This is a genomic window from Prevotella melaninogenica, from assembly GCF_018128065.1.
Taxonomy (GTDB): domain Bacteria; phylum Bacteroidota; class Bacteroidia; order Bacteroidales; family Bacteroidaceae; genus Prevotella.
On record NZ_CP072360.1, the window covers coordinates 1809628 to 1860477 of the forward strand.

The following is a 50850-nucleotide window of genomic DNA, read 5'->3' on the forward strand; positions in this document are numbered from 1 at the left end:
AGGAGCTTGAGAAGAAACGTAATAAACTCCAAGAGTATGACCAACACCTTGAGATAATGGGAGAAAGAAACTCTTATAGCAAGACCGACCCTGATGCCACGTTTATGCACATGAAGGAGGATGCTATGCGCAACGGACAGACTAAGCCAGGATATAATCTACAGATAGCAACTGAGAACCAGTTTATCACCGACTTTGCACTCTATGCTAACCGTACAGATACGCTTACACTTCCCTCTTTCTTGGAGTCCTTCAACTCACGCTACCATCGCTATGCAAAGACAGTCGTAGCCGATTCGGGATATGGCTCCGAGGAAAATTATCTGTTCATGGACGTACATAATATGGAAGCCTATGTGAAGTATAACTACTTCCATAAAGAACAGCGTCCACGCTATACACCTAACCCCTTCAGTCCTGCAAGCCTTTACTATAATAAGGAACAGGATTTCTACGTCTGCCCAATGGGGCAGCACATGAGGCGTATAGGCATGAAGCGTTCCCTAACCTCTAATGGATTCGTTACTTACAGCGTACGTTATCAGGCAGAACGCTGTGAGGGCTGTCCGTTGAGAGGTTTATGCTTCAAGGCAAGAGGAAACAGAATTATAGAAGTAAACCACCAACTACAGCAATATAAACAAAAAGCACGGGAACTACTGACCTCTAAAGAAGGTATCAAGCATCGAGGACGAAGGTGCATAGAACCTGAAGCTGTTTTTGGACAAACAAAATATAATAAAGCTTACAAGAGATTTAGACATTTTGGAAAAGACAAGGTCAATATGGACTTTGCCTTCTTTGCCATTGCCTTTAATATAGGAAAAATGTGCAGAAAAACTAATCTCAAGGAACTAAAAGCCATTATGGAGGTACTTTTAGTCACCGTCAGGTGCTTTATACAAGTTTATATAGGCTATTTAAGTCCCAACAAATCATTTTATATGAAATTAGCAGCATAGCTGAAGTAAATAATGAATTATGTGGTAGACAAGGTAAAGGGGGGAGTAAAAAGAGGATGTGTCCATTTTGACACACCCTCATTCAAAAAACTATTTATAAACATTTGAGTTGCATATCACCTAAAGTTTGGTACAAATATCTATTTAGCCTACGCTTTTACTGATACTTTCTAATTACGCCTATGAACCTAAAGAAGTCCTTATTTAGCTGTATTTCCCTTTCAGCAATAACTCTTTTCACGACATCAACATCAGTTCTTGCACAGGATACCTTGCGCAATAACAAGGTAATTACCAATACACAGATGTTGGGAATAGGTGCTGTAAACACTCTTGACACCTACCTTTCGCCCGAAGAATATACAGGAACAGAGTTTCGTTACGTTTCTCATTCCATACGTGAGAATGGCAGTAAGCTGTCAAGAGAACTCATACATCAGGCACAAATACTATCAGTACATAATCGAAAGGAGAATAATAACGAGATTGGTGGCTTTTATAACTTCCAATACAACTGGCAATATGCCTTAGGACAATGGAACGTTGGAGAGGGAGAACTGCTCCTAAAAGCTGGTGGAGGAATAGATACGCGACTCGGTTTCCTTTACAACACCCGTAACTCCAATAATCCTGCACAGGCTTACGCACAAATGAATATTGCACCGAATGCCATTCTTGCCTATCGCTTCCGCCTTCGAAATATTCCTTTCCAACTACGTTATGAAGTACAAAGTCCACTCCTCGGACTGACATTCTCTCCCAATTACGGACAGAGTTATTACGAGATTTTTACTCGTGACAACTATGATCATAACCTTGTTGCCACATTTCCTGTATCTGCCCCATCGCTCCGCCAATTGCTTACGATTGATATCACGGTTCATCATACGACAGTCCGTCTTGGCTACCTTGGCGATTATCAACAGGCAAAGGTCAACCAATTGCGCCAGCATGTATGGAGTAATATCTTCGTATTCGGTATTGTACGCAAGTTTTCAATCAATAAGTTTATCCCATGAGAAAGCTATATCATTCCTTCCTATACCTGCTGATTCCAGTACTAACAATACTCTGTACTGCGACAAGTTGCGTCACCAATGACCAACTTCCAGATAGTCCACAAGGCAACTTTGAGGCTTTGTGGCGAATTATCAATGAGCATTACTGCTTCTTCTCACAGAAAGGGATAGACTGGCAGGAGGTACACAGTCGCTATGCTCGGCAGTTTGACAACTCTATGACTGCCAAACAACAGTTTGAAGTAATGACTAATATGCTCTCAGAACTAAAAGATGGGCATGTCAATTTGTACACCTCTTTCAACGTAGGTCGCTATTGGTCGTGGCATGAAGACTATCCCAAGAACTACTCTGATTCGCTTCAACGTCTTTATCTCAAGACTGATTACCTCATTGCAAGTGGCTTAGACTATACTGTCCTTGATGATAACATCGGTTATGTACGCTGTGAAACCTTCCAGAACAGTATTGGTGCTGGCAACCTTGACGATATATTCCTTCATCTTCAACCTTGTAACGGACTGATTATTGACGTGCGTAACAATGGAGGTGGTAATCTCACAAATGCCGAAACATTTGCAGCTCGCTTTACAAATAAGGAACTGCTCGTAGGATACATACAGCATAAAACAGGAAAAGGTCATAGCGACTTCTCACCGTTACAACCAGAATATCTCAAACCAGGAAAGGGTATCCGTTGGCACAAACCAGTCATTGTCCTAACCAATCGCAGCGTATTCTCTGCTGCCAACGAGTTTGTTAAGTATATGAAGTGCTGCCCAAATGTTACCATTGTAGGTGACCGTACAGGCGGTGGAGCTGGTATGCCCTTCTCTTCCGAACTACCTAATGGATGGTCAGTACGCTTCTCTGCTTGCCCAATGTACGACCGTGACAAACAGATGACAGAGTTTGGTATTGAGCCAGATTACAAGGTATCGCTCGCTTCTGAGGACTTCGCACGAGACAAGGACTCTATTATAGAGTTTGCAAGGAAGATGATAAAGACCTTTCCCAAACCCCAATCCCTCTAAAAGGAGGGAATGGGGAGTTCTGAAGAGTATTTATGTTTTATATTTTACCTTGCTTTATCTCGTCAAAAAACAGTTTGTTACCAACCTTGACAACCTTTACCTTATTGGTACATTTTAAGCCCATATCCAAGAAAGTATACTGATACCAGTTGTTACCAAGGCTCACAACACGCAGAACCTTATGAGCATTAGACGGTCCATCTTGAGCACCAGAACGGAACAACCAGCCAGCATAAGCATCTGGTTGTGAATCATATTCATTATCATACGCTGTTTTCAACACCTTCAGCAGCTTCTTCGTGCAATGACTCTTTAGGTATGCACTATTCTCAAAGCCTTTTGAGTTATACATAGACGTAATGAGTGAAATAGCCGCACGTTCATCTTTACTCAAAGCCTTCTTAGTTGGAGTAGCCTTAACAGATACAGCCTTCTGATTCATCACTACACTGGTTTCACCAGCGCCATTACAAAGTACAGAAGCTGATGCATACAAAGCCCCCATACATAAAACAGTTAATAATGTCTTTCTCATTGTTAATAGTTAGTTTAAAGAAATAATATTATTGACATGATAGTCGGTTATTCGTAAAGCAACTCTTCTCTTTCTAACAACGCATCGAAGTCAGCAAAGATCAAAGAGATATTTTATTTAGCAACCAAAGTTCCTGCGCAAAGATATATACTTTATTTTACATATCACCAAATATTATAAAATTAATTATCAACATAATTTATATCGGTAGAGTAAAGATATAAAAGAAAAGATATTCATAAACATTTGGCTATCTCCAAAACATTCTGTATCTTTGCACTCGCTATGCGCCTGTGGCGGAATTGGTAGACGCGCTAGACTTAGGATCTAGTAACTTACGTTGTGCAGGTTCGAGTCCTGTTAGGCGCACTGAAATAAGAGCCGGATAATTGGTAATCAATTATCTGGTTTTTTCATTTATAATACTTGATTCAATCTAAAATGGCATATAAACAAAGCCTTCAGGAGTGGATAGACAGTTTTCTGGGAACTGATATTCACACTATCGACCGCCACATTACAGACTTCTCAAAACAGAAGATAGTCAAAAAAGAATGGATAAAGAAGAGCTTTCTTATAGCAGAAAGTTGTATTGAATATATCAGGAGTACAGACTATCGCATATTTGTTTACATTGGTTTTGCTTTAAGAAACAGACGTAAGCCTTTTATTCCAGACACTTTAAGTTTGATAGCAATGGACAAATGGACTCCTCCTTTCATCATTCTTTCCAAGACGAGAATGGAAAAAGAAGAAAGCTATACTATTTCTGACATACTCAGCAAAAGCCTACAAAGGAACGTATTCTATTGGCAATATAAAGAAAAAGGGCTATATCTTTCAAATGTCTATATTGCTATAGAAGAACCAAAAGAATAAAACCTACCCCTCTTTGGGTAAGAAAACTACTACCGCAATTTATCTTAAGCAAAAGAGATAGGTCCTAAAAGCCTATCCGTCACATGTAACCAAAAAGCTACAGCCTAATACGGAACCCTTTAGGACCTACCTTATATATTTAGAACTTGTAAGCTACGCCTACACCAAGTACCAACTGGTTGTAGTGGCTAATAATCTGATACTTCAACTCAGCGTTTACGCTCAAGTCCTTAGTAAGCTCATACTCTGCACCACCACCGAGGTTTACAGCGAGACGACCATCTGTACCCTTAGCTAAAGTAACATTATCATATTCCACTTTGTATGACCAGTTTGTATAACCAAGACCAGCGACTGGATATACCTTAAACTTATCTGCTACGTCGAAGAGATAGTGAACATTTGCGTTTACATCCCACATTGAAACTCCCTTGTTCTTGAAGAAATAATCAACAGAAGCCTCACCTCTGATCTGATCTGTGAAGTAGTACTGACCCTTAACACCAAGACCGAGACTGTTAGTCTCTGAACCGAATACGAGCTGTGCACCGAGTGCCTTGTCGCCTGCCTGTGCTGAAGCAGAAAGACTCATAACTGCAGCACATACTAAAAGTAAAAGCTTTTTCATTTCTATTTGTTTTTATATTAATAAAGTTTATTTAGTTCGAGGATGTAGACAAAGAAAAGGATTGTAAAACTTATCAACTTTTTCATTTAATCAGTAAAATTACTAAATCCTAAAATATGTCTTAACATGAATAAAAACGCTTTTAGAGTATTAACCCTAACAGTTTTTTTAGTTTCAAATCATATCCGCGAAGTACTAACCACCACTCATATTCACCTTATTTCAGCCTATACAAATAGGGAAGTACTTAAAATTTCAGGTGCAAATATATACAAAATACTTTTAACATCAAAGGAAATAGCACAAATATTGCTAAAAGTAGAACAATAAAGAATGAATATCAAGTATTTGGAGGATAAAATCATACAAATTACCTTTTAACTTCCCTCTTATCAACTATTTGATAAGAATAGAAAGACAAAATGCATAACGAGCATTAGATTTACTCAGAACTTTATAAGAAACAAAAACTCCTGACCCTATGTACAGAGCCAGAAGAAAGGATATAAAAATGCAACTTATCTCCGCCACATTTTCCAAATAGGGAAATTAATCATCGTCTTCGTCATCATACTCAGGCTCCGCCCACTCCACACGTGCACCATAGGCAAGAGTCTGATTCTTCTTTCCTGTACGAGCATTGCGTGTGCTGGTAGGAACGAAGCGACACTTCACATTCTTAATATGCTTCTTAATATCAAAATCGTCTGGATTATCAACGGGCTCACTCTCCACCGTCAGATGAAACCTACCTAATCCTTCAAGTGCCACGGTTTCGCCCTGACGAAGACGATAAGAGATTTCATCAACCAAAGCGATAACGAGTCCACGCACGTCACCACGTGAGAACGACGTGTTCTCCTGAATAGAATCAGCAAGATCGTCGGTCGTTGCAATACCTGTGCTTACCGTGCGAGCATACCATTTACCTGCCCCTTTCTTATCTTTAAACTTACTCTGTTCCAGTCTTATTTCTACTGACATAATTTTCTACTTTATCGTTCCTTATGATATAAAACTGTGCAAATATAATCAAAATAAACAATTCATGCAAAACAAAATAAACTATTTTATAAGAATCAAGCACGCCATCTATAGATAAAAAGAACAAATACATACAACCTCAAAAGCACCTAACACCCTACTTTCACAAGACATATCCAGCTAATCGCAAAGAGTAGTACCGACACAACACACCATTATCATCAAGTTACTTTCACGAAGAAAATTATTTTTTTTCATGAAAATAAATATTTATGTTCACGAAGAAAAATATTTCTTTTCATGAAAATAATTCGCAAGAGTGCAATGTTTTAGAAAAGAAAGTCCCTTAATAGCAAGGCTAAATGACATTTTCAACTAAATTATTTACCATTTGTTTGCGAGAATAAAAAACTTTCCTTACCTTTGCACTCGCCTTACAAAAGTAAGGGGCGTTTAGCTCAGCTGGTTTAGAGCATCTGCCTTACAAGCAGAGGGTCGGCGGTTCGAATCCGTCAACGCCCACCAAGGGGTGTTTCCCTGTAATCTCTTGGGGTTGCAGGGGATTTTTAAAGGGCGTTTAGCTCAGCTGGTTTAGAGCATCTGCCTTACAAGCAGAGGGTCGGCGGTTCGAATCCGTCAACGCCCACCTTTAAAACTTAAAGATGATGACTTTGCAACATTGTTGTGAGGTCTTTTTTGTTTTATTGAGCTTTAATCTGCATTCTTTTTGATATTATTATTATTATTATTTGCGCTATTACTGAATTTATTGTTAAATTTGCACCATATTAATAAATAAAATTATGACCCTTGATGCATTAACAGCCGTATCACCTATTGACGGTCGCTATAGAAGTAAAACGGAATGTCTTGCTGACTATTTTTCAGAGTATGCACTTATCCGTTATCGTGTTCGCGTAGAAATTGAGTATTTCATTACGCTTTGCGAGTTACCATTACCACAATTAGAAAACTTCAACAGCGCTCTCTTTGAACAGTTGCGTGACATTTATCGCAACTTTGACGAGACTTCGGCAGCACGTGTAAAGGAGATTGAGAAGACCACCAACCACGACGTAAAGGCGGTTGAATACTTTATTAAAGAGGAGTTTGACAAGATTGGCGGACTCGATGACTACAAAGAGTTCATTCATTTCGGACTGACATCACAGGACATCAACAACACAAGCGTGCCTTTGTCTGTAAAGGAAGCTCTTGAAGAGGTATTCTATCCACAGATTGAAGAACTGATTGCCCAACTAAAGGATTATGCAGAAGAATGGAAGGACGTACCAATGTTGGCAAAAACACATGGTCAGCCAGCCTCTCCTACCCGATTGGGCAAGGAGGTTGAGGTTTATGTCTATCGCCTCAATGAGCAACTTACCACCTTGCGCAACTGTAAGTTAACAGCGAAGTTTGGTGGTGCAACGGGTAATTTCAATGCCCATCACGTAGCTTATCCACAGCATGACTGGCGTGCATTCGGCAATCGCTTTGTCAGTGAGAAATTAGGATTAGAGCGTGAACAGTGGACAACACAGATTAGCAACTACGACCACTTAGGTAGTGTCTTTGATGCTATTCGTCGTATCAACACCATCATCATCGACCTTGATCGCGACTTCTGGATGTATATCTCAATGGAATATTTCAAGCAGAAGATTAAGGCTGGCGAAGTTGGTTCGAGTGCAATGCCACACAAGGTGAACCCAATCGACTTTGAGAATAGTGAGGGCAACCTTGGTATAGCAAACGCCATCCTACAGTTCTTGGCACAGAAATTGCCAGTAAGTCGCTTGCAGCGTGACCTTACAGACTCAACTGTTTTACGTAACGTGGGTGTTCCTATTGGACATAGCATTATCGCAATACAAAGCACACTGAAGGGTCTTCGCAAACTCATCCTCAACGAAGAGAAGTTGAAAGAAGATCTTGACGACACATGGGCAGTTGTAGCAGAAGCAATTCAAACCATCTTGCGCCGTGAAGCTTACCCACATCCTTACGAGGCATTAAAGGCTCTCACACGCACAAACAAGAAGATGACAGAGGAAACAATACACGCATTCATACAGACACTCGATGTCAGCGACAGCGTGAAAGCCGAACTGATGGCTATAACCCCACACAACTATACAGGAATTTAACCACTCCTATAAAGTCAAAGAAGAAGGAATTAAACTGAGTCTCTCCGTCAAAAGGAGTTCAACATTTTATAAAACAATAAAAAGATAATAATAACAAATTAGCCGTGAGGCCAGTAACATCAAATTCAAAGTTAAACAATTATGGCAGAAGAATTCGAGAACAAAGAAGTTCAATCTGAGCAGAATGAGAACAGCCGCGAAGGCTATTCAGCAGCTGGACAAGGCAGCTACCAAAGAGAGTACCGTGGCACAGGACGCACACAGCGTCCACGTATTCACAGCCAACGTGCTTACAGTACGGACAAGGCTAATAGCAACGACGAAAGCGGATTCCGTCCTGAGGGCTTCGGCTCTGGCTTGCAGAGTGCAGGTCGACCACAGCAGGGTGGTTATCGTCCACGTCAGAACAGCTATGGTGGCGGATATAACAATAGTCGTGGTGGCTATCAGAGTCGCCCACAACAAGGAGGTTATCGTCCACGTTACAATAGTAATGGCGAGGAAGGCGGTTACCAGCCACGCCAGCAAGGTGGATATAACCGTGGAGGATACCAAAGTCGTCCACAGCAAGGTGGCTATCGTCCACGTTACAACAATGATGAAAATGGCTATCAGCCACAGGCTTATCGTCCACGTTACAACGCCAACACTGGTACTGAGGGCGAGGAAAACAACAACTATCAAGCAAATCAAGGCGGTTACCAGCCACGTCAGGGTGGATACCAGCCACGTCAGCAGGGTGGTTATCAGAGCCGTGGTGGATATAATAACAACCGTGGTGGATATAATAACAACCGCGGTGGATACAACAACCGTGGCGGATATAATAACAATCGCGGAGGTTACAACAACCGTGGCGGATACAATCAGGGAGGCTATCGTCAGCACAGTGCTGATTATGATCCACATGCAAAGTATTCACTCAAGAAGCGTATTGAATATAAGGAGGAAAACTACGATCCTAATGAGCCAATCCGCTTGAACAAATTTCTCGCTAACGCAGGTGTATGTTCACGTCGTGAGGCTGATGAGTTCATCCTTTCAGGTGCGGTAACCGTAAACGGCGAGGTTGTAAAGGAGCTCGGTAGCAAGGTTCTGCGTACTGATGAGGTGCTCTTCCAGGAGAAGCCAGTATCATTGGAGAAGAAGGTTTATGTCCTTCTGAACAAACCAAAGGACTATGTTACTACAAGCGACGACCCACAGCAGCGTAAGACCGTTATGGACCTCGTAAAGGGTGCTTGCCCTGAGCGTATCTATCCAGTTGGTCGTCTCGACCGTAACACAACAGGTGTACTGCTCCTTACTAACGATGGTGACCTTGCTTCAAAACTTACTCACCCTAAGTTCTTGAAGAAGAAGGTATATCACGTATTCCTCGATAAGGCTGTTACAGCTAACGACTTGCAGAAGATTTCTGACGGTATCGAGTTGGAAGATGGCGAGATTAAGGCTGACGCAATCGAATATGCTGACCCACAGGATCAGACTCAGGTTGGTATTGAGATTCATAGCGGCAAAAACCGTATCGTACGTCGTATCTTCGAGAGCCTCGGCTATCGCGTTGTAAAACTCGACCGTGTACAGTTTGCTGGTTTGACTAAGAAGAATGTACGCCGTGGCGATTGGCGTTTCCTCACTGAGAAGGAAGTTGATATGCTGCGTATGGGTGCGTTTGAATAAAATAGTAACCTCCCCAAAGCTCTCAAAAGAAGAGGATATGAGCAACCAAACAATGCTACTATTGAAGCATTAAAAAGATTGGTAAACGACATTCCTCTCCTTTTGAAAGACTTGGGGAGTACCTAATTATAATATAGCAAATGAAAAGAACAAAAGTCGTCGATGCTCTTGCTTGCACCGACTTTGGAAAAGATATTAACGTAAAGGGTTGGGTTCGTTCCCACAGAAGTAGCAAGGCTGTTGACTTCATCGCATTGAATGATGGCTCTACTATCAAAAACATTCAGGTTGTAGTTGACCCTTCGACTATCGACGAAGACAAGCTGAAGAGCATCACTACTGGTGCTTGTATTAGCGTTATCGGTAAACTCGTAGAGAGTCAAGGTGCTGGTCAGACTTCAGAGATTCAGTGTAAGGAGATTGAAATCTACGGTCTTTGCCCAAGCGACTACCCAATGCAGAAGAAGGGACAGAGTTTTGAGTACATGCGTAAGTATGGTCACCTGCGTCTTCGTACCAATACTTTCGGTGCTGTATTCCGTATTCGCCACAACATGGCTATTGCTATCCATAAGTATTTCCACGACCACGGCTTCTATTATTTCCATACCCCACTGATTACAGGTAGTGATGCTGAGGGTGCTGGTAACATGTTCCAAGTAACAACACTCGACCTTGACCGCGTTGCTAAGGGTGGTGAGGTTGATTATAGTGCTGACTTCTTCGGAAAGCGCACTAACCTTACAGTATCTGGACAGTTAGAGGGAGAGTTAGGTGCTACCGCTTTGGGTGCTATCTACACCTTCGGTCCTACTTTCCGTGCTGAGAATTCTAACACACCTCGCCACTTGGCAGAGTTCTGGATGGTTGAGCCTGAGGTTGCTTTCATCGACAAGGATGAACTGATGGACCTTGAGGAAGACTTCATCAAGTACTGCGTTCGTTGGGCATTGGAGCACTGTAAGGACGACCTTGAGTTCCTCAATAAGATGATTGATAAGGAGCTTATCGCTCGCTTGGAAGGTGTATTGAAAGAAGACTTCGCTCGTCTTACTTACACAGAAGGTTTCGAGATTCTTCAGAAAGCTGCTGCTGACGGTGTGAAGTTTGAGTTCCCTATCACTCACTGGGGTATGGACCTCAGCAGTGAACACGAGCGTTACCTCGTTGAGGAACACTTCAAGCGTCCTGTTATTATGACCGATTATCCAAGCGAAATCAAGTCGTTCTACATGAAGAAGAATGAGGACGGCAAGACAATGCAGGGAACTGACGTACTCTTCCCACGTATCGGTGAGATTATCGGTGGTTCTGTCCGTGAAGAAAGCTACGAGAAACTGCTTGAGGAAATTGATAATCGTGGCATGAAACGAGACATTTACGACTGGTACCTTGATACTCGTAAGTACGGAACCTGCCCACACGGCGGTTTCGGTCTCGGTTTCGAGCGTCTCATCCTCTTCGTTACTGGTATGCAAAACATCCGTGACGTAATCCCATTCGCACGTACTCCAAAGAACGCTGAGTTCTAACATAAAACACAAAAGGCGACTATCCTCCAAAAGATAGTCGTTTTTTTTATTTACCCATAAGAATACTCCCGACGAAACTTAAACATAACACACATAAAGTAAACTATTATGAAACTAAAGAAAATTCTATCAAACCTCATCTTGGTATGTCTTATTTTCTTAGCAGGTTGTTCTGCTGATACTTTCCAAGATGATAACATATCATTACATAACTTGCACGAGGGCGACCTCATGTTCGTCGTGAAGGAAACAAGCAACCCTATCACAGATGCAACGCAAGGCATTAATGGATTAAAGATTGACCACGTGGCTATCTTCCATCATACAGATAGCGCAGATTATGCATTAGAAGCATATGGCAAGCCAGTGTCACTTACCCCTCTTACCACCTTCCTTAATCGTTCAAAATGGAAAGATGGAAAACCGCACATTGCTGTAGGTAGAGTAATTGTTGATTGTGATATGAATACTTCTATGAAGCAAGCATTAAGCTACCTCGGTCGACCATACGATCGTTTCTATATGCCTGATGACAAAGAAATCTATTGTAGCGAATTGATTCAGAAATCATTTGTCAATCACCACGGCTTACCTATTTTCTCTACAATCCCGATGTCCTTCCACGATAACAATGGAAAAATCTTAGATGCTTGGACTCAATTCTATGCCTTCTATCATCGTGAAGTACCAGAAGGAGAACCTGGAACCAACCCTGGACAACTGTCTCGTGACAAAGCGGTAAAGGTTACTTACGAATTCGAAACTCCATCCGCCAAATAAATTATTCGTTGGGAGTGTTCTTCGCTATACTATAATACTATCAAAGAGTTAAGCTTAAACTCAAATATAAGTATAATTTCGTTTGCTATCATTTTAACATTTCTCATTAAATTCCTATATATTAAGCATTTAAGAACTCACAAAGAGTGACAGGAATGACAGTAAATTAATTCATATAAAACCCATCTAATCTATACCTCACTTACCTATCAATACTCGAACTTCGTTAAAAACTAATAATCTTTCAAGTAATGTCACCTAAAAGACTTGGCATGAAACATTATATTTTCTATTTTTGAAACGAATATTAATCATTTAATTAGATCCAGTTACAATGAGAAAACTATCTTACGCAGAGTTCCTTGTTTCGAAAACGAGACAAAAACTTATTCTTCTCTTCCTATTACTAATCCCAATAGCAGCATTCTCACAGAAAGGGACATTTAGGACCTTAATGCAGATCCAAGGAACAGGACTTTCAAAACAGTTTAAGCCCTACGAACTATGTTGTGACTTAGGTTACAATATTACCGACAACTTATATGCAAACCTTAGATATGAGAACGCTATCGCTCTTTTTAAAGAGAATGGTATAAAAGACTATGCTCATAGTCACATTGTAGGCTTAAATCTTGGCTACGTAGTCTATCACACAGAGAATTGTAATATTGGTGCACAAATCGGATATGGCAGTAATATGAAACGAAAAAATAGCGATTGGAAATATGACTACTATGAGGCAATGGCGTTCACCGACTTGGGAACTTGCAAAGTAAAGCCAAGATTCGGATTGGGCGTCCGACATTACAATTCACGAACAAATCTCTACAAAGACAGAACTATAATCTTTGCAAGCATCGGATTTGGAATTAACTGGTAATAACATTCCTATAATTACTCCGCAACTTCAACAAACTTACAAGTTAATCTACAAGTTACTCCCTATTACAAAACATCATTTTAATAGGGAGTTAGCTCTCCGCACCATTGGTGCTAAGCATCAGCACAATATGTGCTGAGCATAAACACCACAAGTGCTGAGCATAAATACGTAGCTTATAAACAAGAATTATAGCTCTCATTCATCGGTATACAGAGTTTTATTTACCATTGTATCATTACTCCAGTTAAGAGAATAAATGAGAATCTGAACGTGACATCAAATTAAAAGTTTGCTGTCATTCCTGTCACCTAAACTATACTTATAAATAACTGATAATAAGTATTATTCAAGCAAATGTTAAAATGACAGCAAACTAAATTGAACATTATTCGGTTAAACTCTATACAAAAAACTACTTAACGTCTCGTGTCATATCCTCCTTGAGTCGTTTATGTTCTTCCAGCATCTTTACAGCACGCTCATGAGCAATACGAGCAGGCTCACTTGTAGCCTCATCTTCAGGACGGATGCGCATAGTGTTGGCAGCCTTGATGAGGTCTTTCACAACCTCACCGCCTGCTATCAATCCTGCAGCAGCTGGTACCCAAGCATTTGAGCTTGGAACGCTGCGAGTTGTCTGGTCCTCACTTGCATCAGTGCTACTTACAGAATCATCAGGAAACTTGATACTTGTAAGCGGCTCTTCGGGACTATAAACAACTTTTAGATGTTTGATATTCGACTTACGAAGCTTCTTGCGAATCACCTTTGCTAATGGGTCATTAATGGTTTTGAAGAGGTCAGTTACACGGAACTGAGTGGGGTCGAGTTTGAATGCTGCACCCATACAAGAGAGTAAGGGAGTTTTAACTTCATGACAACGATAAACAAGATCTATCTTTGCCTTAACCGTATCGATGCAGTCAACGACATAATCATAAATGGAGAAGTCGAACTGGTCTGCTGTCTCTGGAAGATAAAAAGTCTGATACTTCCGCACAATACAATCGGGGTTGATATCATGGATACGTTCTTCTGCAACATCGACCTTATTCTTTCCAACGTTCTTTGTAGTGGTCAGAAGCTGTCGGTTGACATTCGTAATGCACACTGTATCATTGTCAATAATGTCAATAGCACCCACACCACTACGTGCAAGTACCTCAACAACATATCCTCCCACTCCACCAACACCAAAGACTGCCACCCGACTACCTTTCAATGTGTCAACAGCAGGTCTGCCGAGAAGCATCTCAGTTCTTGAAAATTGACTTTGCATTGTGTTTGTTTATCCTTTTATGAAAGCCTCTCTAAACTCATCCAAAGAAGGAAAGGGATTAGAGAAAAGCCTTTATACTAACTTTATTGATAGTGGTTCAACCATAATCAGATGACGCTTGTAAAGATCGCCAACTGCACGTTTATACACCTTCTTCGATACTTGGAAACGACGTTTGATATCCTCTGCTTCGCTCTTATCACCGAGATCGCACACACCACCATTATCCTTCAAGTACTGAAGCAGAACTTCCGCAAAGTCTTCTGCGTGCTGTTGTCCTGTTGGCTGAAGTGTACAGTCAATCTTACCATCACGACGAACCGTAGAGATGTAACCCTTCAAACGGTCACCAGTATGGACATACTGGAACACCTGATCCTCATAGATAAGTCCCGGATACTGATTATCAACAATGACTTTGAAGCCAAGATCGGTCTTCTGCCATACCAGTAGGTCAACTTCCTGCCCATGCTTATAACCTCGTGGCTGTTCGTCAAGATAGTGCTCAACTTTTGCAGAGGCAACAAGACGATAGCTCTCTTCGTCAAGATGAACATAAACAATATAGCTATTGCCAATGACCATGCGCTTCTTTTGCTCACGGAAAGGGCAAAAGAGGTCTTTCATCACACCCCAAGACAGGAACGCACCATACTCATTCACCCACGAACACTCCAAGTAAGCGAAGTCGCCTACCTGTGCCAAAGGTTCTTCAGTAGTTGCAATCGGGCGTTCATCCTGATCAAGATAGACAAACACCTCTAATTCATCACCAATCTCTGTTCCCTCTGGCACATACTTCTGAGGCATGAGAATCTCACCAGCCGGACCACCATCAAGATATAGTCCGAACGGATCACCATTGCCTTCACGCAAGGCAATCTTCTGTACTGTGAGCGTATTGTATGCTCCAAGTTTTATTTTAGACATATTTCCTGTTTTTAAATTGTCTGAAGCCAGAATGACATAAAGACATATTCTTTCAATGACATATTTTCTTATCGAGCTTTCGCTCGATTTACCTTTTAGTTATGAGGGTTATAAACCCTATACTTACGTTTAATCTCCAGCCGTTCAGTCGAGCCAAAATTTATAAGCAGCCCATTATCTATTCCAGACACAGAGAGATAGTTTACAAGCTGAATTGCGTGTGCTGGTAATAACTGAGCAACAGCTTTTAGTTCTATGATAACACATTTATCCACGACAATATCTGCACGAAAAACACCTATCACATGACCTTTATACATCACAGGCATCTCAACCTCTTCCTCTACTATCAATCCGGCTTCTCTAAGTTCTATCAGCAGTGCTTTTTTATAAACACTCTCTAAATACCCAGCTACAAAATGGCTCCGAACCTCGTAGGCTTTATTGATTATCAGCTTTATAACCTCTTCAGTATTCATCAAGCTATTAGTAATTATTAAGTTTATCGTCTACAAACATACTCTATAAAGAATATGTCATTATGTCATTCTGTCTTTCAACAAACATCATTCTGTCTCTTGACAGATGTCATTCTGTATCAAGCCGTCTTTAAGATGTATCGTTCTGTCTGTGATATTTGCGAGTCCCTCATCGTGTGTAACAATAACGAAGGTCTGACCGAACTTATCACGGAGATCGAAGAAGAGTTGGTGTAGTTCCTGCTTGTTCTTTGAGTCCAAACTACCCGAAGGTTCATCGGCAAGGATAACAGCAGGGTTGTTTACCAACGCACGCGCTACTGCCACACGCTGCTTTTCACCACCAGAAAGCTCATTAGGCTTGTGGTTAGCACGGTCGCTCAGACCCATAAACTCCAATAGTTCTTCGGCACGCTGGCGTGCTTCCTTAGTTTTCTTCCCGGCAATATAAGCTGGAATCATAATATTCTCAAGGGCTGTAAACTCTGGAAGCAACTGATGGAACTGGAAGACAAAGCCCAAATGCTGGTTGCGAAAATCACTCAACTTACCAGCTGACAGGCTACCAACATCTACACCATCCACAACAACAGAACCACTATCAGGCTTATCCAGTGTTCCAAGAATCTGTAACAAGGTAGTCTTACCTGCTCCAGATGGACCAACAATACTGACAACCTCACCCTTCTCAATGCGTAGGTCGATACCCTTCAACACTTGAAGCGAACCAAAACTTTTCGTTATGTTCTTAATGTCAATCATATTCTATTCTTTTATTGGGCTATTGGGCTAATTAGGCTAATAAGCCTAATTGGGCTAATAACCTCTTACACCTTATTATGAATCCACTCTCTCACAGCCTCGTATGCACTGCGTTCCTCCGTATGCTGTGGCTGCGCAAAGGTCATATCGTCCATTCGATTACCATACTGATCAGGAAAGATAATCATAATTGTCTTGCCCTTAACACATTTATTCAGCTCCTCTGGCAATCTCTCCATCGCAGTCTTATAGGATATCGTACCCTTGCGTGCTGTCACAATGACAAAGAGATGATCCTCTCTAACCTTCGAACCAAGCATAGGCAACTCGTTCCAATGGTTCATCTCCTCATATTCAGCTCTTACACTTGGGAAACGATTGCGGATAAACTCATTCACAAGTACCAAAGTATCCTTACGTCCGTGGAAAATGATACGACACTCTAAGTTACCTGCCATACGTGCTAATCGTTCTAACCAACGATAGAAACCTGGTTCAAACTCAGCACGAGAAGGGATAGCTACTTGTATTCGACGAATTGTATTCAACGGTTGGAGAATACGTGTCACGATAATCTGACGACTCAATCCGTTATAAAGACTTCGTGTGAACTCTCCCCAAAAGCTACGGCTTATCTCCTTATGAAAGTGTAATCCCATCAGAATCTCTGATGCCTGAAATTCTTTAAAAGCATGCTTGATACCATTAGCAATATTAGCAGCAATACGTACCTGCGTTGTCATTGGAACATCTGAAGCACTCGCCAAATCACAGAGATGGGTCAACAAACGCTGTCCCTCCGCCTGATTATGGAGCATATTCACATCATCATAAACTACATTCAAAGCCACCAACTCTCGTTTCAAACGTGGGTTACGCATCAACGTAGCCATGGTAACAAGATTATCAGAATACTCTGGGTACTTTACAGGTATAAGTATCTTCTCATCATCGAGGTCCTTCATCAAATCCATGTCGTCCTTCTCCTGCAAACGAAGCCGTTGTGCAGCTCGTTCGGTAATGACAGTTGAGATGACACAGGTGAAAAGAATCATAATAACAATACCATTCAACACCTCATCACCAAAGAGATACTGTCTTGGAGCAATCTCCAATCTACGCCCTACCATTACCATCGCAATAGCACCAGCGGCATGGGCACTGGTCAAACCGAACATCATGTGACCTGCCAACCAAGACATACGAAATATACGAGCTGCCAAGTAGGCAGCCACAGCCTTACCCAAAGTACCAAAGAATACGATACAGAATACAACCCAAAGAATCTTACTTCCTGCAAAAAGTAGGCGTACGTTTATCAACATACCCACGCCAATAAGGAAGTAAGGAATAAACAAAGCGTTACCCGTAAACTCTATGCGATTCATCAATGGAGATACCTTTGGCACAAATCGGTTCAATATCAAACCAGACATGAACGCTCCGAAGATTCCTTCCAAACCTACTGCATCAGACAAAGCTGCCGAAAGAAAGACGATAGCAAGGATGAAGATAAACTGCATCACTGCATCTGAATAGCGACGAAGAAACCAGCGTGTCACACGTGGAATCACCATAATAAGACCAACACAATAAGCTACAAACTTCAGAATGAATAGTAGCCAAAAGAGTATACCACCATTCCCATGAAACGAGTTAACAATGGATGCCATGACTATCAACGCCATAAAGAGTGCCATCATTGACGAACCCACACTCAACGTTGAACTTGTATGCCGTGTCAGTCCGTATCGCCCTACTATCGGATAGGCTATCAACGTATTAGATGCCATGATTGCTGCGAGTAGCAGTGATGCCAAAGGGATGTACCCCAAAAGACCGACTCCCATAAAATAGGTCATTGTAAAGGGGACGAGGAAGGTTAACAACCCGAAGACCACCACCCTATTTCGGTTTTTCTTCAGTCCCTCCATATCCATTTCCAGACCTGCAAGGAACATGATATAAAATAGTCCTACACGCCCAAAAAGTTCAAACGAAGCATCACGACCAAGGATATTCAGCCCATACTTACCGACAAGAACACCCGCCAGTACCATTCCAATGATATGTGGAATGCGCAGTCGTCCCATTATGATAGGCGAAAGCAATATCATCAGCAGTACAACAAAGAAAATCAATGTCGGGTCGGTTATCGGGAAATATTGAGATAAATTCAACATGCGTGTCTATAAATTACTGTCTGCAAAGTTACGAAAAAACTTTTGCAACAGCCTAATAATACTTCCCTAATACATCGATATATAATCATTACTAAATAAAAGAAAACGACAGTCTATCACAGTTATATCTATAAAAAACGAAAAAAGACTAACATACCGTTGCTTATCTTAAGGGAAAATGGTAAATTTGCAACTACGAATAGGTTAGTAAACAAATAAAGATAAAAGATATGAAAGTAGCAATTATTGGTGCCAGTGGTGCCGTAGGTCAGGAGTTCCTACGCATCTTAGCTGAGAGAAACTTCCCAATGGACGAGCTTGTCCTCTTTGGTTCAAAGCGTTCAGCTGGTAAGAAATATACATTCAAGGGTAAGGAATACGAGGTAAAACTGCTCCAGCACAACGATGATTTCAAGGATGTAGACATCGCTTTCACCAGTGCAGGTGGCGGTACTTCTGCTGAATTTGCTGAGACTATCACCAAGTATGGTGCTGTCATGATTGACAATTCAAGTCAGTTCCGTCAAGATGATGATGTGCCATTGGTTGTTCCAGAGATTAATGCCGAAGATGCATTGAACCGTCCACGTGGTATCATTGCCAACCCTAATTGTACTACTATTATGATGGTTGTCGTATTGAATCCAATCGATAAGCTCAGCCATATCAAGAAGATACATATCAGCAGCTATCAGAGTGCTTCTGGTGCAGGTGCTGCCGCTATGGAAGAGTTGCAACAACAGTACAAGGAACTTGTTGAGACTGGTGAGGTGAAGACTGTTGAGAAGTTCCCACATCAGTTGGCATACAATGTCATCCCACAGATTGACAAGATGACCGAGAACGACTATACGAAGGAAGAGATGAAAATGTTCAACGAAACACGTAAGATTATGCACTCTGACGTGCGTACTTCTGCAACCTGTGTTCGCGTGTCTTCTCTCCGCAGTCACTCTGAGGCTGTATGGTTTGAGACCGAGCGTCCACTCTCTGTTGAGGAGATTCGTGAGGCGTTGAAGGCTGCTCCAGGTGTCACTGTCGTTGATGATCCACAGAATTACGTCTACCCAATGCCACTTGAGAGTGCTGGTCACGATGATATCTATGTGGGCCGTATCCGTAAAGACCTTGCTGATGACAATGGCAATACGCTTTGGCTCACAGGTGATCAGATTCGTAAGGGTGCCGCATTGAATGCTGTACAAATTGCAGAGTACTTGATTAAGGTGGGGAATGTAAAGTAAGCCTTCCCCCCATAAGAGCGAGAGTGATTACCGAAAAGGATAGGTTACTAAACATAAGGAAAGAGCGTATCAGGAAGTTCTTAACTTTCTTGATACGCTCTTCTGTTATCATCTAATTATCGTTTCTATAAGCGACTTACGTGATGGGGGGAGTAATTTCGGTTCTTCCGTTAAATGCGTAGATGCCTATTGCGTATAGAAGAGTTGAAAACTATTCCTTCTAATATCTAAAAAAAGCTGGTTATGATTTGAGAAAAAACATTACATTATTCCGAAAGAAAGTCCTATAAAAATAGCCAAAAACGAGCATAAAAAGCAGTCTTGCAACTTGCATAATATCAATTAGTTACAAAAGTCTCTTGCAAAAGGTGCTTAATTGGACTTCAAAAGGGCGTTAGTAAGACCTCAAAAGGGCATCTCTTCAAAGCCAATTGGGCGTCTTTTCAAAGCCAAAAGAGCATGTGTAGCTTTTAATGAGTGCGAAAATGTTTTACACAACCTAACGAACAAAGAGGTAAGTTGATCTTAGTATGTGTAAAACAGAGCGATGAATAGATCTGTAACTATCTGCCTTTTCTGTTCAGTTGTCTTTTTGTTTATACTTTCTCCATGAGTATCTACAATTACAGAATCATATTTATGTCAGCGATAAACCTATAAGCGAGGTCTATAAATTACCACCGAAATCAAATCATAAAATCATGGATTACGTTTTGTCATCTTACGGACTCTCTTCTACTCAAATTATGACAAAGCTAATTAATACCCCTCTTTAACGAAAGAACTCTAATTTGCCTAATAAGTCCAATGGGAGCTTCCTACTATTTTCTTTACTTTCTTTTCTCTCTTTCATTATTTTATTTGTACATTTGTTCCCATAAAAAATCAATACCAACGATGAAATATATCCTACTACCTAAACCAGATACGATCCATCAACTGCCTTTCTACTTTGCTGTGGAAGAATATGTAGCACGCCACTACACCGACGATGATTATTTCATAGGATGGCGTGTGCGTCCAACGGTGATGTTGGGACGCAACCAACTAATTGACAATGAGGTAAACACCGACTACTGCAAAGAACACAAGATTGATATTTTCAGACGGAAAAGCGGTGGCGGATGTATCTATGCCGACACAGGCTGTATCCAGTTTTCTTATATATCTCGTGCAGTCAATGCCAATGAAGCCTTCGCTCAATATATGCAACGGATGGCAGATTTGCTGCAAGGACTGAAGATTGACGCAAAGCTTTCGGGACGTAATGACATTCTCATAGACAACACAAAGGTGTCAGGCTGCGCCTTCTATCAGCTCACAAACCGAAGTGTACTGCATAACTCCCTACTCTTTGACACCCAACTTGACCACCTTTCTAATGCGCTCACACCAGCAAAGGAGAAGCTACAGAGCAAAGGTGTGAAATCTGTCAGACAGCGGGTTACAAACGTAGCAGACTATACACAGCAGGACATCTTAACATTCATGGATTATGTACGACAAGAAATGTGCGGTACGGAGGTTTTAGAACTAACGGAAGACGATATGAAAGGGGTGTCTGAGATTGAAAAAGAATTAGTCTCCGATGAGTTTGTTTATGGGAAAAATCCGAAATACTCTCTCGTTCGTAAACATCGCTTTGAAGGTGTCGGGACATTAGAGGCGCATATAGAACTGAAGAACAACGTCATTGTAAGTATCAACTTAGTCGGCGATTACTTTCTTCTTGGCGACATCGACCACGATTTCCTCAGCCTACTAAAGGGCTGTGCGTTCACAAGAGAGGCTGTTGAAGAAAGATTACAAAACATAGACCTATCCACAATTATCCGTGGTCTAAAGCCACGACAATTCTTACGTTTGCTCTTTGGACGTGAGCCACACGTGATGAAACCAGAGTGGTTGAAGATTGATCTCACATCGAAGAAGTCAACTGGTGAGACTGCGGGCATTCTTGCAAAGCATCATCTGAACACTATCTGCACGAGCGGTCTCTGTCCAAATCGTTCGGAATGCTGGATGGCACGCACAGCAACTTTGATGATTGGAGGTGACATCTGCACCCGAAAGTGTCGCTTCTGTAATACGCTAAGTGGTCGCCCCAGACGACTCAACCCTGACGAACCACGTCATGTAGCAGAGTCGGTGAAGGCACTCAAACTGCGTTATGCCGTCATCACATCCGTTGACCGTGACGACCTGCCCGACTATGGTGCAGCGCATTGGGTAAAAACCATCGAAGAGATTCGTCGAATGAATCCTGACACAAAGATAGAACTGTTAATCCCTGACTTTATGGGTAAGGTTGAACTCATACGACAAGTAATGGCAACACGTCCACACGTAGCAGGACATAATATGGAAACCGTGCGTCGGCTCACGCCATCCGTACGCTCCGTGGCACGCTATGAGCGTAGTTTAGACGTGCTACGAGAGATTACGAACTGTGGCATCACAGCCAAGACCGGCTTCATGCTTGGCTTAGGTGAGACACATGAAGAAATCTTAGAGACCATGGATGACATCCTTGCGACAGGCTGCCAACGTCTTACACTCGGACAATATCTCCAACCTACTGCGCAACATCTTCCTGTCAAGGCTTATATCACCCCCGAAAGGTTTGCAGAGTATAAAAAGATAGCATTAGAAAAAGGTTTTAAGCACGTGGTGAGCGGTCCACTTGTCCGCTCGTCCTATCATGCCGCAGAGGGTCTTTAAGCCATTGCTTACATGATGAGGGACACAAAGGGACATCGATAAAAGAACTGGTATTGGGCTTATTAGGTCAATTAGCCTAATAAGCCCAATTAGTCCTATCATCATAACAAAAAGTTTGATATACTTATCTTATTCTGCAATCTGCACCGTTACACGGCGGTTGAAAGAGATTGGAGACAAGGTTTCTACTCCACCCTTACCAACAGTTGTAATCTTGTTGTTCTCAACACCCATCTTAACAAGCTCGTTAGCAACAACAGATGCACGACGCTCAGATAACTTCTGATTGTAAGCAGCAGAACCTGTTGCACTGTCAGCATAACCCGTCACAAGGAGGTTATTATTATTATCCTTAGCATACTTAGCAAGTGCCTGTACGTTTACGAGGTCTTTCTGAGAAGCAATCGTAGACTGGTTGATCTCGAAGAAGACTGAAACAGGAGTTGTCACCAACTGCTTCACTGACTCAGAAACAGTCTCAACTGGTTTCTGATTTGCCAATTCGTTGCGAAGACGTGCATTCTCTTCTTCTGCATCCTGAAGGCGTGCATTCAGTGCATCGAGTGCTGCCTGATGCTGTACATTGAGAGTTTCTATGTCGGGAGTCTTCTTCCAAGTGCCCTTACCGAGATTGAAGCTCAAACCAACTTCCGCATAAAGGTTATTATCGTGTGATTCCCATCCACGATACTCATTACTCGCATAGGCTGCACCATCAAGGTCTCCCTCATAGCGATTCCATCCTGCTTCAAGGTAAACACGCATTCCCTTACTCACTTTCCAAGAAGACTGAACACCTGCGCTCAAACCCATAGCATAACGGTTAGCTGACATAGAACGACCAAAACCAGCACCAGCAAACGGAACAAGGTTCCATACACGGTTCTCATTGTAACCACAGAGGAGGTTGCTCAGGTTAAACATTACCTGCTCCTGCGCAATCCAATACTTATTGCTATTATCCAGTTGAGAAGCAGGATTGTTGTCAGCACCTACACGCTTCCCCCAAAGACCTTGTATCTTTGTACGAAGACCAATACCAGGTGTGAACCACTTACCAATGGCGAAAGCTGCACCCGGCTTTGAACGGAAGTCCTTCAAAGGACTGATTGCAGCATCACGACCATGCTCTTGGTTAGAATACCATGCGTTCCAGTCTACACCGAGCTGTACAAACCAGTTGCTCCAGAACGAGTTTGTAGCAACACTGTACTTCTCAGTGAGAACTTCATCTTGGGCAAAACTGGTCATAGACACACCAGCCAACGCCAAAACTATCAATAACTTTTTCATAATCTTATTATTTAACGATCTTAACCTATTCTTCTCCTTAATTACTGACCGTGCTTACCAGCAATACTAAGTCTGTTCACAAAGATAATAATTAAAATCTATCAGGATCGCTTTTCCCCAAAATTTACAATTTATTTAACGTTGAGAACTATCAAATAAAGGATTATAGTAAACTGTTAGCCCTATTAGGCTAATTGGATAAATTAGACTAATAGGGCTAATAACAAGAAAGAAAAGACAATCAATTATCGAAGAGATGTTCGATATCAGGCTGCTTCATAATTGCAATTATGGGTTCGCCAGAAGGCGTGTAGTTAACATTACTACAAGCAAAGAGTTCGTTGACGATATTATCCATCTCCATACTACTCAGCACTTGCCCCTGTGGTATGGCTGCATTACGAGCAAGACTCAATGCAAGTGCTTGATCAATTTCCTCCTTTGCACTCGTTCCGCTCTCCATAGCTGAAGCCACCATCTCATTAATCAAAGCAACGACATTCAATCCATCAATACCTGCTGGAACACCATTAACGGCATAACTTCCACCGCCAAGACTATCGAGTTGGAAGCCCATCTCTGTCATTTCTGGAAGTATCTGCTCAAGTTTCATTTGGTCGGATACGGAGAATTGAACCATCTCTGGGAAGAGAACTTTCTGAGAATGTACCTTATGTTCTGACAATTGACGCAGATACTCCTCATAGAGAATACGAATATGCGCACGATGCTGGTCAATAATCATAAGTCCAGACTTCACCGCTGTCATGATATAACAGCCCTTATACTGATAATGAGAGGGTGCCTTGTCTTCTATCAACGACTCTGCAACGGGCTGCATAGCCACTGAAGGAATGATTGTCCCCTCCTCTATTCCAGTGTCTAATGCGTCTGTCTCGCTCTGTTCAAACAGCTTAGACTGACGGATTTCACCGCCAGAACCCAAGCCTGCATAGAGTTCTTCCCAACCGTCTGGCACTGAAGGTTTAGCAGGTTGAGCCGTCTGTTTGAAAGGATTAAAGGACGGATTGACATCAACCTTTGGCGCAGACATTCCCGCATTAGGATTAAATACAGGAATATCAGGCTTCCCCTCTGTATCAAAGTCGATAGCAGGAATATCATTAAAGCGTCCTACAGCCTCTTTGACAGCAGCAAGCAGAATCTGCCAGATAGCTTGCTCGTTCTCAAACTTTATCTCAGTCTTAGTCGGATGGATATTTACATCGATGTTCTCTGCTGGGACATCAAAGTAAAGGAAGTAGGGTACCTGTTCCCCCTGAGGTATCAATCGGTCGAAAGCCGTTATAACAGCCTTATGAAAATAAGGATGTTTCATATAGCGGTCGTTGACGAAGAAATACTGATGGGGAGCTTTCTTACGTGCAGACTCTGGCTTACCAACAAAGCCGTGGATGTGACAAAGACTTGTGTCAACATCTATCGGAAGGAGATCTTGATTGAGTCGCTTACCAAACACTTCAACAATACGCTGACGATAGCTGCAGGAACGAAGACTAAACAGTTCTGTTCCATTACTGTGCAAGGTAAACGATATCTGCGGATAGACCAATACGATACGTTCAAAGGCAGTGATGATATTATTGAGTTCGGTAGTATTCGACTTCAAGAACTTGCGCCGAGCAGGGACGTTGAAGAAGAGGTTTTCTACCGTAAAGTTACTTCCAACAGGACAAGAACAAGGCTCTTGACCAGTAAAGCGACTACCAGCGATAGACAGGTGTGTACCCAAATCCTCACTTGCCATACGTGTTTTCAGCTCTATCTGAGCCACGGCAGCAATGGAAGCCAATGCCTCTCCACGGAAACCCATCGTACGAAGTGAGAAAAGATCGTCTGCCTTACGAATCTTAGACGTGGCATGACGCTCGAAAGAAAGGCGTGCATCGGTCTCCGACATACCCTTTCCATCATCGATTACCTGAATAGAAGTGCGACCAGCATCAACCACCAACACATCAATATGCGTTGCTCCAGCATCAATGGAGTTTTCCACCAACTCCTTAATAACCGAAGCTGGACGTTGGATAACCTCACCGGCTGCAATTTGGTTGGCTACACTGTCTGGTAAAAGTTGTATAATATCACTCATGAATGATTCTATAAAGCTATGAATAAAAATAAGATAAGAAACGCAATAACACCTGCCGAAAGAATCAACGACACCCACATCGCCGTGAAGCGATTACCTCTATGACATAACACCTCAGGCTTTAAAGAACCACTGATTTTGCGCTGTAGCTCCTCTCGATACTTACTTTCCGAGACCTCTTCACCACTCAACTCACGACGAGCACGCTGCTCTAAGTCATTGAGCAGTTCCTTTCGTTCGTCCACATACATATACTCATGGTGAAAACGACGGGGTCGTGATGATTGAAAGAATAGCATTATTATTGTAGAATGTTACTTAAGGAAATGCCTAACGGCTTACTTTTTATCAAATATCGTCACTCTATCTGCTGACGTGGTGGTAATGTCACTCGCGAATTACGTACCGTTGCATTCGTCTTACGTGGAGCCAATCGGAAGATATCATTCTTATCCTTAGGTCGTGCCTCATCGAAAAGTTCAAAGCGAGGTAGCGTCAACTTGTCAGGTGGTATCTGTGTCATTGGACTAATCACGCCATTCGACTTCGACATCCATATCTTTTGCAACTTTCGTATGGGTGATATAAACATCCGAAGTGTGTCTGTCTCCGTATAATTATGTCCAATGAGCGTACTGTCTTTATCGGTATGATAGAAGATTACTTCTACATTTCCCCACGCATCAACACGTCGAAGTGCACCATCAACAAAGTCGGCTCGCATGTCATTAGAGGATATCTGATTATAGTACTTGGGTTCAGGAAGTCTCTCTATTGAGAAAGCATTGCCATAAACAAATGCCTGACGGATAGTAGAGTCATTCATATAAGCCTTGATAGAATCGCCCACCAACTGTCGTGTACCGCTCCAAACGATAGGATAATCATACATCGTCAGACATGAATCCTTAGTATTGGCGACCATAAATCCACATACAGCCTGCACGTCTGTGCGATAAGCACGAACATTGTTCACACCATATATCTCACGATACATCTGTGGAGTGTTCATGTGAAAGCCCTTCATACTAATGGTATCCGCATGAACATAGAGCGTGTCACCTTGTGAAAAGTCCTTGGCTACAGGACCAGGATTACCTCCAAAGGCTATCGCTGCAGAGTCTGTATAATGCAAGTAATCACCATAGAATGCGTGCTTACCCTTATAATCGATGTAGTAGACGTTGCCTTCGCCAGTCCCCTCGTGCGTATTACTATTATAGGTAAGATCACGACCTGTCACCGTGCGTTGCTTTAACTTATCCACAATCTTCACATTTCCTCGTCCAGAACTATAGCCTGTCTTCGCATTATAAGTCACCTCATCACCCGTAATGACACGCTGTGCCTTACGATCATCTATCTTAACATTACCACGTGCGTTACTATGTCCGGTCTTCTCATTATAGAATACATCCTGCCCAATGATTGTACGGTTGTTTGCTTTGTCTACAATCTTCACATTACCATGACCTTCAGCCTCACCAGTTGAACTGTTATAGATAATATTATCACCTTCAACATCCTGCTTAGGAGAAGTGATAGCTGAACGTCCATTAAGTTCCATTTGGTCGGTCTTACTATTGTAGGTACCATCATTTGTATGCACAACCTCACCTTTGGCAGTCTTGATAACCGACTTACCAATGACATGCACCAGACCTGTCTCGGTATTACCATGCGCCTCTGGAGTATTAATACGATACTTTGGCGTAAACATAACCACGTCACCAAAGAAGTTGGCATCGTGTGTTTCTGTATTGTAATCGCCCTGATCGGCAATAACCGTATTACCATTGTAAACCAACGTACCACGTCCACCAAAGTAGTTTGCTACCTTTGAAGCTGTGTTATAATCCAAACTATCACAACGGAGAGACCTACCAGGCTCTCTTGCTATCACCTTGCCACGTATATGAACCATCTGTGCAAAGCCATCATAATGGAGACGTTGGCAATCAAGGGTCACGCCACCAGGACGAGTAATGTGTACACGGCTAAAAGCTTTGAACCAATTTGATTTCTCATTAAAGTAAGCACTATCGCACTTAAGCGTCATTCCCTTATAACGAAAACGAACATCACCTTTAGCAATCATCACATCAGGCATCTCCATCTGATTATGACGTAGATTACTGGCATGGTCAATATAGAACTTATCACCCTTCTTTTCCGTTACATTCTGTGCCTGAAGCGACTGCGATTGCCATAGCCCAAACAGGCATAGAATCATAGTTATCAAGATTCTATGCCCGCAAAATATATCTTTATACCTGTTGTTTATTGTCATTTAAACCAACCTTCGTATTGGAACTTACAATTTCTATATCGAGGATTAATCCTCACATAGGTTTCCTTTACCTTCTTTACAACCCAATCATGGAGAACCTCTTTTCTACGCTTAGCTGTAACGATGTCACGCATAGCTTGGAAATCCTCTGTTATCGTTGCTCTATGTTCTGGCACACGAGCCTTCAACTTCACGATAGCGCACACAACTTTTCCACGAGCATTCACCATCTGGAAAGGCTTTGAAACCTCATCGACCTTCATTGTATCAACGATACGAGCCACTTCTGTTGGCAAATCCTTCATCTTAAAACGTGAGGTACGAGCGTTCTCTGTTGAGTTAACCATCAGTCCATGGTTATTTTTCGTATCCTTATCATCAGAGAGATAAGCCGTTGCATCTTCAAAAGTAAACTTACCATTTCTGATATCCTTACCAATAGAATCCAAACGCTCCTTAGCAGCATCAATAGAAGCTATTGAAACATTTGGTTTCAGAAGAATATGACGAACGTTCACCTTATCGCCACGACGGTCAATAAGCTGTATGATATGATAACCAAACTCGCTCTCAACAACCTTTGAAACCTTCTTTGGATCAGTAAGATTGAAAGCTGCTGCAGCAAAAGCTGGATCGAGCATACCACGTCCCATATAACCCAACTCACCACCCTGACGCGCAGAACCTGGGTCCTCAGAGTAAAGGCGAGCTAAGGTTGCAAAAGAAGTCTCGCCCTTCGTGACACGGTCAGTATAGTCACGCAATTGATTTTTAATACGGTTTACCTCCTCAGTCTCAACCTTTGGCGTTTGTGTAAGAATCTCCACTTCAACCGTTGTAGGAATCATTGGAATGCTATCCACTGGCAACTTCCTGAAGTATTCACGTACCTCAGCTGGTGAAACCTTGACGTCGCTCACCAATTTCTCCTGCATCTTCTGTACGAGTTGACGGTTCTTATAATCGTCATGTAGGTCTTGGCGAATCTGCGTCATACTCTTATTCTGAAATTCCTCGAGCTTCTCCTTTGACCCAATCTGTGGAAGAGAAATCCAGTAGTTAATCTGCTGATCAACACCTTGAGCAATCTCTGACTCTGTTACCTCAATACTATCGAGAGCTGCCTGATGTAGAAACAGTTTCTGAACAGCAATCTGCTCTGGTAGGATACACTCAGGATCTCCATCCCACTTCATACCTTCTGCCTCGCCTTGTAGCTTCATTATCTCTACCTCTGACTTCAAGATAGGTTCATCACCTACAACCCAGATAACCTCATCAATAACGCTATTTGGCTTATCTACCGTAGCAAACTCAGTCTTCACCGTATCAGCCAGAGCGACAGGACCACTTGCACGGAATGCACCAGCATGCAGTCCCATTGCAGTAAGAACTGTACTTGCAAGCAGGACTATTGTTTTTCCTTTATTTATCTTCATTGAAATGCTATATTATCTTAATGCTTATTAACTGTTGAAAGAACTTTCTTGTCAACAACCACTTTATACTTCTTGCGCAAAGCTTCTACCCATGCCTTCTCAAGTTCCTCTTGATAATTAGAAACAACGAGGTCACGCACATCTTCCATTCCCTCTGGTGCCTTTATCTTCTTACCGAACACAGCATCAATAGGGTAACCTGCAACAGGTTTCACAGTCGTCTTTATACCGAAGACATCACGGTCTATCAATGAATTATCACCCTTTCGGAAGATACCCTTCTCCACACGAATACGGATGGTGTTATCAGCATTGAACTTATCACGCAGTTTCTCTGCCCACTGGTTAAAAGGTACATTCTTCACGCATGCCTTCACTGCATCCACATCATCCTTTGTTTTCACATGATAGGCTATACCCTTAAAACGTGGTTCACTCCATTTATATTGTTTCTTATGCTTGCGGAAATAAGCATCGAGTGCCTTTTCATCTTTAGCAGCCTTATCCCATACCTCACGGTTACTCATTTCAATCATCAACAAACCGTCATAATACTCACGGATAAGATTTTTCATATTTGGGTCTTTCTCCTCCAATGAAGCAAGTTTCCTATCTAACAACTGTTCCTGAGTTACAGTCTTTCCTTCACTCTTTACAAGAGAATCGAGCTTCTGATCAACAATCTGTTCACGCAATCCTTGCATCTCGATATACTTCATAATATCAGAATGAAGCGTTTCATAAGTTGGGAAGCTCTCACGACCACCCATCTTAATGATATGATAACCAAAAGGAGAAAGTACAGGAGCACTTATCTCACCTGGCTTCAAAGCAAACAGAGCCTTCTCAAACTCAGGTACTGTCTGCCCTTTCTGAAGATGTAACAACTCACCACCATTCATGGCTGAGTTAACATCAGTTGAATATTTCTTTGCAAGCTCAGCAAAGTTAGCACCGCCTCGAAGAGCGTTATAGATAGAATCTGCCAACTGCTTAGCTGCCTCTTGAGCTTCCTTGTCTGCATTCTGATACAGCCCGATGAGAATATGTGCACAATTCCACATACCACCATTTGCCTCCACCTGCTGCTGTGCCTCACGATAAAGTTTTCGTCCTTCCGCCTCAACATCTGCATCTGTTATAAAGGTAGGACGAATCTGTTGGTTACGATAGCCAAGAAACTCCTTCTTGAAAGAGCTAAGTGTGTCAAGGCATGCATCAAGTGCAGCTTGTACTTTCAGCTTGTAATTAATAAAGAGGTCTACATATTCATCAACACTCTTCTTATCAATTACACCTTCAGCATTATTCTTATTATACGAATACTCAAATTCTGAACGGCTCACCGGCTGTCCATTGATAGTCATTATTGTTGGGTCAGCCTGCCCGTATACCATTGTCGTCAAGAGCAGGAGAGCTGACAGAATTACTTTGAATTTCATTGTTATTATTTTAACGCAGGTACCCTCTCCCCTAAAAACAGGGAAGAGGGTGAATATTTATCGTCTATTTTATTATTCTGGACGAGAATAGTTTGGTGCTTCACTGGTAATAGAAATATCATGAGGATGACTCTCCAATACACCAGCGTTAGTGATACGAGTAAACTTAGCGTTATGCAAGTCTTCGATAGAAGCTGCACCGCAATACCCCATACCTGAACGAAGTCCGCCTACGAGCTGATAGATGACTTCCTGAACTGTTCCCTTGTAAGGAACACGACCAGCAATACCTTCTGGAACGAGTTTCTTAACATCGCCAACATCGTTCTGGAAGTAACGGTCACGTGAACCATTCTTCTGTTCCATTGCCTCCAATGACCCCATACCACGATAGCTCTTGAACTTACGACCGTTGAAGATAATTGTATCACCAGGTGACTCCTCTGTACCAGCAACCAATGAACCTACCATTACGCTGCTACCACCAGCTGCCAATGCCTTAACAACATCGCCTGAGTAACGCAAGCCACCATCAGCAATTAATGGCACACCCGTTCCCTCCAACGCCTTGAAAACATCATAAACAGCAGTCAGCTGTGGTACACCAACACCTGCTACGACGCGTGTTGTACAGATAGAACCAGGTCCAATACCGACCTTAACAGCGTCAGCACCATTGTCGACCAAGAACTTTGCAGCCTCACCTGTCGCAATGTTACCTACAACAACATCGAGGTTAGGGAAGGCAGCTTTCACGTCATGTAACTTACCTATTACACCGGCAGAGTGTCCGTGAGCAGTATCGATAACAATAGCATCAACACCAGCAGCAACGAGTGCCTGTGCACGCTCCATCGTATCATTAGTAACGCCAACACCAGCAGCAACACGAAGACGACCTTTCTCGTCCTTACATGCCATTGGCTTATCCTTAGCTTTGGTAATATCCTTATAAGTAATCAGACCTACGAGACGATTCTCACGGTCGACTACTGGTAATTTCTCAATCTTGTTTTCCTGTAGAATGTGCGCAGCTGCTGTAAGATCAGTCTGCTGATGAGTTGTAACAAGATTCTCCTTGGTCATCACATCGTCAATGAGCTTATCCAAATGGCGCTCAAAACGAAGATCACGATTCGTAACAATTCCAACGAGATGATTATCATCATCTACCACAGGAATACCACCGATATGGTAGTCTGCCATCATAGCAAGCGCATCTTTCACAGTAAGACCCTTGCGGATAGTAACTGGATCATAAATCATACCATTCTCAGCTCGTTTCACAATAGCAACCTGTCGTGCCTGATCCTCGATGCTCATATTCTTATGAATTACACCGATACCTCCTTCACGTGCAATCGCTATCGCCATAGAACTCTCCGTAACGGTGTCCATAGCAGCTGTTACGAAAGGTACATTGAGAGCAATGTTACGTGAAAACTTGGTTTTCAAAACCACCTCTTTGGGCAGTACTTCTGAATAAGCCGGAATTAAAAGGACGTCATCGTAGGTTAAGCCGTCCATCGCGATTTTGTCTGCAACAAATGATGACATAATTGTATTTTAGAAATTTATTGCATGCAAATTTAGCAATTAAAAATCAAACAGACAGGCTTTTTCCTGTTTTTCTCATACCTTATTAAAAGTATTTAATATTTATTCCTTAACATATTCCCTACTTTTCGCCAATGACTGTAAAATCTCAAGCCTACATTCATACTTCCTAAAAGCCAACATATAGATAATAACACACTCATTATCAGACAATAACAAGCATCTATAGATTGTATCAATGAGTGTATAGAATTTATCTGTTGTAGCAGATTGAAAAAACCACTAACTTTGCACTCGTAAACAAGAAACAACAACTTAAAAACATATTAAAGATGAGAACATTAGATTTATTAGGATTAGACGAGAAGAAGGTACAGAACGTAGTAAACGAACTTTCAGTTTTATTGGCAGACCTTCAAGTATTCTACAGCAACCTCCGCAATTTCCACTGGAACGCGAAAGGACATGGTTTCTTTGTATTGCATAGCAAGTATGAGGAACTATACAACGATGCAGCAGAGAAGGTTGATGAGGTAGCAGAGCGAATCCTTCAGTTAGGTAGCAATCCAGAGAGCCGTTTCAGTGAATATCTCAAGGTCGCAGAAATCAAAGAGGCTGACGTTGTTAGTTGCAGCAAAGAGGCTGTTGATTTGCTCTTAGACTACTATAAGACACTGATTACACGTGAGCGTAGAATCATCGAACTTGCTTCAGATGCAAAGGATGATACAACAGTTTCATTGATGAGCGATTTCCTCAAAGAACAGGAAAAGACTGTTTGGATGCTCGTTGCTACAAAGTCACAGAGCTGCGCAGAATAATACAAAAACATTATAAATAGCCAAGAGACTGAGTCAAAAGTAAGGATGCACAGCATGTGCATTTGTCAGAAGGCTTAACTGAAGGATTGAATAGACTTGTAGCACTCCTTCATTAGCACAGACTACTTTTTGATTCAGTCTCTTTCTTGTTTTTTTACATGAAAAGAAAGAATTATTTTTAGAACTTTCTAGCAAATATTTCCCATATGAGTTAGCCATTATCTTCTTACAATAACTCTTTATCATAACCATAAAGGCTCTATACTTTCATCTTCAGCCAACATGTTATTACTCCGCACATATCGTGTTGTTGCCCCGCACATATCGTGCTATTGGTTAACACCATTAGTGCTGAGTGCTAAATCCCTTGCAATATATTACCGATGCGGAGTCAACTTACTACTATCAGCAGCGTAACTACCCTACAACCAAGGCAAAACGAAGTCCTAAAGCATTCGCAATTTGCATAAAAGTAGAAAGTTGCATATCGCTGTTTCCACGCTCGATATTTGAGATATACTCTCTCTTCTTACCAATCTTATCTGCCAACTGCTGCTGTGTCATCTTCTGCTGCTTGCGCTGCTCCTTCAGTAGTTCTGCATAATAGTAAGCCTTGGCACGTGCCTCAAACTCGGTACGCTCCGGAGAATCCTCACATCCAACTTCTTCATTGAGAATATCATCAAATGATTTTAAACGCTTCCACTTTTCTTCATTAATCTTCTTCATATTCAGTTCTCCATTCTTCTAAAAGTTTTACTGCTTTGTTTATTTCGCTTCTATATTGCTTCGTATCCTTCTTCAGAAAAGAATTCAACAAAAGAACCTTAGTCGCAGAGATAATATTTACAGCATCTACTGAAAACACAATAGTTCTATACTCATTTGAAGAAAGGGAAACCCTCATCTCGTATAAGTTCGTATTTTCTAAATGCTTAATAAACTTTTCACTAACAACAGCTTCTGTTTTTAGAATCTGTATTACATAAAGATACTTTTTTCTAACTTTTGGCTCTAAGGATTTTAGAAACTCTAAAAAGGTTCCGTCATCCTTATGTCTCTATCAATTTTCATAGGCAAAGGTAACAAACAAATTACATATATCCATATAAATGGAATGAATTAATTACATTATTAAGATTTATAAAAGGATTATAGCAAACAAAAAAGATTAAGATTCGGAGGTTTGTATGTAGGTTGAAGATATTAAAAGATTTTCGGTTATAGTCTGTAGGGATACACAAACCATGCATCCCTACAGATAAAGAGCAATACACCCATTAGTAATGGTGTATAGTATTAGTTAGCCATCTCTGACAGGAACTTGATGCGTACAAGACGAATTTCTTCTTCACTATAGTCACTGTCAAGTTCTTCCATGGCTACATCAAGACTATCTGTCTCGCTGTCCATAAAGTAATCGTAGATATCGTCTATCTGGTCCTCATCGTATACTTCTTCAAGGAAGTAGTCGATATTGAGTTTTGTACCACTATAAACAATCTCTTCTATCTTTGTCAGCAGATCATCAAAGTCAAGTCCCTCAGCTGTAGCGATATCATCAAGCGGTAACTTACGATCAATACTCTGGATGATCTTAACCTTCTGTATCGACTTCTTAGCCACAGTTCTAACACGCAACTCTTCTGGACGTTCAATATTATTCTCCTCACAATGCTGCTTTATCAACTCAAGGAATTCTTTTCCATAACGTTTTGCCTTACCAGCACCAACACCTTGAATATTCTGCAGTTCCTGTTCGTTAATAGGATACATCATCGCCATCTGTTCCAAAGAAACATCTTGGAAGATTACGTAAGGAGGAATTTCCAACTTACGAGCTATCTTCTTGCGGAGGTTCTTCAACATAGAGAAGAGTTCGGGGTCGAGAACCGCCGTACCCATCATTGGGTCATCATCCTCATCTTCTTCCTTAAACTCTGTATCCATAACTATCATAAACGGCTCTGGCGACTTCATGAATCGCTTACCAGCAGCGGTAAGCTTTAGCAGACCATAATTTTCAACATCCTTCTTTAGATAACCAGCCAAGAGAGCCTGACGTATGACAGGATTCCATATCTTGGGGTTCTCATCCTCACCTTCTCCAAAGTCATCCAACTCATCATGCTTATGATCTTTCTGATCGTCGGTAGCCCTACCCCGCACAAAGTCAATAACATACTCTTGACGGAAGTTCTCCTTTAGTGTCTTCACAGCTTTAAGAACGATGAGGAGTTCTTTCTGAGCTTCTATCTTTGTCTTTGGATGCAAACAGTTGTCGCACATAGAGCAGTTACACTTTGGGTAGTCTTCACCAAAGTAATGTAACAGCATCTTACGACGACAGACAGAAGACTCAGCATAGGCTTCTGTCTCTTGCAACAACTGACGACCAATATCTTGTTCTGCAACAGGTTTTCCCTCCATAAACTTCTCCAGTTTATTGAGATCCTTCTTAGAATAGAACACAATACAGATACCCTCTTCCCCATCACGTCCAGCTCGTCCCGTCTCTTGATAATAGCCTTCAAGGCTCTTTGGTATATCATAGTGTATGACAAAGCGTACATCTGGTTTGTCAATACCCATACCAAAGGCTATCGTGGCTACGATGACATCCAATTCTTCCATAAGGAAATCATCCTGCGTCTTAGAGCGTGTCTCTGAATCGAGTCCCGCATGATATGGAGCTGCCTTTATGTCATTGGCTTGTAAGATGGCGGCTAACTCTTCCACTTTCTTACGTGAAAGACAATAGATAATACCACTCTTACCTGCATGCTGCTTAATAAACTTGATGATCTGCTTATTTGTATCGTCATCACTCTTCTTCGGACGTACCTCATAATAAAGGTTCGGACGATTGAAAGAGCTTTTGAACTCGGTACAATCCTCAATGCCTAAGCTACGCACAATGTCTGTACGCACCTTATCAGTGGCTGTAGCTGTCAGTGCAATCACAGGCGCAGTACCAATCGTTTCGATAGCACAACGAATCTTACGATACTCTGGTCGGAAATCATGCCCCCACTCCGAGATACAATGTGCCTCATCAATAGCATAGAAACTAATCTTCACAGACTTCAGGAACTCCATATTCTCCTCCTTATTCAAAGACTCTGGAGCAACATAGAGCAACTTTGTACGTCCTGAGACAACGTCTGCACGCACTTGATCAACCTCAGCTTTCTTCAAAGAAGAGTTGAGATAATGTGCCACACCATCTTCCTCGCTGATTCCATTGATAACATCCACCTGATTCTTCATCAATGCAATAAGCGGAGAAACAACTATCGCTGTTCCTTCCATTATTAATGAGGGAAGCTGATAGCAAAGACTTTTGCCACCACCTGTTGGCATCAATACGAAAGTATCGTGTCCGGCAAGAAGATTACGAATAATAGCTTCTTGGTCGCCTTTGAACTTGTCAAAGCCAAAGTAGTGTTTTAGTTTTTCGGTAAGATTGACTTCTTGTGTCATGTTAATAGCGGGTATATTCCAATCCTTTAGGTTATGTAGGAATAATACAACCCACTGATACGACTTTTCTTCACACCAGTAGGCTGTATTTATAGGGTTTTATGAGACTGACTTCGATTTCTGAATATGTGCCTTGTTAAGTTGTTGACGAACGTATTCTTCAGTCACTTCAAACGACTTAATGCGTCGTGATGGTACGTCAAACATAGCATCCATCATCACAGCCTCAACAATTGAACGCAAACCACGAGCGCCGAGCTTATACTCTACGCCCTTGTCTACGATATAATTTAGTGCTTCTTCGGTGAAAGTTAGTTTAATACCATCCATACTGAACAGCTTGATATACTGCTTCACGATAGAGTTCTTTGGCTCAACAAGAATCTTACGTAATGCCTCACGATCAAGCGGATTAAGATAGGTAAGCACTGGCAAACGACCAATAATCTCAGGAATAAGACCGAATGACTTCAAGTCTTGAGGAAGAACATACTTCATCAAGTCGTTTTTATCTATCTTAGCAACGTTTTGCACAGAGTTGTAACCAACCGTGTGTGTGTTCAATCGCTGTGCTATCTTACGTTCAATACCATCGAATGCACCACCACAAATGAAGAGGATATTGCGAGTATCAACGTGTATGTAATCCTGATCAGGATGCTTACGACCACCCTTTGGAGGCACGTTCACCATTGTTCCTTCCAAGAGTTTCAACAAACCCTGCTGTACACCCTCACCGCTTACATCACGCGTGATGCTTGGGTTATCACTCTTACGTGCAATCTTATCTATCTCGTCGATGAAGACAATACCACGCTCAGCCGCTGGCACGTCATAATTAGCAACCTGCAACAAACGTGAGAGGATACTCTCAACGTCCTCGCCTACGTATCCAGCTTCTGTGAATACGGTCGCATCAACAATCGTGAAGGGCACATCAAGCAACTTAGCTATGGTGCGAGCGAGCAATGTCTTACCCGTTCCCGTAGAACCAACCATAATAATGTTGCTCTTCTCAATCTCTACACCATCATCGTCCTTTGGTTGTTGTAAACGCTTATAATGGTTATAAACAGCTACCGCAAGATAGCGCTTCGCTTCATCCTGTCCAATGATATATTCATCAAGATATTTCTTGATTTCCTTTGGCTTTGGAACCTTCTTGAGCGTAAAAGCCTTATCTTCGCCATTCTGACCTTGTGACAACGCACCTGTCTGCACGGCGATATTATAAGCCTGCTGCGCACAATCCTCACAGATATAGCCGTTCAAACCAGTGATAAGGAGTTTTACTTCCTTCTCGCCACGACCACAAAAACTACATTTCTTTTGGGGCATTATTATCCTTTACTTTACTTCTTCTGAAGCGTTATTTACTGGTTTTCTCATCAGGACCTCATCAATCATACCATACTCCTTAGCTTCTTCAGAAGTCATCCAGTAGTTACGGTCACTGTCGTTCCACACCTTATCGAAAGGTTGATGAGCGTGTTCACTAATGATTGTATAGAGTTCTTTCTTAAACTTCTGAATCTCTCGTGCTTCGATTTCAATATCAGAAGCCTGACCCTGTACACCACCTAATGGCTGATGAATCATCACACGACTATGCTTCAGGGCAGAACGTTTACCCTCCTTACCTGCAACGAGCAATACAGCTGCCATAGAAGCTGCCATACCTGTACAGAGCGTAGCGACATCACTGGAGATAAACTGCATGGTATCGTAGATACCCAAGCCTGCTGTTACGCTTCCACCCGGAGAGTTAATATAAATTGATATATCCTTACCCGGGTCTACAGAGTCCAAATAAAGCAACTGTGCCTGAATTGTATTGGCTGAATAGTCATCCACCTGCGTTCCGAGGAAGATGATCCTCTCCATCATCAAACGTGAGAAGACATCCATCTGAGTTACATTCAGCTGACGCTCCTCAAGGATATATGGGTTTAGATACTGTGCTTGTGCTCTCATCACGTCATCAAGTACCATACCATTCATCCCAAGATGCCCTACGGCATACTTTCTAAATTCGTTCATTGTTTTCCTTTCTATCTAATTTAATATGACAAAAATAGAGGTTATCGACCTCTCTTATCATTGTCATCTAAACAAACACCATGCCACTCAGTGCGACATTTGCCTGCATATCTAAAGCAAAGATAAGCAAAAAAATCGATAACCCCTATATATAAAGGAAGATTTTTCTAAAAATATTACTCGCTTACAAGTTTGTTGAACTCCTCAAGACTTACGGTCTTAACGTTCAGTTTAACAACCTCCTTGATAGCTGCAGCAAGCTTGCGATCAAGAGCTGCTTCAACGAAAGAATCTATATTCTCACGTTTCTTCAGCATCTCATCAGCATAACCATTCAGATAATCCTCTGGAATATTGGTCATACCATACTGAGCAAACTGTGCACGTGCCATCTGACGAGCGCTCTCACGAACATCATTGTCATCAACCTTAATATCGTTGTCCTTAGCCAACTGCTCCTTAATCAGGTGCCATGTCAACTCCTTGATGCTCTGTGCATAGTTCTTCTCTACAAACTCTTCACCCTTATCCTGATTGTTAGCCAACATAATACGCTTCAAGATAGCATCTGGGAAAGTCAACTCACCAACTTTCTTCTCGCAGTATGCGCGAAGGTCCTGAATAAACTTGTAGTTAGAATCACCCTTCAACTGCTCTGCCAAACCGTCAGCAATTGCCTTACGGAAAGCTGCCTCATCCTTGATATCAGCATCCTCACCGTAAACGCTCTTCCAAAGCTCTGCATTGTTCTCAGCCTTAACGAAGCGTGAAATCTCAGTAATCTGATAAGAGAAGTTACCCTTGTGCTCAGCAACCTCTTCTTTCTTAATCTTCAGGAGTGAAGAAACCTCGATATCATTATCTGGGTAAGCTGCTGTTGGGTTAAAGATAATGATGTCACCAAGTTTAGCACCATCAAAGAGCTTCTTCTGATCCTCAACCTTGATATACTGTGGCATCAATGATGCGCCCTCAACGGTGATACCACCCTCGAGTGTATTTCCATTCTCATCCAACTCACGGAGGTCACCTTTCAACATATCGCGCTGCTCAGGATCGAACACCTCAGCCTTGTCATAGTGACCAGAACGGCTTTGGAACATCTCAACCTGCTGATCAATCAACTTGTCATCAACAGCAATCTCGTAGTAGTCAATCTTGTTCTTGCCATTCAACTCAATCTTAAACTCTGGTGCAACAGCAATATCAAACTTGAACTCATAAGGTGCTGGTTTCTCCAAGTCAACTGCTTCCTGAGACTCAGAACCCATTGGCTGACCCAACATCTGAATCTTGTTATCAGCGATATATTTCTGGAGGTTCTCACCAAGAATTTTATTGATAGCATCCATCTTAACCTGTGAACCATACTGACGCTTAATCAGCCCCATAGGTACCTGACCCTGACGGAAACCAGGAATGTTAGCACGCTTGCGATAATCCTTGAGAGTTTTCTCTACCTCATCCTTGTAATCAGCTTCCTCAACGGTGATGGTCATCAAGCCATTCACTTTGTCGGGATTCTCAAATGAAATTTTCATCTTTGACGTTATATATTTATGTTTATTATTATTTATCAAAAACACAAGTTCACAAGAGAGCACAATTACCCCCTATAGACTTTGAAGTGCAAAGATACTTAAAAAATCGCATAACCTTATAATATATATGTGGAAATTTGTTTTTTTAACCAAGATAATATGCTACTTAAGCCTACAACTGGTTTTGTTTTTTTATCAACAAAGTTGCTTACAGCCAACTCTTTATAGTATTTTGCCGTAAGCAGCTTTTTATTTTGCACTTACTCTTTATATCTGAAAGGCTCCTTTCTCGAATTATTTTCATGAAAATAAATATTTATGGTCGTGAAGAAAAATATTTCTTTTCATGAAAAAAAATATTTTTCTTCATGAAAATAATTCGCAACTTACTTACTCTTGCATAAACAAAGGCGCAAAGAATGCTTTATCTTTGCGCCTTTCTGATGGCTAATATAGCCTATCTAAAAGAGAGGATATATTCCTCTTATAAACCGTTTGCTTCTTCCTGCGCACGTTTACGCTGGTCAAGCAACTGAAAGTCTTTCTTCTGAAGAACGAAATCAGTACCAAGATACTTCTCTTTCACAATCTTATTGGCTGCCAACTCCTCCGGTGTACCTTTGAAAAGGATGCGTCCCTCAAAGAGAAGATAGGCGCGATCGGTAATATTCAACGTCTCATGAACGTTGTGGTCAGTGATAAGAATACCGATATTACGGAACTTCAAACGCCATACAATGTGCTGAATATCCTCAACAGCAATAGGGTCGACACCCGCAAAAGGCTCATCAAGCATGATAAACTTTGGGTCGATAGCTAAACAACGAGCAATCTCACAGCGACGACGCTCACCTCCTGAAAGGCGGTCACCGAGGTTCTTACGCACTTTCTCCAAACGAAACTCGCGAATAAGACTCTCCATCTTATCAATTCGTTCCAGCTTAGATAGCTTTGTCATCTCCAAGACACTCATAATATTATCTTCCACGCTCATCTTACGGAAAACACTCGCCTCTTGTGGCAGATATCCAATACCAGCACGGGCACGCTTATAAACAGGAAAGTTGGTTATCTCCTGATCGTCAATATACACATGTCCCTCATTTGGTACAACCAATCCCGTTGTCATATAGAACGATGTGGTTTTTCCCGCACCATTTGGTCCAAGCAATCCCACAATCTCACCTTGTTTCACATTGATGCTCACACCATTGGCAACGGTACGCTTTCCGTAACGCTTCACCAGCTTTTCTGTACGAAGAACACTCCCATTGCCTCTTGGGCGTACAACAAAATCATCTAACTCTGACATAGTTTTCTCTTTTAAGCTATCGCTGCAAAATTACGAAATAAAAAGCAGATAGCAATCATAAAGACGTGAAAAGAAACAAAAGAACAACATAGATAAAAGAATCACGAAGTACTTACGCTTCTGCAGAAAAGTCTCCTTGTAAAGGTTTGAAAGATACTAATATTATCCTAAGAGTACGCTGCAAGAATGCCAAAGATACTACCTAAAACAAGGGAAAGCACCCTGTATGACTATTAAATAATGTCTTTCTTTTCTCTTTCTGTGATATTTTGGTTAATTTTGCACTTTGAACATCAAATAGAAAGATCATGCTTTTATTCAAGTGGCTGAACATTCTCGGTAATTATCTTATGTTGATGGGACGCTCATTCAGTCGTCCGGAACGAATGAGAATGTTCCTAAAGCGATATGTTAAAGAGATGTCTCAATTGGGTGTCGACTCAATCGGAATCGTGTTACTCATCTCTTTTTCATTGGAGCAGTTATATGTATACAGATAAAACTTAACGTGCAGAGTCCTTGGATGCCTCATTGGGTGTCGGGTTATGTGACACGTGAGATTATGCTTTTGGAGTTCTCCAGCAGTATCATGTGCTTGATTTTATCGGGCAAGGTAGGGTCAAACATTGCATCGGAATTAGGAACAATGCGTGTGACACAACAGATTGACGCCTTAGAGATTATGGGTATCAACTCTGCCAGCTACCTCATCTTGCCAAAGATTATGGGACTCATCACAATCATGCCATTCCTTGTCATCTTCTCAGCAGCAACAGGTATCATTGGAGCATATGCCACAGCCTACCTTGCACATATCATCACACCAGTAGATTTGACTGCTGGTTTGCAACACGATTTCAACTCATGGTTTATGTGGATGAGTATCATCAAAGGATTCTTCTTTGCCTTTATCATTGCAAGCGTGTCGTCATATATGGGCTACACGGTAAAAGGCGGAAGTGTTGAAGTAGGAAAGGCATCTACAGATGCTGTCGTCACCTCAAGCGTCCTGATACTCTTCAGCGATGTTTTCCTCACACAGCTGTTGAGTTAAACCTCCCCCAACCCCTCCAAAGGAGGGGAGATGAGAGAGAATAAATCAACTCTTGAAAGTTAATACGAACTAATTAATAAGCCCATCTTCCCCCACAAGTAAGCAGATTGGGCTCCCCTCCTTTCGGAGGGGTCGGGGGAGGCTCTATGATTGAAGTAAAACATCTATTCAAATCATTCGGCGAAAAAGAAGTGCTGAAGGATATCAACACCGTTTTTGAAGACGGAAAAACAAATCTCATCATCGGACAGAGTGGTGCGGGTAAGACCGTTCTGATGCGTTCGCTCACAGGACTCCTCGACCCAACGAAGGGCGAAGTGCTCTATGACGGACGTAACTTTGTCAACATGACAAAGAAAGACCAAATTCTCATGCGCCGTGAGATGGGTATGATTTTCCAAGGGGCAGCCCTCTTCGACTCGCTCACAGTACTGGAGAATGTTCGTTTCCCATTGGATATGTTCTCGGAAATGACCGCACAGGAACGTGACAAAAGAGCAAGGGAATGTCTTGATCGTGTGAACCTAACTGGTGCCGAAGAGAAGTTCCCTGGTGAGATTTCGGGTGGTATGCAGAAGCGTGTTGCTATTGCAAGAGCCATCGTTATGAACCCAAAGTATCTGTTCTGCGATGAACCTAACTCTGGACTTGACCCAAAGACGTCATTGGTCATTGACGAACTACTGACAAGTATCACTCGTGAGTTCAATATGACGACTATCATCAACACCCATGATATGAACTCAGTGTTGGGTATTGGTGAGAATATCATCTTTATTGCAGATGGTAAGATAGAATGGAAAGGTGATAAAAACACTGTCATTACATCGGAAAATGAGAAGTTAAACGACCTCGTCTTTGCCTCAGACCTTTTTAAGAAAGTCAAGAACATAGAAAAGGAAAATATACCATAAAGTCGTCCACCTTTCTTTATAAGTTCTGAAGAGAACACTTTATTGGCACTCCCACAACACAACCCAACTAAATAGAAAAGTCCTCCCGCTTATTTCTTTCAACCCTTTTAGGACGAAACAAATAAGCAGGAGGACTTTAATTGTATATCTTATTGCCCCTCACGAGCCTTCATTTTCTTATCAAAAGATGCTCAACACCATTGGTGCTTACCTACCGCACCATATGTGTTAGGCATCAGCACATCAGTAAAAGATGGTAAAAGGAGAGCAGTTGACAACTATGCGCTATCGCATCATCCAAACACCTTGCTTCTTTAGCATTGAAACAACTACTTGCTCTGTCGTTTTATCGCCATAATGAAACAGCAGAAAAGCACTGGCAGTACTATCCTTTGCAGAGAAAACAGACGATACATAAGAGACTGAGTCTATCCCATTATGTTCTTTCTTCTGCTGTTCAACGAACTGCTGGAGATTTATTAGGAGTTGTTTCCGATAACTATCAGGTAATTTCTCCGAACGATTCTCACCTTCTAAAAAGGCTTCATACTGACCTTTCAATAGTTGTTCGTAATAGAGTTTGGCAGTACGACCAGCCAACTCTCCCTGGTCTACCTCCTTTTTCTTACTGCAAGCCATCAATAGAAATGGCAGAACGAAAAAAAGGGAAACATTATTGCTTCATAAACAACACCTCCTGCTACTACTTCTGACGAATAAATACATTGATTGGACAACCGTGCAGGTTCCAGTTTTCACGTATCTTGTTCTCCAAGAAGCGGCGATACTGCTCCTTAACATACTGTGGCAGGTTCGCATAGAACACAAAAGAAGGAATCTGTGTGTTTGGAAGCTGTGAGCAATACTTAATCTTGATGTACTTACCCTTCACTGACTGTGGTGGTGTTGCCTCAATGATAGGGAGCATTACTTCATTCAACTTCGTTGTACCAATATGTATTGTGCGGTTCTGATAAACCTCTTTCGCTGTTTCCAAAACCTTAAAGATACGCTGCTTGGTCAGTGCAGAAGCAAAGATGATTGGAAAGTCAACAAACGGAGCCATACGCTTACGGATAGCATTCTCAAAGGTATCGATAACCTTCTGATTCTTATCTTCAACCAAATCCCACTTATTCACAACGACAACAAGACTCTTATTATTACGCTGTATGAGCTGGAAGATATTCATATCCTGCGCCTCAATACCACGTGTTGCATCCAACATCAGAATACAAACATCAGAGTTCTCAATGCTTCGGATAGATCGCATTACGCTATAAAACTCCAAATCTTCACTCACCTTGTTCTTACGACGGATACCTGCGGTATCAACAAGATAGAAATCAAAACCAAACTTCGTATAGCGGGTATAGATACTATCGCGTGTCGTACCGGCAATCTCGGTCACAATATTACGGTCCTCACCAATGAAAGCATTGATAATACTTGACTTACCAGCGTTAGGACGACCTACAACAGCAAAGCGAGGGATATCCATATCGACTGTTTCTTCTGGCACATCTTTCAAATTCTCAAGCAGAATATCAAGCAAATCACCTGTTCCACCACCAGTAGCAGCACTGATACAGATTGGCTCACCCAAACCAAGTTTATAGAACTCAGCTGCCTGATAATACTCACCGCTGTTGTCAACCTTATTTGCAACAAGGAGTACAGGAAGTTTTGTGCGACGAAGAATCAATGCTACATCCTCATCCCAGTCGGTAATACCCGTCTCGGTATCAACGACAAAGAGAACGAGGTCAGCCTCTTCAGTTGCCACAAGCACCTGCTTGCGGATTGCATCTTCAAAATATCGTCTGATTTAACAACCCATCCACCAGTGTCAACAATAGAGAATTCACGTCCATTCCACTGACACTTACCATACTGACGGTCGCGTGTTGTACCAGCAGTATCGCTCACAATCGCATGACGTGTCTGAGTTAATCGATTGAAAAGTGTGGACTTACCAACGTTTGGACGTCCCACAATAGCTACTAAATTTGCCATTAATATTGGTCTTTTCCCTCCTCATAATTCAGTTCTAAGACTGTTAAACAATTATGAAAAGGCGCCGGATGTGGTCAGGCATCCGATGAATATTTGCCGAGGATGACCATTCCCCAGCCCTCGCATTGTGCGAGAGTGTGCCCTACTAAGCAGTCAGGGCGAATTGTTTTTATTATCAAGGGTGCTATTAGCTTTGTATTAGCCCAATGAGCCTTATTAGCCTTATTAGCCCAATAAGGCTAATAAAATCTCTCCCCAGCCTATTCCGTTAGGCTCTCCCCTCCTTCGGAGGGGCTGGGGGAGGTTCCCCTTACTCCGGACTATACCCGAAATGTTTCAGTTCCTTCTGCGAATTGCGCCAATCCTTATCCACCTTCACGAAAGTTTCAAGGAATATCTTCTTATCAAAGAACCGTTCAAGACTCTTGCGTGCTTCGGTAGACACCTTCTTGAGTGCCATACCCTGATGCCCGATAATGATTCCCTTCTGACTACTACGTTCAACGTAAATAACAGCATTGATATGAATCTGACGTTCATCTTCCTTAAAACGCTCAACGACAACCTCCACAGAATAAGGAATTTCCTTATCATAATAACGCAGAATCTTCTCACGAATAATCTCTGAAACGAAGAACTTTGCTGGCTTATCTGTCAGCTGGTCCTTATCAAAGAAAGCTGGACTTTCTGGCAATAGTTCGTGAATACGCTTCAAAAGAATATCTGTACCAAACTTATTCTTAGCCGAAATAGGGAGTATCTCTGCATTAGGTAACAGTTCATGCCATTTCGTCACAAGGGTGCCAAGCTTCTTTTGGTCGCTCTCATCAATCTTGTTAATAAGCAGAATGACAGGGATTGACATCTTAGAGACTTTTTCCAAGAAGTCCATATTCTTCTCTGGGTCTTCGACAACATCTGTCACATAAAGCAAAATATCGGCATCTGCCAAAGCAGACTCAGAGAACTGGAGCATCATCTCCTGCATCTTATAGTTTGGTTTCAGCACACCTGGTGTGTCTGAAAATACTATCTGGGTGTCCTCTGTGTTGACAATTCCCATAATACGATGGCGCGTTGTCTGTGCCTTAAACGTGGCAATACTGAGCTTCTCGCCAACAAGTTGATTCATTAGCGTACTCTTTCCGACATTCGGATTACCAACGATATTTACAAATCCTGCTTTATGCATATTATCTAACCACCTCTTTTTCTCCCAAAGGAAGAAACGTTTGAAAAGTTCTGTTTTATTCCTTTTAACAAAAAACGCACCTATCTTATAAGAAAAGAAAGATGCGTTTTTATGTATGATAACTTAGTTCTTTATTTCTTAACTGCAACAGAGTCACCGTCATAAGCCCACTTGAAATAAGCAGCACCATTAACGAAACCAGCACCAAAGCCAGTGAAAATGATTTTATCACCCTTCTTCAGTTTTGACTCAAAGTCCCAAAGTACAAGTGGCATACAAGCAGCACTGGTATTACCATAACGCTGAATGTTAACCAACACCTTCTCCATTGGGACACCTATACGCTTTGCAACAGCCTCGATGATACGAAGGTTTGCCTGATGACAAACTACATAATCAACATCATCTTGTGTTAAGCCATTGCGTTCCAACAGTTTTTCACAATCATCGCCCATTGCTGTGACAGCATAACGAAAGACCGTGCGACCCTCTTGGTAAGTGTAATGCAAACGATGATCGACTGTAAAACTTGAAGAAGGACATACAGAACCACCTGCTTTAATATGGAGGAATGGAAGTCCCTTACCGTCTGTGCGATGATAAGAATCAATCATACCAACGCCTTCCTCGGTTGTACCCTCTAACATCACAGCACCTGCACCATCACCGAAAAGTGGACAAGTTGCACGATCACGATAATCGGTAATTGCTGACATCTTATCAGCACCGATAACAATGATACGCTTGTGACGACCACTTTGGATCATATTGCAGGCAACATCGAGTGCATACATGAATCCACAACATGCAGCAGCTAAGTCAAATGCGAAAGCATTCTTCAATCCCAGCTTTCCTAATACGATAGAAGCTGTTGAAGGATGCGGATAGTCAGGGGTCGTTGTAGCAACAACAACAGCATCAATACTGTCTGGATCAGCACCTGTCTTTGTCATCAGGAGCTTTGCTGCCTTGCGGGCCATATAGGATGTACCGAGTCCCTCTTCTGTGAGAATTCGGCGCTCCTTGATACCTGTACGAGTAGTAATCCACTCGTCATTGGTATCAACCATGCGAGACAATTCCTCGTTATTGAGGACATAGTCAGGCACGTAACCTGCGACACCTGTTATAATCGCATTGATATTACTCATGCTTATTCAGCTGTTTCCTTTACGACAGCAACCTTACCACGATAGTAACCACAAGTTGGGCAAACTGTGTGATAAACATAGTAAGCACCACAGTTAGGGCATAATGCCAATGTTGGAGCTACTGCCTTATCGTGAGTTCTTCTCTTGAGTGTACGAGTCTTTGACTGTCTTCTTTTTGGATGTGCCATAATTCTTTAAACGTTTAATATTTTATTTTTTCAATTTTAATAGAGCTTCCCAGCGCGGATCCATTGCCTGCTCGTCTTCCTCACCGCTTCGGGCGGCAGAATACTCCTCAAGAGCTCGTACCATAGCAGGGTTGCATTTTCCAGGTGCATGCACATGCTTGATAGGGATTGCGAGAGCTATGAATTCGTAGAGGTACCATGTAACATCGAGTATTCCTTCGTCCTCGGCCACCGTCACAAGGTCGTCCTCTTCTGAGTTTTCTGTTCCAAAATTAACTTCGAGACGCTGTGTGGTCTCTATTGACTGCTCCATTGGATCAAGACATATGTCGCACGGAACCATTACCGTACCAGTCTCATGGAAGTCAAGGGTAAAGAAATCATTTCTTGTGCGCAAAATATCAAGGGATACATGCACACTACCTTGACTTACTTCAGGAGCGTCAACTGCCTTAAAGTAAGTATCATCCAGGTCGAACTCAAGGTGATTTGTACCTTCTTCCAGACCCTTCAAGTCTATTTTAAGGGTTTCTAAGTCCATAATTGGGTTGCAAAGTTACGAATATTTTTCTGATTATAAGCAAATTATAAGTAAAAAAGTGAGAACATAAAGCCTAAGACATTATATGCTCTATTTCTCCAACCTTATATCAAATAAAGTTTTGCTTAGTAGTATCATAAGAAAGCTAATTCGTTTTCAAAATGTTTAGAGAGCAATGACAAGATTTCTACCTTATCTTATTTATCAGACTACAAGCAACAAACTCTACAATTTCTAACAATATAGTCTGAATTCTTTTCACGTAAATAAATATTTTTTTCATGAAAAGAAATATTTACTTTCATGAAAAAAAATATTTACTCTCACGAAAAGAAAATCACAAAAAGAGCTTTTACTCTTTCCGAAGTTCAATACGAAAGGTTGTTCCTTTCCCTACTTCTGAGCTTTTTACATATATCTTACCATGATGATATTCCTCTACAATACGCTTAGCAAGGCTTAATCCTAAGCCCCAACCACGATCTTTAGTGGTGAAACCTGGTCGAAACACATTTCTTATATCTTTTTTCTTAATTCCTTTGCCTGTATCACTCACCTCAACAATGGCACGCTTATCAGTCTCTTCCAAACGCAGGGTAATGCTTCCTAACTTACCCCCCATTGCATCAACTGCATTCTTACAAAGGTTTTCAATCACCCATTCAAAGAGTGAGGCATTCAAATTGATAATTATATCATCCGCAGGAAGTTCAGTCTTCATCTCAATCTTCTTAGACGTACGACGATCCATATAATCAACTACGTGACGTAGAACATCATTAAGACTGGACGGGACTGTCTCTGAAACTGAACCTATTTTTGAAAAACGATCAGCAATAAGCTGTAGGCGTTTAACATCTTTATCCATCTCTGGTAGAAGTTCATCTTCTGGATAAGTTTCCTTCAAAATCGTTGTCCATGCCATTAGAGAAGATATAGGAGTTCCTAACTGGTGCGCAGTCTCCTTGCTTAATCCTACCCATACTTTATTTTGTTCTGCTCGCTTCGACGTTAATAACGCAAAAATAGCAACAATTACAAATAACATCACAACACCTAACTGTACATAAGGGTAAATTGCAATGCGCTTTAACATCAAAGAATCATCATAGCATACATCAATATAGTCATTATGATTCTTACTCAAAGCAATACGAATAACCTGTCCAGAAGCTTTCATCTGCTGTCCTTGAGAAGTAACATAAAGGAGACTATCTTTTGCATTGCGTGCTTTGATCTCAATATTACGAAATTCTGTTACGACACCTTCATTATCTAAAACAACTACTGGAATAGTGTGGTTTTCATCTAAGACTTTCAACACAAGACTTAAATCCGTATTCTCATCCGCAGCACTAAGTGATTTCATAGCTTCCGCCCACACCTGCATCTTACTCCTCTCCTGCTCCGCCAAATCACGAGTCAGAAAACGAGACACAAGCAATGAAGCGACAGCTATAAGAATTGCTGCAACTACTAAAAATAGCTTTACCTGTCGGATTCTATCAGTCCAATGCATATAAAGAATTAACGAAAAGAAATGAATAATATTATAAAGTGTGATCCATATTAGCTATATCAGATCCATCAACCTTATTAGATTAAAGCATTAGCACTATTAGACCCATTAGCCTCATTAGCCCAATACAATATCTTCCCCCTTTCAACACATCATCAACACCTAACATTCATCCAATTAGTCTCATTAGCCCAATACAATATCTTCCCCCTTTCAACACATCATCAACACCTAACATTCAACACCCAACAACAAACAACAAAAAAAAAGAGTCCTA

At 41.7% G+C, this 50850-nt stretch carries 42 protein-coding genes, 3 tRNA genes and 2 pseudogenes (1 of these 47 only partly in view); 18 read left to right on the top strand and 29 right to left on the bottom strand.

The window, feature by feature from the left end; genetic code table 11:
- The 3 genes from J5A56_RS13055 to J5A56_RS13065 all read left to right on the top strand — a co-directional run.
- A protein-coding gene (locus tag J5A56_RS13055; protein ID WP_021671872.1) for an IS1182 family transposase crosses the window boundary here: on the top strand, positions 1–962 show its 3' portion. Its footprint begins 700 nt before the window's first position; only the last 962 of its 1662 coding nucleotides appear in the window; the start codon falls outside the window, past its left edge; it ends in the stop codon at positions 960–962.
- A 182-nt stretch (positions 963–1144) separates the two neighbouring features.
- The gene (locus tag J5A56_RS13060) at positions 1145–1981 is read left to right on the top strand and encodes a DUF3316 domain-containing protein (protein ID WP_021670530.1); all 837 of its coding nucleotides are present in this window, start codon (positions 1145–1147) and stop codon (positions 1979–1981) included.
- Positions 1978–3015, top strand: coding sequence for a S41 family peptidase (locus J5A56_RS13065; protein WP_021670529.1), 1038 nt, complete (start codon positions 1978–1980; stop codon positions 3013–3015). The genes J5A56_RS13060 and J5A56_RS13065 overlap by 4 nt, the downstream gene beginning before the upstream one ends.
- A 37-nt stretch (positions 3016–3052) precedes the next feature.
- On the opposite strand, the gene J5A56_RS13070 is transcribed toward J5A56_RS13065, so the two are convergent.
- Entirely contained in the window at positions 3053–3550 is a 498-nt protein-coding gene (locus J5A56_RS13070; RefSeq protein WP_231370779.1) for a hypothetical protein, read from the bottom strand.
- 287 nt (positions 3551–3837) lie between these two features.
- On the opposite strand from J5A56_RS13070, the gene J5A56_RS13075 reads away from it, so the two are divergent.
- Positions 3838–3919, top strand: a tRNA-Leu gene (locus J5A56_RS13075).
- 72 nt (positions 3920–3991) lie between these two features.
- Entirely contained in the window at positions 3992–4429 is a 438-nt protein-coding gene (locus tag J5A56_RS13080) for a hypothetical protein (RefSeq protein ID WP_021670527.1), read from the top strand.
- Positions 4430–4568: 139 nt separating this feature from the next.
- Here the strand turns inward: J5A56_RS13080 and J5A56_RS13085 are convergent, their stop codons facing one another.
- Complete coding sequence (locus tag J5A56_RS13085) at positions 4569–5057, bottom strand: porin family protein (protein ID WP_021670526.1); 489 nt, start codon at positions 5055–5057, stop codon at positions 4569–4571.
- 126 nt (positions 5058–5183) lie between these two features.
- Here J5A56_RS13085 and J5A56_RS13090 point away from each other — a divergent pair, with 126 nt between their 5' ends.
- The gene (locus tag J5A56_RS13090) at positions 5184–5387 is read left to right on the top strand and encodes a hypothetical protein (RefSeq protein WP_155945321.1); all 204 of its coding nucleotides are present in this window, start codon (positions 5184–5186) and stop codon (positions 5385–5387) included.
- Between the two features lie 219 nt (positions 5388–5606).
- On the opposite strand, the gene J5A56_RS13095 is transcribed toward J5A56_RS13090, so the two are convergent.
- Positions 5607–6041 carry an HU family DNA-binding protein gene (locus J5A56_RS13095; RefSeq protein WP_021670525.1) on the bottom strand — a complete coding sequence of 145 codons (435 nt, stop codon included), beginning with the start codon at positions 6039–6041 and terminating at the stop codon, positions 5607–5609.
- A 447-nt stretch (positions 6042–6488) separates the two neighbouring features.
- Between J5A56_RS13095 and J5A56_RS13100 the strand changes: the two genes are divergently transcribed.
- From J5A56_RS13100 to J5A56_RS13130, 7 genes are all read left to right on the top strand, one after another.
- Positions 6489–6566 (top strand) — tRNA-Val (locus J5A56_RS13100).
- 46 nt (positions 6567–6612) lie between these two features.
- Positions 6613–6687: transfer RNA gene (locus J5A56_RS13105), tRNA-Val, on the top strand.
- Positions 6688–6844: 157 nt separating this feature from the next.
- A complete protein-coding gene (purB, locus tag J5A56_RS13110; protein WP_021670523.1) occupies positions 6845–8191 on the top strand; it encodes an adenylosuccinate lyase in 1347 nt (448 codons plus the stop codon).
- A gap of 141 nt (positions 8192–8332) precedes the next feature.
- Complete coding sequence (locus J5A56_RS13115; protein ID WP_021670522.1) at positions 8333–9874, top strand: pseudouridine synthase; 1542 nt, start codon at positions 8333–8335, stop codon at positions 9872–9874.
- A gap of 140 nt (positions 9875–10014) precedes the next feature.
- The gene (gene asnS / locus J5A56_RS13120) at positions 10015–11406 is read left to right on the top strand and encodes an asparagine--tRNA ligase (protein ID WP_021670521.1); all 1392 of its coding nucleotides are present in this window, start codon (positions 10015–10017) and stop codon (positions 11404–11406) included.
- Positions 11407–11514: 108 nt separating this feature from the next.
- The gene (locus tag J5A56_RS13125; protein ID WP_021670520.1) at positions 11515–12186 is read left to right on the top strand and encodes a YiiX/YebB-like N1pC/P60 family cysteine hydrolase; all 672 of its coding nucleotides are present in this window, start codon (positions 11515–11517) and stop codon (positions 12184–12186) included.
- 334 nt (positions 12187–12520) lie between these two features.
- Positions 12521–13066: a hypothetical protein gene (locus J5A56_RS13130; protein WP_021670519.1), complete on the top strand. Its 546-nt coding sequence runs from the start codon at positions 12521–12523 to the stop codon at positions 13064–13066.
- A gap of 415 nt (positions 13067–13481) precedes the next feature.
- On the opposite strand, the gene J5A56_RS13135 is transcribed toward J5A56_RS13130, so the two are convergent.
- The 5 genes from J5A56_RS13135 to J5A56_RS13155 form a co-directional block, all read right to left on the bottom strand.
- A complete protein-coding gene (locus J5A56_RS13135) occupies positions 13482–14348 on the bottom strand; it encodes a tRNA threonylcarbamoyladenosine dehydratase (protein ID WP_021670518.1) in 867 nt (288 codons plus the stop codon).
- A 72-nt stretch (positions 14349–14420) separates the two neighbouring features.
- Positions 14421–15278, bottom strand: a complete 858-nt coding sequence (locus J5A56_RS13140; protein WP_021670517.1) for a CvfB family protein — start codon at positions 15276–15278, stop codon at positions 14421–14423.
- A gap of 95 nt (positions 15279–15373) precedes the next feature.
- Positions 15374–15757, bottom strand: a complete 384-nt coding sequence (locus J5A56_RS13145; RefSeq protein WP_021670516.1) for a GxxExxY protein — start codon at positions 15755–15757, stop codon at positions 15374–15376.
- Between the two features lie 87 nt (positions 15758–15844).
- Positions 15845–16519 (bottom strand): ABC transporter ATP-binding protein, encoded by a 675-nt coding sequence (locus J5A56_RS13150; RefSeq protein WP_021670515.1) that lies wholly within the window; start codon positions 16517–16519, stop codon positions 15845–15847.
- A gap of 65 nt (positions 16520–16584) precedes the next feature.
- Positions 16585–18702, bottom strand: coding sequence for a cation:proton antiporter (locus tag J5A56_RS13155; RefSeq protein ID WP_021670514.1), 2118 nt, complete (start codon positions 18700–18702; stop codon positions 16585–16587).
- 230 nt (positions 18703–18932) lie between these two features.
- Here J5A56_RS13155 and J5A56_RS13160 point away from each other — a divergent pair, with 230 nt between their 5' ends.
- Together J5A56_RS13160 and lipA are read left to right on the top strand one after the other, a co-directional pair.
- On the top strand, positions 18933–19946 hold the full coding sequence (locus tag J5A56_RS13160) for an aspartate-semialdehyde dehydrogenase (protein WP_021670513.1): 1014 nt from the start codon (positions 18933–18935) through the stop codon (positions 19944–19946).
- Between the two features lie 897 nt (positions 19947–20843).
- Entirely contained in the window at positions 20844–22667 is a 1824-nt protein-coding gene (lipA, locus tag J5A56_RS13165; RefSeq protein ID WP_021670510.1) for a lipoyl synthase, read from the top strand.
- Positions 22668–22796: 129 nt separating this feature from the next.
- Here lipA and J5A56_RS13170 read toward each other — a convergent pair whose 3' ends face one another.
- The 7 genes from J5A56_RS13170 to guaB form a co-directional block, all read right to left on the bottom strand.
- Positions 22797–23960 carry an OmpA family protein gene (locus tag J5A56_RS13170; protein WP_021670509.1) on the bottom strand — a complete coding sequence of 388 codons (1164 nt, stop codon included), beginning with the start codon at positions 23958–23960 and terminating at the stop codon, positions 22797–22799.
- Positions 23961–24201: 241 nt separating this feature from the next.
- On the bottom strand, positions 24202–26073 hold the full coding sequence (mutL, locus tag J5A56_RS13175) for a DNA mismatch repair endonuclease MutL (RefSeq protein WP_021670508.1): 1872 nt from the start codon (positions 26071–26073) through the stop codon (positions 24202–24204).
- Between the two features lie 8 nt (positions 26074–26081).
- Positions 26082–26372: a hypothetical protein gene (locus tag J5A56_RS13180; protein ID WP_036918407.1), complete on the bottom strand. Its 291-nt coding sequence runs from the start codon at positions 26370–26372 to the stop codon at positions 26082–26084.
- A 59-nt stretch (positions 26373–26431) separates the two neighbouring features.
- Complete coding sequence (locus J5A56_RS13185; protein WP_036918405.1) at positions 26432–28306, bottom strand: OstA-like protein; 1875 nt, start codon at positions 28304–28306, stop codon at positions 26432–26434.
- A 53-nt stretch (positions 28307–28359) separates the two neighbouring features.
- Positions 28360–29802: a peptidylprolyl isomerase gene (locus J5A56_RS13190; protein WP_021670505.1), complete on the bottom strand. Its 1443-nt coding sequence runs from the start codon at positions 29800–29802 to the stop codon at positions 28360–28362.
- 17 nt (positions 29803–29819) lie between these two features.
- Complete coding sequence (locus tag J5A56_RS13195; RefSeq protein WP_021670504.1) at positions 29820–31244, bottom strand: peptidylprolyl isomerase; 1425 nt, start codon at positions 31242–31244, stop codon at positions 29820–29822.
- Positions 31245–31316: 72 nt separating this feature from the next.
- Positions 31317–32801 carry an IMP dehydrogenase gene (guaB, locus tag J5A56_RS13200; protein ID WP_021670503.1) on the bottom strand — a complete coding sequence of 495 codons (1485 nt, stop codon included), beginning with the start codon at positions 32799–32801 and terminating at the stop codon, positions 31317–31319.
- A 332-nt stretch (positions 32802–33133) separates the two neighbouring features.
- Here guaB and J5A56_RS13205 point away from each other — a divergent pair, with 332 nt between their 5' ends.
- Complete coding sequence (locus J5A56_RS13205; protein ID WP_021670502.1) at positions 33134–33622, top strand: Dps family protein; 489 nt, start codon at positions 33134–33136, stop codon at positions 33620–33622.
- A 417-nt stretch (positions 33623–34039) separates the two neighbouring features.
- Here J5A56_RS13205 and J5A56_RS13210 read toward each other — a convergent pair whose 3' ends face one another.
- From J5A56_RS13210 to lptB, 7 genes are all read right to left on the bottom strand, one after another.
- Positions 34040–34351, bottom strand: coding sequence for a helix-turn-helix domain-containing protein (locus J5A56_RS13210; protein ID WP_021670501.1), 312 nt, complete (start codon positions 34349–34351; stop codon positions 34040–34042).
- Positions 34338–34604 (bottom strand): type II toxin-antitoxin system RelE/ParE family toxin, encoded by a 267-nt coding sequence (locus J5A56_RS13215; protein WP_036918401.1) that lies wholly within the window; start codon positions 34602–34604, stop codon positions 34338–34340. The genes J5A56_RS13210 and J5A56_RS13215 overlap by 14 nt, the downstream gene beginning before the upstream one ends.
- A 317-nt stretch (positions 34605–34921) precedes the next feature.
- Positions 34922–37105, bottom strand: coding sequence for a DNA helicase RecQ (gene recQ, locus J5A56_RS13220; protein ID WP_021670499.1), 2184 nt, complete (start codon positions 37103–37105; stop codon positions 34922–34924).
- A gap of 99 nt (positions 37106–37204) precedes the next feature.
- Positions 37205–38443: an ATP-dependent Clp protease ATP-binding subunit ClpX gene (gene clpX / locus J5A56_RS13225; protein WP_021670498.1), complete on the bottom strand. Its 1239-nt coding sequence runs from the start codon at positions 38441–38443 to the stop codon at positions 37205–37207.
- Between the two features lie 9 nt (positions 38444–38452).
- A complete protein-coding gene (gene clpP, locus J5A56_RS13230) occupies positions 38453–39145 on the bottom strand; it encodes an ATP-dependent Clp endopeptidase proteolytic subunit ClpP (protein ID WP_021670497.1) in 693 nt (230 codons plus the stop codon).
- A gap of 176 nt (positions 39146–39321) precedes the next feature.
- The gene (gene tig, locus J5A56_RS13235; protein WP_021670496.1) at positions 39322–40686 is read right to left on the bottom strand and encodes a trigger factor; all 1365 of its coding nucleotides are present in this window, start codon (positions 40684–40686) and stop codon (positions 39322–39324) included.
- 484 nt (positions 40687–41170) lie between these two features.
- Positions 41171–41998 carry an LPS export ABC transporter ATP-binding protein gene (gene lptB / locus J5A56_RS13240; RefSeq protein WP_021670494.1) on the bottom strand — a complete coding sequence of 276 codons (828 nt, stop codon included), beginning with the start codon at positions 41996–41998 and terminating at the stop codon, positions 41171–41173.
- 308 nt (positions 41999–42306) lie between these two features.
- Between lptB and J5A56_RS13245 the strand changes: the two are divergent.
- Positions 42307–43052: pseudogene (locus J5A56_RS13245) on the top strand (MlaE family ABC transporter permease).
- Positions 43053–43198: 146 nt separating this feature from the next.
- Positions 43199–43966, top strand: coding sequence for an ABC transporter ATP-binding protein (locus J5A56_RS13250; protein WP_021670492.1), 768 nt, complete (start codon positions 43199–43201; stop codon positions 43964–43966).
- Between the two features lie 285 nt (positions 43967–44251).
- Here J5A56_RS13250 and J5A56_RS13255 read toward each other — a convergent pair whose 3' ends face one another.
- The 7 genes and pseudogenes from J5A56_RS13255 to J5A56_RS13285 all read right to left on the bottom strand — a co-directional run bounded on the left by J5A56_RS13255 (position 44252) and on the right by J5A56_RS13285 (position 50573).
- Positions 44252–44605, bottom strand: a complete 354-nt coding sequence (locus J5A56_RS13255) for a hypothetical protein (protein ID WP_211815566.1) — start codon at positions 44603–44605, stop codon at positions 44252–44254.
- 64 nt (positions 44606–44669) lie between these two features.
- Positions 44670–45982: pseudogene (der, locus tag J5A56_RS13260) on the bottom strand (ribosome biogenesis GTPase Der).
- A gap of 310 nt (positions 45983–46292) precedes the next feature.
- Complete coding sequence (gene era / locus J5A56_RS13265; protein WP_021670489.1) at positions 46293–47174, bottom strand: GTPase Era; 882 nt, start codon at positions 47172–47174, stop codon at positions 46293–46295.
- A gap of 131 nt (positions 47175–47305) precedes the next feature.
- On the bottom strand, positions 47306–48325 hold the full coding sequence (locus J5A56_RS13270; protein ID WP_021670488.1) for a beta-ketoacyl-ACP synthase III: 1020 nt from the start codon (positions 48323–48325) through the stop codon (positions 47306–47308).
- Positions 48326–48327: 2 nt separating this feature from the next.
- The gene (gene rpmF / locus J5A56_RS13275) at positions 48328–48513 is read right to left on the bottom strand and encodes a 50S ribosomal protein L32 (protein WP_009012646.1); all 186 of its coding nucleotides are present in this window, start codon (positions 48511–48513) and stop codon (positions 48328–48330) included.
- A 22-nt stretch (positions 48514–48535) separates the two neighbouring features.
- On the bottom strand, positions 48536–49054 hold the full coding sequence (locus tag J5A56_RS13280) for a YceD family protein (RefSeq protein ID WP_021670487.1): 519 nt from the start codon (positions 49052–49054) through the stop codon (positions 48536–48538).
- 352 nt (positions 49055–49406) lie between these two features.
- Positions 49407–50573, bottom strand: a complete 1167-nt coding sequence (locus J5A56_RS13285; RefSeq protein WP_021670486.1) for a sensor histidine kinase — start codon at positions 50571–50573, stop codon at positions 49407–49409.
- Positions 50574–50850: the final 277 nt, after the last annotated feature.

Coding starts and splice junctions, on each gene's coding strand:
- J5A56_RS13060 (WP_021670530.1), top strand. CDS start 1,145: ATGAACCTAAAGAAGTCCTTATTTAGCTGTATTTCCCTTTCAGCAATA.
- J5A56_RS13065 (WP_021670529.1), top strand. CDS start 1,978: ATGAGAAAGCTATATCATTCCTTCCTATACCTGCTGATTCCAGTACTA.
- J5A56_RS13070 (WP_231370779.1), bottom strand. CDS start 3,550: ATGAGAAAGACATTATTAACTGTTTTATGTATGGGGGCTTTGTATGCA.
- J5A56_RS13080 (WP_021670527.1), top strand. CDS start 3,992: ATGGCATATAAACAAAGCCTTCAGGAGTGGATAGACAGTTTTCTGGGA.
- J5A56_RS13085 (WP_021670526.1), bottom strand. CDS start 5,057: ATGAAAAAGCTTTTACTTTTAGTATGTGCTGCAGTTATGAGTCTTTCT.
- J5A56_RS13090 (WP_155945321.1), top strand. CDS start 5,184: ATGAATAAAAACGCTTTTAGAGTATTAACCCTAACAGTTTTTTTAGTT.
- J5A56_RS13095 (WP_021670525.1), bottom strand. CDS start 6,041: ATGTCAGTAGAAATAAGACTGGAACAGAGTAAGTTTAAAGATAAGAAA.
- purB (WP_021670523.1), top strand. CDS start 6,845: ATGACCCTTGATGCATTAACAGCCGTATCACCTATTGACGGTCGCTAT.
- J5A56_RS13115 (WP_021670522.1), top strand. CDS start 8,333: ATGGCAGAAGAATTCGAGAACAAAGAAGTTCAATCTGAGCAGAATGAG.
- asnS (WP_021670521.1), top strand. CDS start 10,015: ATGAAAAGAACAAAAGTCGTCGATGCTCTTGCTTGCACCGACTTTGGA.
- J5A56_RS13125 (WP_021670520.1), top strand. CDS start 11,515: ATGAAACTAAAGAAAATTCTATCAAACCTCATCTTGGTATGTCTTATT.
- J5A56_RS13130 (WP_021670519.1), top strand. CDS start 12,521: ATGAGAAAACTATCTTACGCAGAGTTCCTTGTTTCGAAAACGAGACAA.
- J5A56_RS13135 (WP_021670518.1), bottom strand. CDS start 14,348: ATGCAAAGTCAATTTTCAAGAACTGAGATGCTTCTCGGCAGACCTGCT.
- J5A56_RS13140 (WP_021670517.1), bottom strand. CDS start 15,278: ATGTCTAAAATAAAACTTGGAGCATACAATACGCTCACAGTACAGAAG.
- J5A56_RS13145 (WP_021670516.1), bottom strand. CDS start 15,757: ATGAATACTGAAGAGGTTATAAAGCTGATAATCAATAAAGCCTACGAG.
- J5A56_RS13150 (WP_021670515.1), bottom strand. CDS start 16,519: ATGATTGACATTAAGAACATAACGAAAAGTTTTGGTTCGCTTCAAGTG.
- J5A56_RS13155 (WP_021670514.1), bottom strand. CDS start 18,702: ATGTTGAATTTATCTCAATATTTCCCGATAACCGACCCGACATTGATT.
- J5A56_RS13160 (WP_021670513.1), top strand. CDS start 18,933: ATGAAAGTAGCAATTATTGGTGCCAGTGGTGCCGTAGGTCAGGAGTTC.
- lipA (WP_021670510.1), top strand. CDS start 20,844: ATGAAATATATCCTACTACCTAAACCAGATACGATCCATCAACTGCCT.
- J5A56_RS13170 (WP_021670509.1), bottom strand. CDS start 23,960: ATGAAAAAGTTATTGATAGTTTTGGCGTTGGCTGGTGTGTCTATGACC.
- mutL (WP_021670508.1), bottom strand. CDS start 26,073: ATGAGTGATATTATACAACTTTTACCAGACAGTGTAGCCAACCAAATT.
- J5A56_RS13180 (WP_036918407.1), bottom strand. CDS start 26,372: ATGCTATTCTTTCAATCATCACGACCCCGTCGTTTTCACCATGAGTAT.
- J5A56_RS13185 (WP_036918405.1), bottom strand. CDS start 28,306: ATGATTCTATGCCTGTTTGGGCTATGGCAATCGCAGTCGCTTCAGGCA.
- J5A56_RS13190 (WP_021670505.1), bottom strand. CDS start 29,802: ATGAAGATAAATAAAGGAAAAACAATAGTCCTGCTTGCAAGTACAGTT.
- J5A56_RS13195 (WP_021670504.1), bottom strand. CDS start 31,244: ATGAAATTCAAAGTAATTCTGTCAGCTCTCCTGCTCTTGACGACAATG.
- guaB (WP_021670503.1), bottom strand. CDS start 32,801: ATGTCATCATTTGTTGCAGACAAAATCGCGATGGACGGCTTAACCTAC.
- J5A56_RS13205 (WP_021670502.1), top strand. CDS start 33,134: ATGAGAACATTAGATTTATTAGGATTAGACGAGAAGAAGGTACAGAAC.
- J5A56_RS13210 (WP_021670501.1), bottom strand. CDS start 34,351: ATGAAGAAGATTAATGAAGAAAAGTGGAAGCGTTTAAAATCATTTGAT.
- recQ (WP_021670499.1), bottom strand. CDS start 37,105: ATGACACAAGAAGTCAATCTTACCGAAAAACTAAAACACTACTTTGGC.
- clpX (WP_021670498.1), bottom strand. CDS start 38,443: ATGCCCCAAAAGAAATGTAGTTTTTGTGGTCGTGGCGAGAAGGAAGTA.
- clpP (WP_021670497.1), bottom strand. CDS start 39,145: ATGAACGAATTTAGAAAGTATGCCGTAGGGCATCTTGGGATGAATGGT.
- tig (WP_021670496.1), bottom strand. CDS start 40,686: ATGAAAATTTCATTTGAGAATCCCGACAAAGTGAATGGCTTGATGACC.
- lptB (WP_021670494.1), bottom strand. CDS start 41,998: ATGTCAGAGTTAGATGATTTTGTTGTACGCCCAAGAGGCAATGGGAGT.
- J5A56_RS13250 (WP_021670492.1), top strand. CDS start 43,199: ATGATTGAAGTAAAACATCTATTCAAATCATTCGGCGAAAAAGAAGTG.
- J5A56_RS13255 (WP_211815566.1), bottom strand. CDS start 44,605: ATGGCTTGCAGTAAGAAAAAGGAGGTAGACCAGGGAGAGTTGGCTGGT.
- era (WP_021670489.1), bottom strand. CDS start 47,174: ATGCATAAAGCAGGATTTGTAAATATCGTTGGTAATCCGAATGTCGGA.
- J5A56_RS13270 (WP_021670488.1), bottom strand. CDS start 48,325: ATGAGTAATATCAATGCGATTATAACAGGTGTCGCAGGTTACGTGCCT.
- rpmF (WP_009012646.1), bottom strand. CDS start 48,513: ATGGCACATCCAAAAAGAAGACAGTCAAAGACTCGTACACTCAAGAGA.
- J5A56_RS13280 (WP_021670487.1), bottom strand. CDS start 49,054: ATGGACTTAGAAACCCTTAAAATAGACTTGAAGGGTCTGGAAGAAGGT.
- J5A56_RS13285 (WP_021670486.1), bottom strand. CDS start 50,573: ATGCATTGGACTGATAGAATCCGACAGGTAAAGCTATTTTTAGTAGTT.